Consider the following 40,740-nt stretch of genomic DNA (forward strand, 5'->3'; position numbering starts at 1 on the left):
TCCCACTCCTCGGCCTGGGTGGGCAGGTCGGCCAACGGCACCTCGATGTCGAGGACGTCCTCGACGCGGCGCAGCAGCGCCACCGTCGCCTTCGGGTTGGGCGGCTGCGAGACGTAGTGCGGGACGGCCGCCCAGAACGTCACCGCCGGGATGCCGGCGGCCACGCAGGCGTCCTGAAACACGCCCGCGATCCCGGTCGGACCCTCGTAGCGGGTCTCCTCCAGGCCGAAGAACTGCGCCGAGTCGGGGGAGTAGGCGGCACCCGACACCGGCACCGGCCGGGTGTGCGGCGTGTCGGCCAGCAGCGCGCCCAGGATGACGACGGTCTGGACGTTGAGCTTGTCGGCGATGGCGAGCAACTCCGCGCAGAACGTCCGCCAACGCATGTTCGGCTCGACACCGTGCATCAGCACGACGTCGCGATCCGAGCCCGACGGACGGCAGTGCGAAATGTGCATCGACGGCCACACCAGCTCCCGGGTGACACCGTCGACCTGACGGATCACCGGGCGGTTGACCTGATAGTCGTAATAGGCCTCGTCGTCGATCTCCACGATGGGCTCGGCCTCCCAGATGGCGTCCAGGTGCTCCAGCGCGTCGCTGGCCGCATCGCCGGCGTCGTTCCAGCCCTCGAACGCCGCCACCACAATCGTGTCGCGGAGTTCGGGCAGGTCGGCGGGCTTGCGGCCGGTCGCATCCGACGGGGTCACTACGCCAGCGTAAGGCTTGTTCGGGTTCGGTGAAGCCGTTGGGCGAATGCCCGGTTTGGTAGACCCACTACCCTGTTTATGTGACTGCCCCCAACGACCGCACCTACGACACCGACCTGCTCGACGCCCTGTCGCAGCGGGTAATGGTGGGCGACGGCGCCATGGGCACCCAGTTGCAGGCGGCCGATCTGACGCTCGACGACTTCAACCACCTCGAGGGCTGCAACGAGATCCTCAACGAGACCCGCCCGGACGTCATCGAGCAGATCCACCGCAACTACTTCGAGGCCGGCGCCGACGCGGTCGAGACCAACACCTTCGGCTGCAATTTGTCGAATCTTGGTGACTACGACATCGCCGACAAGATCCGCGAACTGTCGGAGAAGGCCACCACCATCGCCCGCCGGGTCGCCGACGAGATGAGCACCGCTGACCGCCGGCGATATGTACTGGGGTCGATGGGCCCGGGCACCAAGCTGCCGACCCTCGGGCACACCGAATACGCGGTGATCCGCGACTCGTACACGGAGGCCGCACTCGGAATGCTGGATGGCGGCGCCGACGCGATCCTCGTCGAGACCTGCCAGGACCTGCTGCAACTCAAGGCGGCGGTGCTGGGGTCGCGGCGTGCAATGGCGCAACTTGGGCGCCACATTCCGGTCTTCGCGCACGTCACCGTTGAAACGACCGGAACCATGTTGCTGGGCAGCGAGATCGGTGCGGCGCTGACCGCCGTCGAACCCCTCGGCGTCGACATGATCGGGCTGAACTGCGCAACCGGGCCCGCCGAGATGAGCGAGCACCTGCGCTACCTGTCGCAACACGCACGGACGCCGGTATCGGTCATGCCCAATGCTGGCCTGCCGGTGTTGGGGGCCAACGGCGCCGAATATCCGCTTACCCCAGACGAACTCGCCGAGGCGCTATCGGGCTTCGTGTCCGATTACAGCCTGTCGCTGGTCGGCGGCTGCTGCGGCACCACGCCCGAGCACATCCGCCGCGTCGCCGAGGCCGTCAAGCAATCCCAGCGCGCCGAGCGCCACATCACCTTCGAGCCCGCCGTGGCGTCGCTGTACTCGTCGACGCCGTTCCACCAGGACGCGTCGGTGCTGATGATCGGCGAGCGGACGAATGCCAACGGCTCCAAGGCTTTCCGCGAGGCCATGATCGCCGAGGACTACCAGAAGTGCCTGGACATCGCCAAGGACCAGACCCGCGACGGCGCGCACCTGCTCGACCTGTGCGTCGACTACGTCGGCCGTGACGGGGTCGCCGACATGACGGCGCTGGCCAGTCGGCTGGCGACGGCGTCGACCCTGCCGATCATGCTGGACTCGACCGAAACCCCGGTGTTGCGAGCCGGTTTGGAGCATTTAGGCGGCCGGTGCGCGATCAACTCGGTGAACTACGAGGACGGTGACGGGCCGGAGTCCCGCTTCACCAAGACCATGGAGCTCGTCGCCGAACACGGCGCCGCGGTGGTGGCACTCACCATCGACGAGGAGGGCCAGGCGCGCACCGCCGACAAGAAGGTGGAGATCGCCGAGCGGCTCATCGCCGACATCACCGAAAACTGGGGAGTTGACGAATCCTCCATCCTCATCGACACCTTGACGTTCACCATCTGCACCGGTCAGGAGGAGTCGCGGCGCGACGGCATCGAAACCATCGAGGCCATCCGGCTGCTCAAGCAGAAGCACCCCGACGTGCAGACCACGCTGGGCTTGTCGAACATCTCGTTCGGGCTGAATCCGGCTGCGCGCCAAGTGCTCAACTCCGTGTTCCTGCACGAATGCCAGGAGGCGGGTCTGGACTCGGCGATTGTGCACGCGTCCAAGATCCTGCCGATCAACCGGATCGACGAGAAGCAACGCGAAGTCGCACTGGATCTTGTCTACGACCGCCGCCGCGAGGGCTACGACCCGCTGCAGGAACTGATGCAGTCGTTCGAAGGCGTTTCTGCTGCCTCCTCGAAGGAATCACGCGCCGCGGAGCTGGCGAAGCTGCCGCTGCTGGAACGGCTGGCCCAGCGCATCGTCGACGGCGAACGCAACGGGCTGAATGCCGACCTCGACGAGGCGATGACCGAAAAGCCGCCGCTTGCCATCATCAACGAGAATCTGCTGGCCGGCATGAAGACCGTCGGTGAGCTGTTCGGCTCGGGGCAGATGCAGCTGCCGTTCGTGCTGCAGTCCGCCGAGGTGATGAAAGCCGCTGTGGCGTACCTGGAACCGCACATGGAGCGCTCCGACGACGACGCGGGTAAGGGCCGCATTGTGCTGGCCACGGTCAAGGGCGACGTGCACGACATCGGCAAGAATCTCGTCGACATCATCCTGACCAACAACGGATATGAGGTCGTAAATATCGGCATCAAGCAGCCGATTAACACCATCCTCGAGGTGGCGCAGGACAAGAGCGCCGACGTGGTCGGAATGTCGGGGCTGTTGGTGAAGTCGACCGTCGTGATGAAGGAAAACCTCGAGGAAATGAACACCCGCGGGGTGTCCGACAAGTTCCCGGTGCTGCTCGGCGGCGCCGCTCTCACCCGCAGCTATGTGGAGAACGATCTCGCCGAGGTCTACGAAGGCGAGGTCCATTACGCCCGCGACGCGTTCGAGGGCCTGCGGCTGATGGACACCATCATGAGCGTCAAGCGTGGTGAGGCGCCCGACACCGACAGTCCGGAGGCGATCGCCGCGCGGGAGAAGGAAGCCGAGCGCAAGGCCCGGCACGAGCGGTCGAAACGCATTGCGGCCGAGCGCAAAGCGGCCGAGACCCCGGTCGAGGTGCCAGCGCGATCCGACGTCGCTGCCGACGTTGACGTGCCCGTCCCGCCGTTCTGGGGTACCCGAGTGGTCAAGGGCATCGCGGTCGCCGACTACACGGGTCTGCTCGACGAGCGCGCGTTGTTCCTCGGGCAGTGGGGGTTACGCGGCGCGCGCGGCGGCGAAGGCCCGTCATACGAAGAACTCGTCGAGAGTGAGGGCCGTCCGCGGCTGCGCTATTGGCTGGATCGGCTGTCCACCGACGGCATCCTCGCGCATGCCGCGGTGGTGTACGGGTACTTTCCGGCGGTGTCCGAGGGGGACGACGTGATCGTGCTGGCCGAGCCCACACCCGGAGCACCGGAACGCTTCCGGTTCACCTTCCCGCGCCAGCAGCGGAGCCGGTTCCTGTGCGTCGCCGACTTCATCCGGTCCCGCGACCGAGCCGCCGAACTCGGTCAGGTCGATGTGCTGCCGTTCCAATTGGTGACGATGGGCCAGCCGATCGCCGACTTCGCCAACGAGCTGTTCGCCTCGGATTCCTACCGCGACTACCTCGAGGTGCACGGCATCGGGGTGCAGCTGACGGAGGCGCTCGCCGAGTACTGGCACCGGCGGGTGCGCGAGGAACTGAAGTTCCCCGATCACGCGATGGCCGCCGAGGACCCCGATTCGGTGCAGGACTACTTCAAGTTGGGTTACCGCGGTGCGCGCTTCTCATTCGGCTACGGCGCCTGCCCGAACCTCGATGACCGGGCCAAGATGATGGAACTGCTCGATCCGGGCCGCATCGGCGTGATGCTGTCCGAGGAGCTGCAGCTACACCCCGAGCAGTCCACCGACGCGTTCGTGCTGCACCACCCCGAGGCCAAGTACTTCAACACGTAGGTCAGCGGAACAGGGCGGCGTTCGCGGCAGCCCATTGCGCCACCGATTGCGCGGGGGTGCCTGTCAGGTCGGCGACCAGCTGGTTGGCATGCTGCGGCGCATCGACGCCGGTTGCGATCTCATCGAGATACCAGCGTGCGTACTCGCCCATGGCTGGCCGCAAGGCCGCCTCGGCCTCGGCCCGGCTGCACTCTTCGAAGCCGACATCGACGCCGATCCCTGCGCCGAGCTGCTCGGCGATTTCGGCGCGCGTTAGCGACTGCGGGCCGGTGATCGGGTACGTCTCGCCGTAGTGCTGCTGGTCGGCCTCGACCAGTAGCGTCGCGGCGACGCGGGCGATGTCGTCCATCGAGATCGGCGCCTCCACCACCGACGGATACGGATCGCGGACGGTGCGGGTGGCCTTGATCTGTTCGGCCCAGATGGTGAAGTTGTCGGTGAACTCGCCCGGTCCGAGTTGCGTGTTGACGAGCCCGGACGCGGTGATTTTGTCGGCATGCTCCTGCCAGTCACCGGCGCCGGACAAGGCCACCACGTAGCCCACGTTGGCGGTCTTCACCAGGTCGAGCGTCACGTCCAGCGTGTCCGGCAACGGCGCCAGGTAGATCCGTTGGACACCCTCCAGCGCATCCGGCAGCGAGTCCGGATTACCGAGGTAACCGGTTATCGCCGTTACACCGCCGGGCAGCCTCGCCTTCGCGGGGTTGGTGGTCAACGCACGGATGTCGTTGGCGCCGAGGTCGATCAGGTGATCGACGATGCGGCGGCCAATGTTCCCGGTGGCGCCGGTCACAAGAATGGTCATGATTTCCACGCTACGTCGTCCTCATGACAGAATCGCCGCGTGCGAGCGGTGCTCTGGGACATGGACGGCACCCTCGTCGACTCCGAGAAATTGTCTGGAACACGACCCGCGAGCGATGGCCGAGTCGGACCGCTGGCTGCACGACTACACCGCAGAACTGTTCGACGGGGGTTTGCCGTGCTGCGAGGCCGCGAAGGAGTTGTTGGAAGCGCTTGCCGCCCAGGGCACTCCGATGGCGCTGGTCACCAATACGCGGCGCGGCCTGACCGATCATGTACTGAACAGTATTGGCCGCCACTACTTTTCGGCTACCGTCTGCGGTGACGAGGTGCCATTGGGCAAACCCGCACCGGATCCTTACCTTTTTTCTTCGCTGGCCGAACTCGATGTCGCCGGTCTGCGTGTCGTTCATGGCAACTGAATTCGCAGTTCGAAGAACGCACCGCTTGACCTTGGGTTTGTGATTGAATGTGACGTCCATCACGCATTGCTGCGAAAGGTCGTCACATGGCCAGTCACGGACCCGTCGATGGTTCCCCTTCTGATGTGGACTACGAAGAAACCGAGCACGCCGGTCGTGTGGTCCGGATCGCGTCGGTAGCGGCTCTCGGCGGATTGCTGTTCGGCTACGACAGCGCGGTGATCAATGGCGCGGTATCGGCGATTCAGGATCACTTCAATATCGGTGACTTCACCGTGGGCGTCGCGGTCGCCTCGGCGCTGATCGGTGCGGCGGTCGGGGCACTGACGGCTGGCCGCCTCGCCGATAAGATCGGTCGGCTGTCGGTGATGAAGATCGCCGCGTTGCTGTTCCTGATCAGCGCGATCGGCACTGGCCTGGCGAACAGTGTCTGGCTAATCGTGTTGTTCCGGGTCGTTGGCGGCATTGGCGTCGGCGTCGCTTCGGTTATAGCGCCGGCCTACATCGCCGAGACATCACCACCGCGTATCCGGGGGCGGCTGGGCTCGCTGCAGCAGTTGGCGATCGTGTCTGGCATCTTCCTGTCCCTGGCCGTCGACTATCTGCTGGCCGAACTCGCCGGCGGGTCGCGCGAGGACCTGTGGCTGGGCATGGAGGCCTGGCGCTGGATGTTCTTCATGATGGCGGTTCCGGCGATCGTGTACGGCGTTCTGGCCTACACGATTCCCGAGTCACCCCGTTATCTCGTTGCCACATACCGTGTTCCGGAAGCACGTCGGGTGCTGACGCTGCTGCTCGGTGAGAAGAACCTGGAGCTGACCATCACACGTATCCAGGAATCGCTGAAGGCCGAGAAGCCACCGTCGTGGCGGGATCTGAGAAAGCCGACCGGCGGTTTCTACGGCATCGTCTGGGTCGGTGTCGGTCTCTCGGTGTTCCAGCAGTTCGTCGGCATCAACGTGATCTTCTACTACAGCATTGTGCTGTGGGAGGCGGTCGGTTTCGGCGAGAGCCAGGCGTTCGTCATCACCGTGATCACGTCGATAACCAACATCGTCACCACCCTGATCGCGATCGCTCTGATCGACAAGATCGGCCGCAAGCCGCTGCTGCTGATCGGATCGACCGGCATGGCGGTCACGCTGGGCACCATGGCGGTGATTTTCGCTACCGCCGGCCGCGAGGTGGTGGACGGCAAGGAGCAGCCGGTCCTTGCCGGCGCGTCCGGACCGATCGCGTTGATCGCGGCCAACCTGTTCGTGGTGGCGTTCGGCATGTCGTGGGGCCCGGTGGTGTGGGTGCTGTTGGGCGAGATGTTCCCGAACCGCATCCGCGCGGCCGCACTGGGTCTGGCCGCCGCAGCCCAGTGGGTGGCCAACTGTCTGATCACCGCCACGTTCCCGGGGCTGCGTGACGTGCTCGGCGCCGCCTACGGGTTCTATGCCCTGTGCGCGGTGCTGTCGTTGCTGTTCGTCTGGCGGTGGGTGGAGGAAACCAAGGGCATGCACCTGGAGGACATGCACCGCGAGGCCTGGCACCAGAAATCCGGCGCCGCGGCAAAACCCGCGTGACCGGCCCGGCCTTCGCGTGAAACAATCGCGTGCCGTGAAGACCTTCGACGCCCTGTTCGCCGAACTGAGCCAGAAAGCGCGCACCCGCCCGGATGGTAGCGGCACGGTCGCCGCGCTGGACGGCGGCGTGCACGAGCTGGGCAAGAAGATCCTCGAGGAGGCCGGCGAGGTGTGGCTGGCCGCCGAGCACGACGGCGACGACGCGCTGGCCACCGAGATCAGCCAGTTGCTGTATTGGACGCAGGTTCTGATGATCTCGCGCGGGCTCACCCTCGACGACGTGTACGAGAAGCTGTGAACGGCATATTGCGGGTCGCCGTACCCAACAAGGGCACGTTGAGCGAACCGGCCGCCGAGATCCTCGCGGAGGCCGGCTACCGCCGCCGCACCGACCCGAAGGACCTCACGGTCCTCGACCCGGTCAACGACGTCGAGTTCTTCTTCCTGCGGCCCAAGGACATTGCGATATATGTCGGGTCGGGACAATTGGATTTCGGCATCACCGGACGGGATTTGGCGGCGGAATCCGATGCCCCGGTCCGAGAGCGGCTGGCCCTGGGCTTCGGATCATCCACTTTCCGCTACGCCGCGCCCGCGGGCCGGGACTGGAGCGTCGGCGACCTCGCCGGCAAGCGGATCGCCACCGCGTTCCCCAACCTGGTGCGAAAAGATCTGGCGGCGCGCGGTATTGATGCCACCGTGATCCGGCTCGACGGCGCGGTGGAGATATCCGTTCAGCTCGGCGTGGCCGACGCCATTGCCGACGTCGTCGGCTCGGGCCGCACGCTGGGACTGCACGACTTGGTGGCGTTCGGTGAGCCGCTGTGTGATTCGGAGGCCGTCCTGATCGAACGCCTTGATGCTGATGACCCCGGTGACGTCGATACCGTGACCCGCGACCAATTGGTGGCGCGCGTGCAGGGCGTGGTGTTCGGCCAGCAGTACCTGATGCTGGACTACGACTGTCCGCGCACCCTGCTCGACCGCGCGACCGCCGTCACGCCCGGATTGGAGTCGCCCACCATTGCCCCGCTGGCCGATCCCTCGTGGGTGGCGGTGCGGGCGCTGGTCCCACGTCGCGACGTCAACGCGATCATGGACGAACTCTCCGGCATCGGGGCGAAGGCAATCCTGGCCTCCGACATCAGGTTCTGCCGCTTCTGATTCGGCCGGTCTCGCGCCGTTCTGCGTGCTAGCGTCCGGGTGTCGTTTCCACAGGTCGGGAGGTCCGCATGACGTTCTTTTGTGTTCTGCTGCTCGCTGCGCTGATCGGTGTCGTCGCCGGATTGCGCGCGCTGACCGCGCCCGCCGTGGTGGCATGGGCGGCCGCCATTGGCTGGATCAGCCTCGACGGAACGTGGGCGGAGTGGATGGCGCACCCGATCACGGTCACCGTGCTCACCATCCTCGCGGTCGCGGAGTTGATCACCGACAAGCTGTCGAAGACGCCGAGCCGCAGGACGCCGATGCAGTTCGCGGCCCGGCTGGCCACCGGCGGTTTCGCGGGCGCCGTGCTCGCCACCGGTGCGATCTTCGAGCCGACGGCGTGGGAGATCATCGCCGCTGTCGGGGCCGCCTGGATCGGCGCCGTGCTGGGAACGCTGGCTGGCGCCGAGGGCCGCAAGCGCCTCGCCGCGGCCACCGACGGGTACGACCTGCCGGTCGCGCTGACCGAAGATGCCGTCGCGGTCCTCGGCGGATTTGCGGTGGTGGCGCTCGCGTCGGTCATCTGAATGCCGACCGGAACACAAAAATTCGACGCCATCGTGGTCGGCGCCGGTCAGGCCGGGCCGCCACTGGCTAACCGGTTGACCGCCGCCGGTCAGACCGTTGCGGTGATCGAACGCAAGTTGGTGGGCGGCACCTGTGTGAACTACGGCTGCATCCCCACCAAGACGCTGGTGGCCAGCGCGCATGCCGCTCAGCTGGCCCGCCGCGGTGCGGACTACGGCGTCGGCACCGGTGACATCGCCGTCGACATGCGAAAAGTCAAGGCACGCAAGGACAAGATCATGCTCGACGACCGGCACGGCGTCGAGTCTTGGCTGCAGGGCATGGACGGCTGTACCTTCATCCGCGGGCACGCGCGTTTCGAAGATCCGCATGCCATTCAGGTTGACGACCAACTCCTGGAGGCCGACAGGATCTTCCTGAACGTCGGTGGCCGGGCGGTGGTGCCCGACATGCCGGGCCTGTCCGACATCGACTACATGACCAACGTCGGCATCCTCGAACTCGACACGCTGCCAGAACATCTCGTCATCATCGGCGGCAGCTACATCGCGCTGGAGTTCGCCCAGATGTATCGGCGGTTCGGCGCCCGCGTCACGGTGATCGAGAAGGGACCGCGCCTGGCATCCCGCGAGGACGAGGACGTGTCGGAGGCCATCAAGGAGATCCTCGAAAACGAGGGCATCGCCGTGGAACTGGACGCCACGGACATCCAATTTAGCAAGCGCGACAAGGGTTTCGAGGTGATACCCCGGGAGGGCGCGGCCTCAATCGCCGGCTCACACCTCCTGATGGCCATCGGACGGCGGCCCAATACCGACGACCTTGGCCTGGAAAACGCGGGTGTACAGACCGATGAGCGGGGCAACATCATCGTCGATGACGAGTGTCGGACCAACGTCGACCACATCTGGGCGATGGGAGACTGCAACGGCCGCGGCGCATTCACCCACACCTCATACAACGACTACGAGATCGTGGCCGCCAATCTGCTCGACAATGATCCGCGCCGGCTGTCCGACCGCGTGCCCACCTACGCGCTGTACATCGACCCGCCACTGGGCCGGGCCGGTATGACGGTCGGCCAGGTACGCACGTCTGGCCGAAAAGCGTTGGTGGGCAAACGACCCATGACACGGGTCGGACGGGCGGTCGAGAAGGGGGAGACCCAGGGCTTCATGCAGGTGGTGGTCGACGCCGAGACCAAGGAGATCCTCGGTGCGGCGATCCTGGGAACCGGTGGCGATGAGGTTGTCCACGCGATCGTCGACATAATGACGGCCAAGAAGCCCTACACCGCGATCTCCCGCACGATGCATATCCATCCGACCGTCAGTGAGCTGGTGCCGACCCTGCTGCAGGAGATGAAGCCGCTGGAGTAGCCAAGCCGTCAAATCCGTTGTGCGGCGTCATGAGTTGGCGACCTCCCGATAGCGTTCTGCCCAGTACCGGCGATAACGGCCGATCCACTCGTCGATCTCAACCAGGCCGTCGGCGCGCAGCGCATAGATCCGGCGCTGGGCATCCGGGCGCACCTCGACCAAGCCGACCTCGCGCAGCACTCGTAGGTGCCGTGACACCGTGGGCTGGGTCAGCCCGGACAGGGTCGCGACCAACTCACCCGCCGTGCGCTCGCCGTCGGTGAGGGCGTCGAGCAGCGCGCGCCGGCTGGGCTCGGCGACCGCTTCAAAGACGTCCACGCCGCGAGTATTTCATCACATCTATATAGATGCAAGTAGATATAGCTAACGAAGGCTGGCATGGAGCAGGCGCAGCTGCCCGATTTCGGAGATGTTCTTGGTCAACTCGACGTTCACCCACAACGCGGTGTGCGCGAGGGTGCGGCCTGCGTCGGCGTCCCACGGAAACGACGACGGCGCAGCTAGATCGTCGGCGGTCCGATTGGACAGCAACTCGCGCCACTGCGCCGCCAACTCCCGCAGCCGTGCAACGCTCACGGTGCCGTTGCCTGGCCACACAACGTCCGTGCGTTCACGGGGCGTCACGCCGGCAAGGTGATCGATGGCCACCGACCACCACCATTGGATGTGCCAGGTGAGCCAACCGATCGTCGGCACCGGCACCGGATCGGGTTCCGTGTCGGCCCAGTCTGGCCGCCATAAACCGGAGGCGTCGGGCCGTACCGTCCACGTCAACGGTGCGGGCTCCCACAGAAAGTCGTCGTCAGTGAGCGCGGACAAGTGCAGGTCGGCCAGCGCCCAGGCGAGGTCAAACTGCCACAAGAGGTCGTCAGTCATGGACGCCGCTGGACGAACAGCGTCTGGGCACAGGTTCCGATGAATCCTTGCCGGTCGAAGATCTCGGCGGTGGTGAGGCCGATGCCGTCGGGTCCGATGGACCCGCGGGCGCGTAGCGCGAAGTCATTGCCGACCGGTGTCCGGTGCAGGTGCACAACGGTGTCGGTGTTCATGAACATGAACCGCTCGGGATCCAGTGCCGCGCCCGCGCCGTTGGCGCAGTCGACCACCAACGCCAGCCGCTGAACCTCCGTCATCTCCTCGTCGTCCACCAGGTGGCCGAGCGGACTCAGCCAAACCACCGCCGCGCCGTTGTCGAGTGACTTCTGCCTGCGCCAGCTGATCGCCTCCAGGTAGCCGGTGGCGCCCTCCCAGCTGTGCGGCATCGGGTCCGCCTCGCCCTCCACCAGCGGCGGATAGCGGTCGGACGCGGCGTCGGCGGTGTCACTGGTGGCCAGCAGCCACGCCGTGACGCGGGCGACCGCGCGGTCAGGGCCGTCGGGACGCGCGGCGAGCATTTCGGCGGCCATCATCGAAATGCGGCTGCCGGGACGTTCTACCCAGGCCCGAACCCGCACCGGCGCAACGGGTATGGCGCCCAGGATGTCCAACGACAGCCGGCCGACGCGCCGCCCGGAGTCACCGGCGAGTTCCTCGATCAGCCTGGTCAGCAATGCCAGCGGCGGCGAGCCGTGCTGGATGTCGGGATCCCAGTTGCTGCGGGTGTTGTCGGTGGATTCGAACACTTGGTACTGGCCGTCGGCCGCTAGCCGACGGTAGTGGGGGCCGATCACGCAGCGGGCTCCGACGAATACAGCACCGCGTCATCGCCGCCTTCGGCGGGGCGCTCCGGCCAGCCGGGGTACGGCGGCGGGGTTCCGCCGAACACCGGGCAGTGCGCGTGATGCGCACACCAGTCGCACAGCTTGGACGGGTGGGGGCGGAAATCGCCTGTCGCCCCGGCGGATTGGATGGCCCGCCAGATGGCCATCAAGGTCTTCTCGAACCGCAGCAGCTCGTCGAGATCGGGGGAGTAGTCCAGCACCTGGCCGTCGGCCAGATACAGCAGCCGCAGCCGGGCCGGCAGCACCCCCCGCGACCGCAGCAGCGCCACCGCGTAGAACTTCATTTGGAACATCGCCTTGAACTCGGCCAGGGCCCGTGCCGCCGGCGGCGCCTTGCCGGTTTTGTAGTCGACGACCCGCACCTCACCGGTGGGTGCGACGTCGATTCGGTCGACGAACCCGCGCAGCAGCGTGCCGTCGGCGAGCTCGACCTCGACGCGCTGTTCGCAGCTCTCCGGGTCGAACCTGGTCGGGTCCTCGAGCCGGTAGTAGCCGGACAGCAGGGCGCGGGCCTCCTCGAGCAGTTCGGTCTGCAGCGCCGGCTCGATGTCGGCGGCCAATTCGGGCTGGGCCGCGAGGAGCCGTTCCCACGCCGGCGCGACCAGTGACATCGCGGTCTCGGGCACGCGTTGCGCCGCGGGCAGGGCGTACAGCTGCTCGAGGGCGGCATGCACGATCGATCCGCGCAGCTGCGCGGTGGACGGCGGCTCGGGCAACCGGTCGATCGCCCGGAACCGATACAGCAGTGGGCACTGCTTGAAGTCGCTGGCCCGTGACGGCGACAGGGCCGGGCGGCGCGGTGCCGGGGCCTCTTGGTCGTCACTGCCGTTCATATGGGCAGCTTATGGCGGGCCCCCGACAACCCCGAGCACCCGTCCCGGCGCGTCTGCTGGCAGGCTGAACAGCGTGCCAGGAAAATCGTCGACGGGTCCCTTCGCCGTTGGTGATCGCGTGCAGCTCACCGACGCGAAAGGCCGGCACTACACGATGGTTTTGGCTCCCGGTGAAGAATTTCACACCCACCGCGGCGCGATCGCCCACGACACCGTGATCGGGCTGCCGGAGGGCAGTGTGGTCAAGTCCACCAACGGCGATCTGTTCCTGGCGCTGCGGCCACTGCTCATCGACTACGTGATGTCGATGCCGCGCGGCGCGCAGGTCATCTACCCCAAGGACGCCGCCCAGATCGTGCACGAGGGCGACATCTTCGGCGGCGCTCGGGTGCTGGAGGCAGGTGCCGGTTCCGGCGCGCTGACCTGCTCGCTGCTGCGGGCCGTCGGCCCCGATGGGCAGGTGGTGTCCTACGAGTTGCGCGACGACCACGCCGACCACGCGGCGCGCAACGTCGCGACCTTCTTCGGTGAGCGTCCGGCCAATTGGGAGTTGGTCATCGCGGACGTCGCGGACTACGCCGGGCCGGAAGTGGATCGCGTGGTGCTCGACATGCTGGCCCCGTGGGAGGTGTTGGACACCATCGCGACCGCGCTGGTGCCCGGCGGGGTGCTGATGATCTACGTCGCGACCGTGACCCAGCTGTCGCGGTCCGTGGAGGCCCTGCGTGAGCAGCAGTGCTGGACCGAGCCGCGGGCGTGGGAAACGCTGCGGCGGGGTTGGAACGTCGTCGGGCTGGCGGTGCGACCCCAGCACAGCATGCGCGGCCATACCGCGTTCTTGATCAGCGCGAGGAGATTGGCTCCCGGCGCCGTGACCCCGACGCCGCTGCGCCGCAAGCGGCAGACTTAGTCGTCGGTGCTGCGCCGCAGACCGCGCCGCGCCGAGAGCAGTTCCAGCTCCGGGCGGGCGGCGACGAGGCGCTCGGCAGCGTCGAGCACGTCCACCACATGACGGCGGTCGGCGGACACCACAGCCACGCCGACGCCGGCCCGGCGGTACAGGTGCTGCGACCCGGTCTCGGCCGCCGAGACGCTGAACCTGCGGTGCAGTTCCGCGATCACCGGGCGGATCACCGAGCGCTTCTGCTTGAGCGAGTGCACGTCGCCGAGCAGCAGGTCGAACTCGAGCCAGCCGATCCACATGGCGCGGTCGTCAGCGAGTTGGCGTGGCCGGGGTAGCTGGCGGGCCCAATTCGAGCAATAGATCCGCGGTCTTCCGGTTCAGCTGCCAGCTGTCGCGGATCGGGGTGAATTCCATCGGAAAAGTGAAGTTGCCCGCCTGCTGGTTGGCGGCGGTGACCGTGACGGTGGCCAGCACGTTGCCCGGCTCGGCCTCCGACCACCTCAGGTCGGTGGCCTCGATCGTCAACGGCATGGCGCCGCCGTCGGCCAGTGCCCGGCCGAACCGGTCCAGCGCTGCGGCGTCGTCGGCGGTCGTGTACTCGACGAGCGCGACCTTCTCCGCACCCGGCACGGCGGGATCCGAGAGACGATAGAGCACGTCGGTCAGCGCGGTCGGCGGCGGAAGGGGAGAGGAAACCGGAGCCGCGGGCACGGTTGGTGCGCCGGCGGCCGTCGGGGACGGCGATGGTGTCGGCGACGGGTTGCTGCTGCAGGCGGCCAGCCCGATGACACCCGAAAGCACGACAGCGGCGAAGGGCATCACCGCTAGCCGCTGTCGTGCAGTGGACGAAATCAGCTGAATGCGCTCAGTACCGTCGTGGCCGACCCGCGGGACAGCTTCCAGGCGCCCCCTTCGTTCACAAAGGTGATCTGCTGGCTGCTGCTACCTGCCGAAACGGTCGATGTCGCGGTGTTGCCGGCGCACACCGGCGGCGAAACGTTGAACGCCACCGGCAGGGTGCCCGTGGCGTAGGCGTTCTTCAACAGGCGATCGGCGGTCCGGCCTTCGATGATCCCGACGCCGCCTTCGACCAGACCGCCCTTCGCACGGAAGGAGGGTCCCGGCGCAGCGAGGCCGTCGAGCACGCCTTGAAGCGTGCCCGAGTCGACGGCGCATTCGTCGGCGGCAGATATCGCGGGGGATGCAATGGAAGTCACACCCACCGCCGCACCGGCCATCACAGTGGCAGCTGCGGCGCCGGTTACGAGGGTTTTCAGGGTCACGGCTGTCCTTTCGATCGACCCGACTCAGGGTAGAGGTTAACAGTGTTGCCAGTGTGTCGGATTTCCAGAGCGCACAGAATCGCAAAATGGCCGGTAGCGTTGAACTATCCACCGCACCAACTTCCGGTGCGGGAAAGGAGCGCAACATGAGTGAGTCAGGGCGTTCTGAACCCTTCGAGACACCCATGTCCAGCGACGACGCGGCCGAGTTGGAAGAGCTGCGGCGGGAGGCCGCGGTCTTGCGCGAGCAGCTGGAAAACGCGGTGGGCCCGCAGAGCGGCCTGCGCAGCGCCCGTGATGTGCACCAATTGGAGGCGAGGATCGACTCGCTGGCGGCCCGAAACTCGAAGCTGATGGAAACGCTCAAGGAGGCCCGTCAGCAACTGCTGGCGCTGCGTGAGGAGGTCGACCGACTCGGTCAGCCGCCGAGTGGTTACGGCGTGCTGCTGGGCAGCCACGACGACGACACCGTCGACGTGTTCACCTCGGGCCGGAAAATGCGGCTGACTTGCTCGCCCAACATCGACGTGAAGTCGCTGAGGAAGGGCCAGACCGTGCGCCTCAACGAGGCGCTGACCCTCGTCGAGGCCGGCAACTACGAGTCGGTCGGCGAGATATCCACGCTGCGCGAAATCCTGGCCGACGGCCATCGCGCGCTGGTGGTCGGGCACGCCGACGAGGAGCGCATCGTGTGGCTGGCCGAGCCGTTGGTCGCAGCGGAGGATCTGCCCGACGGCTACGACGACGAGCTCGAGGACGACGAGCGGCCGCGCAAGCTGCGCCCCGGCGACTCGCTGCTGGTCGACACCAAGGCCGGCTACGCGTTCGAACGGATCCCCAAGGCCGAGGTCGAAGACCTGGTGCTGGAAGAGGTGCCCGATGTCAGCTACGGCGACATCGGCGGGCTGACTCGTCAGATCGAGCAGATCCGCGACGCCGTCGAGTTGCCGTTCCTGCACAAGGAGCTCTACCGGGAGTACTCGCTGCGGCCACCCAAGGGTGTGCTGCTGTACGGGCCGCCCGGCTGCGGCAAGACGCTGATCGCCAAGGCGGTGGCCAACTCGCTGGCGAAGAAGATGGCCGAGGTGCGCGGCGACGACGCCCGCGAGGCCAAGTCGTACTTCCTCAACATCAAGGGCCCGGAACTGCTGAACAAGTTCGTCGGCGAGACCGAGCGGCACATCCGGCTGATCTTCCAGCGCGCGCGGGAGAAGGCCTCCGAGGGCACCCCGGTGATCGTGTTCTTCGACGAGATGGACTCGATCTTCCGGACCCGCGGCACCGGTGTGAGCAGCGACGTCGAGACGACGGTGGTGCCTCAGCTGCTTTCCGAGATCGACGGCGTCGAGGGGCTGGAGAACGTCATCGTCATCGGTGCGTCCAATCGCGAGGACATGATCGACCCGGCGATTCTGCGGCCGGGCCGACTGGACGTAAAGATCAAGATCGAGCGGCCCGATGCCGAAGCGGCGCAAGACATTTACAGCAAGTACCTGACCGAGGCATTGCCGGTGCACGCCGACGATATCGCCGAGTTCGGCGGCGACCGGTCGGCCTGCATCAAGGCGATGATCGAGAAGGTCGTCGACCGGATGTATGCCGAAATCGACGACAACCGGTTCCTGGAGGTCACCTACGCCAACGGTGACAAGGAAGTCATGTACTTCAAGGACTTCAACTCCGGTGCGATGATCCAGAACGTCGTCGACCGCGCGAAGAAGAACGCGATCAAGTCGGTGCTGGAGACCGGGCAGCCCGGTCTGCGCATCCAGCATCTGCTCGACTCGATCGTCGACGAGTTCGCCGAGAACGAGGACCTGCCCAACACCACCAATCCCGATGACTGGGCGCGGATCTCGGGCAAGAAGGGCGAGCGGATCGTCTACATCCGCACGCTGGTCACCGGCAAGTCGTCGAGCGCGTCGCGGGCCATCGACACCGAGTCCAACCTGGGCCAGTACCTCTAGGCCCGCGCCCCGCGAGCGTGCGTGTTTGCGCGCAACACGCCGCGTTCTTTTGTGAGAACGCGCACGCTCGTGACACCACAAGCGTTGCCACGACGTGGTGCCCGCGATGACGCTCCTTGACGAGCGTGCGCAGAGTGCGGCCAGTAAGCGGCGTGTCGGCCGCAGACACGCACGCTCGCGGAAACGAAGTACAACTAGGGCCTTCGGCCGTGGCTGTTCTCCATCGCCAGGTACACATCCCGGCCGGCCAGGCTGACCGCCACGTCGGAGATCAACGGGTCGAAGAACCGCTCCCGGTACAGCGGGTCGACGCTGGTGCTCACGGTGAAGTACAGACCGGACAGCACGGCGACGAACAGCGACACGTGCACAGCGGTCTGAGGCACCGGCACATGAATGCCGAACCAGGTTCCCGGACAAGGCGGTTGGTCGACCGGACAGGTCTCCTCCGACGACCACAGCACGGCCACATCATCGGGAATGGCGACGATGCCGAGTGCGAGAAAGAATGCAAACAGGCCAACGGTGAAGAACACCACCTGGATCGCCTGGGACACCACCATGACCGCGACGACGTTGGCCTGCTCCGCGAGTGACAGCGCCGTGCGTACTGGCTGGTGGCCGTCTTCGGAGGCTAGCGGTGTGCCCTCGACAAGCTTGGCGGGATCGTCCTGCTCGGCGCGATCCTCCCGCAGTGCGCGGACCTCGTCCCGGATCGTGGTGACCATGAAGATGACGGCGATCAGAGCCAGGAATCCGATTGTCTGCCAAAGTCTTTGCCGAGTCATGCGGGCGGCCAGTTGCCACAGCTCGCCGGTGAAGAACACCACCACGGTCAGCATCAGCAGCGGGAATGCACGGCTCATCAGCGTGCCGAGTGCGCCGAACTGCATCCAGGCGAACCGGAACGCCCACAACGCGATCGAACCGAAGCCCAGGTAGGTCAGCCAGATCGCCAGTATCGCGATGATCGCGAACACGAGGGTTTCGGCCGCGGCGATTCCGGAGAATCCACTGTCGGCGAACGGAAGTCCGAACACAAAGAACGCCATCACCAGCAGTGCCGCCGATCGCCGACCGGCCTCGCCCAGCGAAGTGCCGGACCGGTGCAGCAGATACAGCGCGAACGGAGCGGCAATCAGCAACAGGCTGAGCACCCCGAGTCGTATCACGTAGCCGAAGTCGGGATCGCCGTCGGTGAGCTCGGCCAGCATCATCGTCAACGCGATGGCGGCGCCGACACCGCTGACCATCGGCGCCGAGCGCTCGATCAGGGCGCGAGACCGCACCCGGCGGGTCAGCACCAGCGGCAGCCCGCGATGCAGGAACCACTCGTGCACCTGCCGCATGTCCGACACGGCAAACATTGTGCCCGAGATCGCGTTGGCCTGCGGTGATGGCACGGCCGCAGACTACTGCGCGACGTCGCATAGGCTGATTGCATGCAACGGATTATCGGAACCGAGGTCGAGTACGGCATCTCGTCGCCGTCCGACCCGACCGCGAATCCGATACTGACCTCGACCCAGGCGGTGCTGGCCTATGCGGCCGCCGCAGGCATTCAGCGCGCCAAGCGCACCCGGTGGGATTACGAGGTGGAATCCCCGCTACGGGACGCCCGCGGCTTCGACCTGAGCCGCTCGGCGGGCCCACCGCCGGTGGTGGACGCCGACGAGGTCGGCGCGGCCAACATGATCCTGACCAACGGGGCCCGGCTGTATGTCGACCACGCCCATCCGGAGTACTCGGCTCCGGAGTGCACCGACCCGCTCGACGCGGTGATCTGGGACAAGGCCGGCGAGCGGGTGATGGAGGCCGCCGCCCGGCACGTCGCCAGCGTGCCCGGGGCGGTGAAGCTGCAGCTGTACAAGAACAACGTGGACGGCAAGGGCGCCTCCTACGGCTCGCACGAGAACTACCTGATGAGCCGTCAGACGCCGTTCTCGGCCGTCATCGCGGGTCTGACGCCGTTTTTGGTGTCCCGGCAGGTGATCACCGGCTCCGGGCGGGTCGGGATCGGCCCGTCGGGCGACGAGCCCGGCTTTCAGCTGTCGCAGCGCGCCGACTACATCGAGGTCGAGGTCGGCCTGGAGACCACGCTCAAGCGCGGCATCATCAATACCCGCGACGAGCCGCACGCCGACGCCGACAAGTACCGGCGGCTGCACGTCATCATCGGCGATGCCAACCTCGCCGAGACAGCGACCTACCTCAAGCTGGGCGCCACCTCGCTGGTGCTGGACCTGATCGAAGAGGGGCTCGACCTGACCGACCTGGCCCTGGCGCGGCCGGTACACGCCGTGCACGTGATCAGTCGGGACCCGTCGCTGCGAGCCACCATCGCGCTGGTCGACGGCCGCGAGCTGACCGGTCTTGCGCTGCAACGCATTTACCTCGATCGGGTGGCCAAGCTGGTGGACAGCCGCGACCCCGATCCGCGGGCCGCCGACATCGTGCAGACCTGGGCAGGAGTGCTGGACCTGCTCGAGCGTGATCCGATGGACTGCGCCGACCTGTTGGACTGGCCGGCCAAGCTGCGGCTGCTCGACGGCTTCCGGCACCGGGAAAACCTCAGCTGGTCGGCGCCGCGCCTGCACCTGGTCGACCTGCAGTACTCCGACGTGCGGCTGGACAAGGGGCTGTACAACCGGCTGGTCGCGCGCGGATCGATGAAGCGACTTGTCACCGAACAGCAGGTGCGCGACGCCGTGGACAACCCACCGACCGACACCCGCGCCTATTTCCGCGGCGAGTGCCTGCGCCGGTTCGGCGCCGATATCGCCGCGGCCAGCTGGGACTCGGTGATCTTCGACCTGGGCGGGGATTCGCTCGTCCGGATTCCAACGCTCGAGCCGTTGCGGGGCAGCAAAGCGCATGTGGGGGCGCTGCTGGACTCCGTGGACAGCGCGGTCGAACTGGTCGAACAGCTCACCACTTGAGTCTTCCCACCCACCTCCCCATGGCGCGCTATCCCAGGCAATCCGGCCGTTGACCGGTAGGGTGGAGTGACCGGCGGGCGGCTACAGAGCCCGCCGATGACAAGTGCAGGAGGCAGCGATGGCTCAGGAGCAGACCAAGCGTGGCGGTGGTGGCGGCGAGGACGACGACCTCACCGGCAGCACGGCCGCCGGGCAGGAGCGTCGCGAGAAGCTGACCGAGGAGACCGACGATCTGCTGGACGAGATCGACGACGTTCTCGAGGAGAACGCCGAGGACTTCGTGCGGGCGTACGTCCAAAAGGGCGGACAGTGACCTGGCCGCATCGCGAGCAGCCGGCCTTCTCTAACCCCACTACCGGAGCACCCTCCGTTGCCATGGACTTGTCGTCCTTTTCCGAATTACTGCGCCGTCAGGCGCCAGGCCTACTGCCGGTGAGCAAGTCCGACGCGGCTGGCTCGGGCGATGGGCTGCCACATGGCACCACGATCGTCGCGCTGAAATATCCCGGCGGTGTGGTGATGGCGGGCGATCGCCGGTCGACCCAAGGCAACATGATCGCCGGCCGCGACGTGCAGAAGGTGTTCATCACCGACGACTACACCGCGACGGGCATCGCAGGCATCGCGGCGATCGCGGTGGAGTTCGCCCGGCTGTACGCCGTCGAACTCGAACACTACGAGAAGGTCGAGGGAGTGCCGCTGACGTTTCGCGGCAAGGTGAACCGGTTGGCCACCATGGTGCGCGGCAATCTGGGCGCGGCGATGCAAGGTCTCGTCGCATTGCCGCTGTTGGCCGGCTATGACCTCGACGATCCGAACCCGCAGGCGGCGGGCCGAATTGTGTCGTTCGATGCGGCCGGCGGCTGGAACATCGAGGAAGAGGGCTACCAGTCGGTCGGCTCGGGCTCGATCTTCGCCAAGTCGTCCATCAAGAAGCTGTATTCCCAAGTGACCGACGCGGATACGGGGCTGCGAGTCGCGATAGAGGCGCTCTACGACGCCGCCGACGACGACTCCGCCACCGGCGGGCCAGACCTGGTGCGCGGCATCTATCCGACCGCGGTCGCGCTCGGAGCCGACGGCGCCGAGGAAGTTTCTGAAGAACGAATAGCGGCGCTGGCCCGTGAGGTCATCGAAAGCCGTTCTCGCGCCGATACATTCGGGCCAGATGCGGGCCAGCATCCAAGCGTCGACGCGCGGGGTGACGGCTAGTGAGTTTTCCGTATTTCATCTCGCCCGAACAGGCGATGCGCGAGCGATCGGAACTCGCGCGCAAGGGTATTGCCAGGGGCCGCAGCGTCGTCGCGCTTGCCTACGCGGACGGAGTGCTGTTTGTCGCCGAGAACCCGTCGCGGTCGCTACAGAAGGTCAGCGAGATCTACGACCGGATCGGCTTCGCCGCCGTCGGCCGGTTCAACGAGTTCGACAATCTGCGCCGCGGCGGCATCCAGTACGCCGACACCCGGGGCTACGCCTATGACCGCCGGGACGTCAGCGGTCGCCAGTTGGCCAACCAGTACGCGCAGGCACTCGGCACGATATTCACCGAGCAGGCCAAGCCGTACGAGGTCGAGCTGTGTGTGGCGGAGGTCGCGCACTTCGGCGAGACCAAACCGCCTGAGCTGTACCGGATCACCTACGACGGATCGATCAACGACGAACCGCATTTCGTGGTGATGGGCGGCACGACCGATCCGATCACCGCGGCGCTGAATGAGTCCTACACCGAGAACGTGAAGTTGTCCGAGGCGGTCAGGATCTCCGTCGCTGCGCTGAAGGCCGACGGCGGCAATGGAGCTGAGCCTCGAACGCTCGGTCCCTCGACACTCGAGGTGGCCATCCTGGATACCAACCGTCCCCGGCGGGCATTTCGGCGAATCATCGGCTCGGCGCTGGAAGCCATGCTGCCGGACGAGGATTCGAAGTCGGGGGAGTAGCTTTTGTCGCCCGCTCGGGCGACTTCGGTGCGGGTCGTCACCCCGCTTTGTGCAGAGTTGCCGAATCGCCGGTGATGACCGCCAGGATGTTGCGCCACGAATCCGACGGCCAATTGATGAGGTCGCTGTGGGCCCGCCAACCGGCCATCGGCCGGTGGTCGTCGTAATCGCCTGCCGCCAAATTGATTACGCCCGGCATCTCGTCGGGGTCGGCACCGTGCGGTCCGGCCGGAATGCCTTGCACCGCCTCGATGAAATCGCCGGGCGCGGTCATCGAGAATCGCAGGACGTCGGGATTGCGGTTGTGCCAGTCGGCCGGATCGTCGACGCCGACGCCGGCGCCGGCGGCCGCCAGGTAGAGCGTCCGATCGGCGGTCAGGCCGAATACTTCGGCCGTGCCCATGATCGAGCCGCCATAGGAATGGCCGATATAGGTGACGGGGATGTCCCGGCCGGTGCCGTCCACCGTGCGGTCGACGTCTTCGCTGAAGGCCACCAGCCGCGGCGCCATGTCGAGGGCGTAGCGGGGATCAGCCGCTTCGATCAGTCCCGTGATAAGGGTGTCCCCGCGGGGAAACGGACCGCCCAGATAGGTGATGGTCGCGACCTCCCCACGGGTCGCGGACACGAAGCGCCGGGCGGTCTGGGTGTTCGCCGTCGAACCCTCGATCGTGGTGTTCAGCCCGGGCACCAGGACCGCGACGCTCTTGGCGGTGCCCAGGTTGCCGTTGAGCTCGATGAGCGACGCCCGGTCGGGGTCGAACGCGAGAATCTGGCGGTCCACCCGGCTGCCGCTGCGGGCCGGGTCGTCGACTTCGCCGAGCAGGCCTTGGTAGAACGCGATGCGCGTGCGGGATTCCGGATTGTCAGTGCGGCGGTGTTCGTCCGCGATCGCCTGGGCGATGTTGAGACGGTTGGCCTCGATCCGCATGTGCCACGGCACACCGTCGGTATTACCGACCTGCTTCGGGAACTCGTCGACGAGACGTTGGCGCTGTTCGGGTGTCATCGCGGCGATTTGGTTCGCGATGCGGTCCTGGCTCATCGCCGACCAGCCGGCGACGACGTCGGCGGCCTCAACCGGCCAGCTGCCCGCCGGTGCGGTCGAAGCGGGTGGCGCCGGCGGCGGCCGGAACGCCTCGGCGATGTCATGGTCCGCGTCGGCGTCGGCGGCGCCCAGCCGGTCGAGGGCCTCGACGATCCGCGTCGTGAGCACGTCGCGGGCAGCCACGGCCGGGCTGCCACCGGACAACGAAACCAGCAGCGATGACGTAGCGCCTCCGGTGACGGAGCCGTCGTCGGCGACCACGAATCCCTCGGCGCGCGCCGCCTCCAGCAGACCCAGCACGTCGTCCCGGGCCGCGGCGATCTGATCGGCGCCGTCGCGGGCGGCCACTGCCGCGGTGATCAGGCACCGCGTCGCCGCCGCACCGCCCGCGGCAATCGTCGCGCCCCGCTGTCGGGCCGCCTCGGCGGCCGCACCGGTCCAGAAGTCACGGCTCTCGTCGACATCGCGCGCCACCACCTCGACGCGCGCCTGCAGGTCGATCGCGGCCGCGTCCCAGGCATCAGCCAGCTGTCGCAAGCTCTCCGGTCGCCACGCCTGCGCCTGCGCGACGGTCGGCCGCGTCACGGCCGGCTGAAGCGGTTGGCGTTGCGCCGGTCGGCGTGCTCGAACGCATCGGCCGACATGTGCGCCGCGACCGCCCAGCCGCGCATGTTGGCGACGACGTCGGTGAGCCTGGCCGCGATCAGGTCCGGCGCCGCGATGGTGCCCACCGCTGAACCGCGCATCGCATCGGCATCCAGTGCTGGCCAACGCATTTCGGCGAGCGCGTCGGCGGCCGCCATCACGCGGTCAGCGACGGTCCGCAGCTGTGTCAGATCGACTTCGGTACTTCCCCCCATGCCTCATGCTGGCAGATTGGGGCGCTGCCGCGCCGAAGTTATCCACAGCCTGGGGGGACCGACGAGAATTAATAAACCGACCAGCGGTCTACTGATAGGATGGCGCCGTGGCTCGCCATGTGAAGCCCGACGAGTACGCCGCGCGGCGACGCGCGATTCTGGACGCGGCGCTGCACCTGATGCACGACAAGGGCTACGAACGGATGACCATCCAGGACGTGCTTACCGAGCTGCAGATGTCCAAGGGGGCGCTCTACCACTATTTCGACTCGAAGCAGGCGCTGCTCGAAGGCATCGTCGAGGCGATGGGCGAAAGCGCCGGCCAGAGGTTGCGGGCCGTGGTCGACGACCCCGGACTCGACGCGATCGGCAAGCTGCACGCATACTTCGCCACCTCGACCGCCTGGCAGACCGAGAACGTCACCGCGGTGACCACCACCATGCGGCTCTGGCGGGACGAGCACAACGCGCTGCTGCGCCAGAAGATGGTTAGCGGATCGATGCGCACGACGGCCCCGCTGCTCGAGGCGATCATCAGGCAGGGCTGCGGGGAGGGGGTCTTCGACACCAAACACCCGCACGAGGCGGCCATCATCATTACCGGGATGGGCTTGCACCTGGCCGATGCCATCATCGACACCCGTGGATCCCACGCCCGGAGTGTGATCGCGGCCTACACCGATGCGCTCGAACGCATCCTGGGCGCGCCATCAGACTCGCTGAGCGTCGGCGAGGCTTATGCGTCACCACCGGGGGCCAACCAGTAGTCTCGGTGACGTGCAGCGGCGAATCATGGGCATCGAGACGGAATTCGGTGTGACCTGCACCTTCCATGGGCATCGCCGCCTGTCGCCCGACGAGGTCGCCCGCTACCTGTTCCGCCGGGTGGTGTCGTGGGGACGTAGCTCCAACGTCTTCTTGCGCAATGGCGCTCGGTTGTACCTCGACGTCGGGAGCCACCCGGAATACGCGACCGCCGAATGCGACAGCCTGGTGCAGCTGGTCACCCACGACCGGGCCGGCGAGCGCGTGCTGGAGGACTTGCTGATCGACGCCGAGCAGCGACTGGCCGACGAGGGCATCGGTGGCGACATCTACCTGTTCAAGAACAACACCGACTCGGCGGGCAACTCTTACGGCTGCCACGAGAACTACTTGATCGTACGGGCAGGCGAGTTCTCCCGCATCTCCGATGTGCTGCTGCCGTTTCTCGTCACCCGCCAGCTGATCTGCGGCGCCGGCAAGGTGCTGCAGACACCCAAGGCCGCCACGTTCTGCCTGAGCCAGCGCGCCGAGCACATCTGGGAGGGCGTGTCGTCGGCGACCACCCGCAGCCGCCCGATCATCAACACCCGCGACGAGCCGCACGCCGACGCCGAGAAGTACCGGCGCCTGCACGTCATCGTCGGCGACTCCAACATGTGCGAGGCGACCACGATGCTCAAGGTGGGCACAGCCGCGCTGGTGCTGGAGATGATCGAGTCCGGCGTGCCGTTCCGCGACTTCTCACTGGACAACCCGATCCGCGCCATCCGCGAGGTCAGCCACGACCTGACCGGTCGGCGGCCGGTGCGGCTGGCCGGTGGACGCCAGGCCAGCGCCCTGGACATCCAGCGCGAGTACCACTCGAGGGCCGTCGAACACCTGCAGACCCGCGAACCCAACGCCCAGATCGAACAGGTCGTCGACCTGTGGGGACGCCAGCTCGACGCGGTGGAAAGCCAGGAATTCGCGAAGGTCGACACCGAGATCGACTGGGTGATCAAGCGCAAGCTGTTCCAGCGCTACCAGGATCGCTACAACATGGAGCTGTCAGATCCCAAGATCTCCCAGCTCGACCTCGCCTACCACGACATCAAGCGGGGCCGGGGTGTGTTCGACCTGCTGCAGCGCAAGGGGCTTGCCACCCGGGTCACCACCGACGAGGAAATCGAGGACGCGGTGAACACCCCGCCGCAAACCACCCGCGCCAAGCTGCGGGGCGAGTTCATCAGTGCCGCACAGGAAGCCGGCCGCGACTTCACCGTCGACTGGGTTCACCTCAAGCTGAACGACCAGGCGCAGCGCACCGTGCTGTGCAAGGACCCGTTCCGGTCGGTCGACGAACGCGTCAAGCGGCTGATCGCCAGCATGTAGGCGCGAGCGGCTCAGGCTTGTACGGTTTCGGCTCGAAAATCTGTACAACGACGAGCGCTCGGCCCTTATCCACAGGGCCAACTGGCGGCTTCGCGCCGGCCCAACCCACAATTCCGGAATGCCGCCAGAGCTCAGCGCAGTCTTCGCCGCGCAGGGCGGAGTCGCCACGTCAGCTCAGATCTTGCTTCACCTGAGCCGCCGCGGGATGCAGCGTCGGCTGAAAAGCGCTGAGCTGGTGAAGATTCTTCCGAACATCTACAGCTTGGGTGCATCCGATGCATTCACCCGGCTACGCGGATTAGACCTGCGCTGCGGTGAACATGTCGCGGTGTGTTTAGGCACCGCCGCAGCAATTTTCGGGTTCGACACCGAGGGCGTCACCGATTTGCATGTTCTCAACCCGGAGGGCCATCTCGAGGTCGCGCGGAGCCTGCCCCGACCCCGCGCGTTGGCGACGCTCGACGCCGCTTTGCGAAGCCAGACATGCAATCGCCGCGACTTGCTCGCAGCTGCGAAAGCCCAGGCAGGCCGGCGCGGCATAGTGATGGTTCGAGGTCTCATTCCGACGGCCCGGCCAGAGACCGCGGCCGCGTGAGCGCTCACCGTTGTACGGTTTCGGCGCGAAATTGCGTGCCAGGCTGAGCACTCGCCACAGGCCGTTGACACTAGGCTAAGCCGAGTGGGGATCTCCAAAGTCGAGCGGCTGATGAATCTCGTCATCGCGCTGCTGTCCACCCGAACCTTCATCACCGCCGACCGGATCCGCGACACCGTCTACGGCTACTCCGACAGCGCCAGCGACGAGGCGTTCTCCCGGATGTTCGAGCGCGACAAGAACGAACTGCGCGACCTGGGCATCCCGCTGGAAACCGGCCGGGTCTCGCAGTTCGACCCGGCCGAGGGCTACCGCATCAACCGGGACGCCTACGCATTGCCCGCCGTGGAGCTGACCTCCGACGAGGCCGCCGCGGTCGCGGTGGCGACCCAGTTGTGGGAGTCGCCGGAGCTGATCACCGCGACCCAGGGGGCGCTGCTCAAGCTGCGCGCGGCCGGTGTGGACGTCGACCCCGGCGAGGCCGGTGTCGCGATCACCTCCACCGCGGGGCTGCCCGGCATTCGTGGTTCCGAGGACGTGCTGGGAATCCTGTTGTCCGCCATCGATTCCGGTCAGGCGGTGCAGTTCCCGCACCGGCCGGCGCGCAGCGAGCCGTACACCGTTCGCACGGTCGAACCGTGGGGTGTGGTCACCGATCGGGGGCGCTGGTACCTCGTCGGTCATGACCGCGACCGCGACGCCACCCGAACCTTCCGGTTGTCGCGCATCGGCGCCGGGGTGACCGCCATCGGTCCGCCCGGCGCCGTCAAACGGCCCGACGGGGTGAACCTGCGCGAGATCGTGCACCGGGTGATCGGCGAGACGCCCACCGGTACCCAGGCCAGGGTGTGGGTCGCCGACGGGCGTGCCACCGCGCTGCGTCGCAGCGCGACCGTGCTGGGTCCCCGCGCGCTCGGCGGCCGCGACGGCGAAGAGATCAGCATCGACATCGGGATGAGCGACCGGCTGGCCCGCGAGATCGCGAGCTACGGCGCCGACGCGGTGGTGCTGGAGCCGCAGGCCCTGCGCGACGAGGTGACCGACCGGCTGCGCGCCCATGCGGGAGTCGAGGCATGAGTACCGTCTCGACCCGGCTGGTCCGGTTGCTGAACATGGTTCCGTATTTCCAGGCCAATCCGAAGATCACCTACGCCGAGGCCGCCGCCGATCTCGGCGTGACGGTCAAGCAGCTGCGCGACGATCTCAACCAGCTGTGGATGTGCGGCCTGCCCGGCTACGGCCCCGGCGACCTGATCGACTTCGAATTCTCCGGCGACACCATCGAGGTCACGTTCTCCGCCGGCATCGACCACGCGCTGCGGCTGACCTCGCCGGAAGCCACCGGTGTGCTGGTCGCGCTGCGCGCGCTGGTTGACGTGCCGGGCATGGTCGACCCCGAGGCCGCGCGCAGCGCGATCGCGAAGATCGAGTCGGCCGCCGGCACCGTGAGCCACGGCGCCGAGACGGCGGTAGACGAGCCGGCCCCGGTGGAGAGCCACGCGGCCGCCGCGGTGCGCGCCGCGGTGCGGGACAACCGCGCACTGGCCATCGAGTACTACTCGGCCTCACATGACGTGTTGTCCAGCCGGGTCGTCGACCCCATCCGGGTGGTGCTGGTCGCCGACCACAGCTATCTGGAGGCGTGGTGCCGGTCGGCCGAGGGAGTGCGGCTGTTCCGGTTCGACCGCATCGTCGACGCTTCCGTCCTCGACGAGACGTCGGCACCGCCGGGGCCGGCCGTGGCCGCGCCGCCGGACACCTCGTTGTTCGACGCGGACCCGGCGCTGCCATCGGCCACACTGCGCATCGACCGGTCGACCTCCTGGATGTTCGACTACTACCCGCTGCGGGTGGTGCGGGAACTGCCCGACGGCGCCTGCGAGGCCGCGATGACCTATGCCTCCGACGACTGGATGGCCCGGTTCGTGCTCGGCTTCGGCGCCGCGGTGCGGGTGGTTTCACCGGAATCGCTGGCCCGGCGGGTGCGCGACTCGGCGGCGGCGGCGCTGCGTGCGTATGGAGTCGGCGAGTAGACTCGCCGCAGACGTTGCGGAGGTGACCAAATTGGGCGGTCTACAACCCTGGCATTGGGTAATCGTCATCGCGGTGTTCGTCCTGCTCTTCGGGGCCAAGAAGCTCCCGGACGCGGCCCGTTCACTTGGCAAGTCGATGCGGATCTTCAAGTCCGAGATCAAGGAGATGCAGACCGACTCCAAGCCGGAGACCCCGCCGGCCACTCCGATCGCCTCGGAGCGCGTCGACACCCCAGACCCCGCGCAGTCCGAGCCCTCGGACAAAAGACGGGCCTGACCGACGGCGACCGATCGACCGTGGCCTGAGGCCACGTCGATAGGCCGCGTGTAAAGGCAAGCCCGTGCGCACCCCCGGAATCCTCAAGCGGCTCGACCCCCGTCAGCGCCGTGCCCGGGTCAATCCGGACGGCACCATGTCGCTGGTCGACCACCTGCACGAACTGCGCAGCCGGTTGCTGATCGCGACGGCCGCGATCGTGGTGACGACGATCGCCGGGTTCTTCTGGTACAGCCACGGCTTCTTATGGCTGCCCAGCCTCGGTGACTGGCTGCGGGGGCCGTACTGCTCGCTGCCGGATTCCGCGCGGGCGAGCATCACCCCGGACGGTGAGTGCCGCCTGCTCGCCACCGCCCCTTTCGACCAGTTCATGTTGCGCCTGAAGGTCGCCCTGACCGCAGGGATCGTGCTGGCCTGTCCGGTGTGGCTATACGAGTTGTGGGCCTTCATCACGCCCGGCCTGTATAAGAAGGAACGCCGCTTCGCCGTCGCCTTCGTCGGCGTGGGCGCGGTGCTGTTCATCGCCGGTGCGGTGCTGGCCTACGTGGTGCTGTCCAAGGCCTTGGGTTTCCTGTTAACGGTCGGCAGCGACGTTCAGGTGACCGCGCTGTCCGGCGACCAGTACTTCGGCTTTCTGATCAATCTGCTGCTGGTGTTCGGTTTCAGCTTCGAGTTTCCGCTGCTGATCATCATGCTGAACGTGGTGGGCGTGCTCACCTACCAGCGGCTCAAGTCGTGGCGGCGGGGGCTGATCTTCGGGCTGTTCGTGTTCGCCGCGTTCTTCACGCCGGGCTCTGATCCGTTTTCGATGCTGGCGCTCGCGCTGGCGCTGACGCTGTTGCTGGAACTGGCGATTCAAATCGCGCGAATTCACGACAAGCGCAAGGCCCGTCGGGCCGCGCTGGACGACGTTCCCGACGAGCAGGCGGCGGCGATCGGCGGCGTCGAACCGATCGAGCCGCCGACGGCGGTGCCCACAGCGGCGCGCCCGGGCGTCGATGACGACGCCACCTAGCGGCCAGCTGGCCGGCTTCACCGAGCAGCTGCCGTTCCAACTCGACGACTTCCAGCAGCGCGCCTGCTCGGCGCTGGAGGACGGGCACGGCGTCCTGGTCTGCGCTCCGACCGGCGCGGGCAAGACCGTGGTCGGGGAGTTCGCGGTGCACCTGGCTCTGGCAGCGGGCCGAAAGTGCTTCTACACCACGCCCATCAAGGCGCTGAGCAATCAGAAGCACAACGACCTGGTGCACCGCTACGGCCCGGAACGCATCGGCCTGCTGACCGGCGACCAGTCGATAAACGGCGACGCACCAGTGGTGGTGATGACCACCGAAGTTCTGCGAAATATGCTCTACGCGGATTCGCCCACGCTGCACGGCCTTTCCTACGTCGTCATGGATGAGGTGCATTTCCTGGCCGACAGGATGCGCGGTGCGGTGTGGGAGGAAGTGATCCTGCACCTGCCCGAAGACGTTCGCCTGGTGAGTCTTTCGGCGACGGTGAGCAACGCCGAGGAGTTCGGTGGCTGGATCCAGACCGTGCGTGGAGACACCACGGTGGTGGTCGACGAGCACCGACCCGTTCCGCTGTGGCAGCACGTCATGGTCGGCAAGCGATTGTTCGACCTGTTCGACTACCGGTCTGGTGCCGCGGCCAAGAGCGGCCGGGAATTGCTGGTCGACCCGCAACTGTTGCGGCACATCGCACATCGCCGGGAGGCCGACCGGCTGTCCGACTGGCGACCGCGCGGCCGCGGATACCGGGGCCGCCCGAGCATCCACCGGATGCCGTCGCGGCCCGACGTGGTGGAGATGCTGGACCACGAAGGTCTACTGCCGGCGATCACGTTCATCTTCTCCCGCGTTGGCTGCGACGCGGCGGTCAAACAGTGCCTGCGGTCGTCGTTGCGGCTGACCACCGACGACCAACGTGCCCGCATCGCCGAGGTGATCGACCGCCGGTGCGCCGACCTGTCCGATTCCGACCTGCTGGTGCTGGACTTCCACGAATGGCGGGAGGGGCTGCTGCGCGGGCTGGCCGCGCATCATGCCGGCATGCTGCCGGTGTTTCGCCACACCGTGGAAGAGCTGTTTACCGACGGCCTGGTGAAAGCCGTATTCGCCACGGAGACACTGGCTTTGGGCATCAACATGCCGGCCCGCACGGTAGTGCTTGAGCGACTGGTGAAGTTCGACGGCGAACAGCACGTGCAGCTGACGCCGGGGGAGTACACCCAGCTGACCGGACGCGCCGGCCGGCGTGGCATCGACGTGGAAGGCCACGCGGTGGTGCTCTGGAGTCCAGATGTGGAACCGGCGGAGGTCGCCGGCCTGGCCTCCACCCGCACGTTCCCGCTGCGCAGCTCGTTCGCGCCGTCATACAACATGACGATCAATCTGGTGCACCAAATGGGCCCGACACAAGCGCACGAGCTGCTGGAACGGTCCTTTGCGCAGTATCAGGCCGACCGTTCGGTGGTCGGGCTGGTGCGTGCCATCGCGCGCGGCGAGGGAATGCTCGACGAGATCGTCACCGAGCTCGGCGGACGCGACGCGCCCATCCTCGACTATGTGCGGCTGCGCGCGGTGATCTCCGAACGCGAGAAAGCCCAGGCGCGGGCGTCGCGGCTGCAGCGCCGCAGGGCGACCAACGATGCGCTGGCCGCGTTGCGCCGTGGCGACATCATCAACATCGCGCACGGGCGCCGCGGTGGTTTGGCGGTGGTGCTGGAACCGGCCCGCGACGGCGATGATCCGCGGCCGCTGGTGCTGACCGAAAACCGTTGGGCGGGCCGGATTTCGTCCGCCGACTACTCGGGCGCCTCGGCGAAGGTGGGTTCGATGTCGTTGCCCAAGCGGGTGGAGCACCGCCAGCCGCGGGTGCGGCGGGACGTGGCGTCGGCGCTGCGGTCGGCCACTGCGGGGTTGGCAGTTCCCAGGGGCAGGCGCAGTGGCCCGGCGCCCGAGCGCGACATCGACCCCGACCTCGAGGGCCTGCGTGAGCAACTGCGCCGTCATCCGGCGCACAGCATGGGCGACCGGGAGGACAAGGCCCGGCTCGCCGAGCGATACCTGCGCATCGAACGGGACAACGCGCAGATCCAACAGAAGGTGGCGTCGGCGACGAACTCGCTGGCCCGAACCTTTGACCGCATCGTCGTGCTGCTCACCGAGCGCGGCTTCATCCGCGACCGCGACGGTGACCTCCGGGTCACCGATGACGGGCGTCTGCTGGCGCGGATATACAGCGAGAGCGACCTTCTGGTGGCCGAATGCCTGCGGGCGGGCGGATGGGAGGGGCTGGCGCCCGCCGAGCTGGCGGCGGTGTTGTCGGCGGTGCTCTACGAGTCCCGCGGCGATTCGCCGGGCGCGCCGCAGGGTGCCGACATTCCGACCGCCAAACTGCGCCGCGCGTTGGCCGGTACCAGCAGACTGGCCACCGAGCTGCGGGCCGACGAGCAGCGGCACCGGATCTCGCCGAGCCGTGAGCCCGACGAGGGCTTCGTCACCGCCGTCTACCGCTGGGCGACCACCGGTGAGCTGGCCGCCGCCCTCGCCGCGTCCGACGCCGCGGGCACTGGTTCGCCGTTGTCGGCAGGTGATTTCGTGCGATGGTGCCGCCAGGTGCTGGACCTGGCCGACCAGGTACGCAATGCCGCGCCCTCCGCTGAGCTGCGGGCCGCCGCGAAACGCGCCATCGGCGACATTCGACGCGGCGTCGTCGCTGTTGATGCGGGGTAGGGTGTTGGCCAGATCAGCGTCACCGGGAACTAGGACTACCAGGAGAGCCGATGAGCGGACCGCAGGGACCTGACCAGACGCAGCCGTGGCCGGGTCAGGACCAGCCGTCGAGCGAGCCGTCCAACCAGCCGCCGGCCTGGCAGCAGCCGGCGCCCGGCGGCGACCAGCCGACCACGGAGCCGCCGGCCTGGCAGCAGCCGCCGGCCTACCCGCCGCAGCAGTATCCCTCCTACCCGCAGCCGGGTCAGCAGCCATACCCGCCGCAGCAATATCCGCCGACCGAGCAGTTCGGCCAGCAGCCGCCCGCCGAGTACAACCCGTCGGCGTACCCGCAGTACGGCCAGTACGGGCAGCAGTACGGACAACCCGGCCAATACGGGCAGTACGCGCCGCCCGGGTCGGAGCAGGGCTCGAAGCGATCGCTTGCCGTCGTCGGAACCGTCGTCGGTCTGCTGGCCGCGCTGATCGTTGCGGTGGTCCTGGTGCTGGGCTTCTGGATGCCGGGTTTCTTCGTCACCACCAAGCTCGACGTGACTTCGGCGCAGTCCGGTGTCGAGCAGATCCTGACCGACGAGGCCAACGGCTACGGCGCCAAGAACGTCGAGGACGTCACCTGCAACAACGGCCAGAGTCCCACGGTGAAGAAGGGCGACACCTTCAACTGTGAGGTCAGCATCGACGGCACCAATCGGCAGGTGACCGTGACCTTCCAGGACGACGACGGCACCTACGAGGTCGGACGTCCCAAGTAATTAGCCGGCGCCCGGCAGCTGGTCGAGCGCCTTCTGCAGTCTCCCGACCGATGACGTCACGCCGTACTGTTCGGCGAGCTTGGCCACCTTCCGCGGATGCTCGGCGGCCAGTGGCAGCTCGTCCGATGTCGTGGAATAGCTGACGTCCGCGTCGGTGGCCACCCGAACCACCGGCCCGGCGACAGCGATGTAGTCGGTGGCGGCCAGCAGCTTGGACCGATATGCCTTGGACATCTTGGATTTCGGGTCGCCGGCGGCGGCCAGGATCCGATCCAGCGAGCCGTGCTGGGCCAGCAAGGTGGCCGCCGTCTTCTCGCCCACACCGGGCACACCGGGCAGCCCGTCCGACGGATCGCCCCGCAGCAGCGCCAGCTCGGCGTAGGCCGGCCCGGCCCGCTTCACCGGAACCCCGTACTGCTCGGCCACCTCGGCGGGCCCGTATTTGGTCGCCTTCGCCAGCCCCCGGCCGGTATAGAGCACCCGAACCGACACCGGGTCGTCGCGGACCAGCTGAAGCAGATCGCGGTCGCCACTGACGACGACCACGGGGTTCTTCTTCTCCCGTTCGGCCAGGGTGCCCAGGACGTCATCGGCCTCGCATTCCGGCGCGCCGGCGGTCGGAATGCCGAACGCATCCAGCAGCTCCATGATCATGTCGATCTGCGGGGTGAGATCGTCGGGCACTTCCTCGATGTCGGGTTGCCCGGCCGGTTCCTCCTCGGCGACGCGGTGCGCCTTGTACGACGGGATGAGATCCACCCGCCACTGCGGCCTCCAGTCGTCGTCGCGGCACACCACCAGCCGGTCAGGCCGCTCGCGGGTGATCACCGTTGCGACGGAGTCCAAGAACCCGCGCACGGCGTTGACCGGCCTGCCGTCGGGCGCGGTGATCGACGAGGGCACCCCGAAATAGGAGCGAAACCACATGCTGGCGCCGTCGAGCAGCAACAGGGGAGCGGGCATGCCCGTCATCCTGCCAGCCCGGCCGGCCGCCGATTAGCCTGACCGGTATGGGTCCCAGCCGATTCAACGCCGACGTCTACGCCAGGCGGCTGCGGGCCGCCGCGACCGCCGCAGCTGATGCCGGTCTGGCCGGCCTGGTGGTGACCCCCGGCTATGACCTGCGGTATCTGGTCGGCTCGCGGGCGCAGACATTCGAACGCCTGACGGCACTGGTGCTGCCCGCCGACGGTGAGCCGAGTGTGGTGGTGCCGCGGCCGGAGTTGGCTTCGCTGAAGGAATCTGCCGTGACGGAACTCGGTCTGCCGGTGCGGGATTGGGTCGATGGCGAGGACCCGCACCGGGTTGTAGCGGACGCGCTGGGCGGCCCACCGGCCGCGACGGGCCCGTCTGGACGGCTCGCCGTCGCGGTCACCGATTCGATGCCTGCGCTGCACCTGCTGCCGCTGGCCAACGTGCTCGGCGTGCTGCCGGTGCTGGCCACCGACGTGCTGCGGCGACTGCGGATGATCAAGGACGAAGCCGAGATCGACGCGCTGCGTAAGGCCGGTGCGGCCATCGACCGGGTGCACGCCCGGGTGCCGGAGTTCCTGGTGCCCGGTCGTACCGAGGCCGACGTCGCTGCCGATATCGCCGAAGCCATTGTCGCCGAAGGTCATTCGGAGCCAGCGTTCATCATCGTCGGATCCGGGCCGCACGGTGCCGATCCGCACCACGAATGCTCGGACCGGGAGTTGCGGCCCGGTGACATCGTGGTCGTCGACATCGGCGGGCCGTACGAGCCCGGTTACAACTCCGACTCGACGAGGACCTACAGCATCGGTGAGCCGAACCCGGAAGTGGCGCGCCGGTATTCGGTGCTGCAGCGGGCACAACGGGCTGCTGTCGAGGCCGTGCGCCCTGGGGTTACCGCCGAACAGCTGGACGCCGTCGCACGCGACATGCTCGCCGAGGAAGGTCTCGCCGAGGCGTTCGTCCACCGCACCGGCCACGGCATCGGACTGTCGGTGCACGAGGAGCCCTACATCGTCGCGGGCAATGCCCTGCCGTTGGCCCAAGGCATGACGTTTTCCATTGAGCCCGGGATCTACTTTCCCGGTCAGTGGGGTGCCCGCATCGAGGACATCGTCATCGTCACCGCCGACGGCGCGGAGCCGGTGAACGGCCGCCCGCACGAGCTGATCGTGGTGCCGGCTGGGCCGACCCCGGCGGGCTAGCCGCTGGCCCGATCCAGCAGATCCGAAGAGCCGAGCACCCGCTCGACGCGTACCTCGATGACCACCCGCCGCGGATTGACCCGCGGGGTGCGGTAGCGCTGGGCGTAGCGCAGCTCGGCGTCGCGGACCGCCTCGGCCTCGGTATTGACGGTGGCGCTGCCCTCCAGCGACAACCAGCGGGCCCCGTCGACCTGGCTGAGCACGGCAATGCCGCGTTCCTTGGCGTTGACCGCCTTCTGCGATCCGCCGCTGGTGATGACCCGCGCCACGTGCGTCCTCGGGTCGAACGTGAAACCGACCGCCACCACGTGCGGGGAATTGTCCAGACGCAAGGTGGTGAGCATCGCCAGGTGACGCTCGGTCAGGAACGCCAGCGCGTCGTTGGTGAGCCTGGTGGTTGCGTTCGCCATCGGCATCCAAACTAGCGCAGGTCATAATCGCAGCGTGGATGACACGAGTGCCGGGTCAGTGGTGATTTTCGGTGGCCGCAGCGAGATCGGCGCCGAGCTCGCGCAGCGGCTGTCGCCCGGTGCCACCGTGGTGCTGGCCGCCCGCGGTGCCGACCGGCTCTCAGGGCAGGTTGCCGCCGTGCGGGAAGCCGGGGCCGCCGAGGTGGCGGTCTCCGAGTTCGACGCCGACGACCTCGGCTCGCACGCCCGGCTGGTCGAATCGATCGTGGCCGAGCACGGCCCGATCGGCACCGCCGTGCTGGCGTTCGGCATCCTCGGCGACCAGGCCCGCGCGGAGACCGATCCGGCGCACGCGGTGGCGATCGTGCACACCGACTACGTGGCACAGGTCAGCCTGCTCACCGTGCTGGCCGCGACGATGCGGGCCGCGGGAAGCGGAACCATCGTGGTCTTCTCGTCGGTGGCCGGGGTGCGGGTGCGCCGGGCCAACTACGTCTACGGCTCGGCCAAGGCCGGCCTGGACGGGTTCGCCAGCGGTCTGGCCGACGCACTGCACGGGTCCGGGGTGCGGCTGCTGATCGTGCGCCCGGGCTTCGTCATCGGCCGGATGACCGACGGCATGGCACCGGCGCCCATGTCGAGCACGCCGCGCCAGGTCGCCGCCGGGACCGCGCGGGCGCTGGCCAAGGGCCGTCGGACGGTGTGGATTCCGTGGAGTCTGCGCCCGGTGTTCTTCGGGATGCGCTTGCTGCCGCAGTGGATCTGGCGAAGGATGCCGAGATGATATTCGTGGTCGGCATCGGCGCCGACGGGTTGGCGGGACTGTCACCGGCTTCGCGTGCCGAATTGGCGCGGGCGACGGTTGTGTACGGATCGCGGCGCCAGCTGGATCTGCTGGACGACGACGTGACCGCACAGCGGCGGGAATGGCCGTCGCCGATGCTGCCGGCGCTGCGCGAGCTGCCCGCAGGGGTGCACGTGCTGGCCAGCGGCGACCCGATGCTGCACGGCATCGGCGTGACGTTGATCCGGCTGTACGGCGCGCAGCGAGTGCGGGTACTACCGCATGTGTCGTCGGTGACCCTCGCCTGCGCTCGCTTGGGCTGGTCGGTGCAGGACACCGAGGTGATCAGTCTGATCACCGGCAACGCGCACACCGCGGTGCGCCGCGGCGGCCAGGCCGTGGTGCTGTCCAGCGACCGGACCACGCCGAAGACGCTGGCGGTGATGCTGAACGCCTACGGCCGCGGCGACTCCGAGTTGACCGTGCTCGAGCAGCTCGGCGGTCCGAAGGAACGGCGCCGCGACGGCACCGCCGGCGACTGGGCCACCGATGCGCCCAACGACGTCGACGACCTCAACGTCATCGCGGTGCGCTATCTGCCTGACGAACGCGTGTCGTCGCTGGCCGACAGCGTGTTCGTGCACGACGGGCAAATCACCAAGCGGTCCATCCGCGCCGTCACGCTTGCGGCGCTCGCGCCGCGGCCGGGGGAGCGGCTGTGGGACGTCGGCGCCGGTGCCGGCAGCGTCGCTGTCGAATGGTGCCGAAGCTGGCGGGGCTGCACCGCGGTGGCGTTCGAACGCGATGAGCAGCGCCGCACCACCATCGGACTCAACGCGGACGCGTTCGGCGTCCCAATCGACGTGCGCGGGGCCGCGCCCGACACATTCGATGGCGCGCCGGAACCCGCAGCGATCTTCATCGGCGGCGGACTCACCCATCCGGGACTGCTGGACGCCTGCTTCGACCGGCTGCGCGCCGGCGGCCGGTTGGTCGCCAACACCGTCACTGCCGAATCGGAAGCCATTGTCCTGCAGTGGCATTCGCGACTGGGTGGCGAGCTGCACCGATTTCAGCATTACCACGGCGAGCCGCTGGGCAAGTTCACCGGCTGGCGCCCCGCCATGCCGGTGACGCAGTGGACGGTCACCAAGCAATGACCGTCTACTTCATCGGCGCCGGCCCCGGTGCGGCCGACCTGATCACCGTGCGGGGCCAGAGGTTGCTGAGTCGGTGCCCGGTGTGCCTGTACGCCGGCTCGATCATGCCCGACGACCTGCTCGCGCTGTGCCCGCCGGATGCCCGGGTGATCGACACCGGGCCGTTGACCCTGGACCAGATCGTCGCCGAACTGGCCGACGCCCACGCGGCCGGGCTGGATGTGGCGCGGCTGCATTCCGGCGACCCGTCGTTGTACAGCGCGCTGGCCGAGCAGTGCCGCCGCCTCGATGCGCTCGGTGTCGACTACGAGATCGTGCCCGGCGTACCGGCTTTCGCCGCGGCCGCGGCGGCGCTCGGGCGTGAACTGACCGTTCCCGGCGTCGCGCAAACCGTGACGTTGACGCGGGTGTCCACACTGTCCACGGCAATGCCGCCGGGGGAGGACCTCGAGACATTGTCGGCGCCCGGTGCCACGCTGGTGCTGCACCTGGCCGCCGCGCAGGTCGACGCGATCGTCCCGCAGCTACTGGCCGGCGGCTATCGTGCCGAAACCCCCTGTGCGGTGGTGGCGTTCGCGAGCCGGCCGGAACAGACGGTGTTGCGGTGCACCCTTGCCGAACTCGCCGAGCAGATGCGTGCCGCCGACGTCACCCGGACGGCCGTCATCGTGGTCGGCGACGTGCTCTCAGCGGAGGGGTTCGCGGACAGCTACCTGTACTCGGCCGGACGGGTCCGGCGGGGTCGGCATTGATGCGTGTACTGCTGCTGGGCGGCACCCCGGAGGCCCGCGCGTTGGCCGCCGAGCTGGCAGACGACGTCGAGCTGGTCAGCTCGCTGGCCGGTCGGGTGCCGGACCCCGCGTTGCCGGCCGGCGAGGTGCGGATCGGCGGGTTCGGCGGTGTGGATGGGATGCGGAAATGGCTCGCCGAACGTGCCGTCGATGCTGTCGTTGACGCCACGCACCCGTTCGCGGCCACCATCACCGCGCACGCCGCGCAGGTGTGTGGTGAGCTGCGGCTGCCGTTGCTGGTGCTGGCCAGGCCGGCGTGGCCGCCCGGCACCGCGTTACGAGTGCGTTCCGACAAGCAGGCCGCGGATGCGGTTGCCCGCCGGGGATATTCGCGGGTGTTCTTGACCACCGGTCGGTCCGGCACGAAGGCATTCGCCGATGCCGAAGCGTGGTTTCTGATTCGCGCGGTGACCGCGCCGGACCCGCTGAGGTTGCCGCGGCGCCATCGGCTGCTGCTGTCGCGGGGCCCGTACCGCTACGACGAGGAGCTGGCCCTGCTGCGGGACCATCGCATCGACTGTTTGGTGACCAAGAACAGCGGCGGGAACATGACGCGGCCGAAGCTCGACGCCGCCGCCGCGCTGGGTGTCCCGGTGGTGATGGTGGACCGGCCCCCGCTACCGGATGGCGTCGATACCGTCGACAGCGTCGAGCGGGCCGCCGCCTGGGTCAGGTCGCGACGCTGAGGTCGGCGTAGGCGGCGACGATCGGGGCCAGTTCGGTGGGCGTCGAACCGTGCAGAATCACCCCGTCGCAGCCCAATTCGAGTTGATGCCGAATGGCCCGGACGCAGTCCGCCGGACTGCCGGTGGCGCTGTTCGCCAGCCAGTCTTGCGGAATCAGCGTCGCCACGTGCTCAAGTTGTTCGGTGGTTCCGGACACGTCAAGCCCGGGCACGCCGGTCACCACCGGATCGGCCAGGAAGCGTTCCAGCACGGCGCGATCCCAGCTGTTGGTGTCGACCAGCAGTCGGCCGTAACCCTGTAGGTAGGTGGCCATCCGGCCGACGGTCTTCATCAGTCGAGCCGGATGGGGCAGGTGATCGCCGACGGTGGCCAGGCAGGCCCACACCTTGACGTCGGCGGGGTCGCGGCCGGCGGCCGCCGCCGCGGATTTGACCTTCTCGACGCAGCGGGTGGTTGTCTCGTCGGTGAAGTAGGTGTGCAGCACCACCTCGTCGAAACAGCGGCCGGCCAGCTCCAGGGTGTTCGGCGCGAAGGCGACCAAGCCGAGCCGCAGGTACCGGTCGAGGGTGCTGTCGAGATACAGCACCGGATAGCTGCCCGCCGGACCGTCGTGCCCGATGATCGTCTCGCCGCGGAACAGCCGGCGCATCAGTGTCGCGAAGTCCTCCATCTGCGCGGTGGTGATCCGGGGAATGCCGAATGCGTCCTGCAGCAACGGCACCCCGCGACCCAGGCCCAGGGTGAACCGGCCGGGCGCGATGTCGAGCATGGTGCGGGCCATCCCGGCAGTCACGATCGGATGGCGGGTATTGTGATTCGTTGCCGCCGTGCTGATCTGGATGGTGTCGCTGGCTGCCGCGGCCGCGCCGCACAACACCGCGGCTTCCTTCTTGTTGTAGCGCTCGGAGATGAACGCCGTTCCCAGCCCGAGGTTCTCGGCATCGCGGACTTCGTCCACTATCGTTCTGCTGCTGCGTGGCTGGCCGGCGAGTAGATAGCAGCCGAGTTCGGCGAACCTGGCGGTCATGCGATCAGCTCCAATGTCTCGAGTTCCCGGATGGCGCGACAACCCCGCTCCAGCATCACCACCATCATCTCGTCGCCGCGTTCGGTGGACGCCGCGAACGCACATCCGAGGGCGCTCAGCAGCGGAACCTGCACGACACCGAGCCGGTAGTCGCGCCAACAGGTCTCGAGGTCGTAATCCGTTACGCCGTAACCCAACAGCGCCCGGTGGTAGGCCCCGACCAGGTCCTCCTCGATCGCCGACCGCACCTCGGGGACCAGGCTGGTTCCGGTGAAGTAGGCGAGATCGCGTGCCGGCAACCCCAACCCGACGGTCTGCCAGTCGACGACGGTGACCCGTGATCCGTCCGGATCGAACAGCATGTTGTCCAGCCGATAGTCGCCGTGCATCAGCGAGAACCGGCC

The 40,740-nt window shown here is 67.6% G+C and carries 42 protein-coding genes and 1 pseudogene; 27 read left to right on the top strand and 16 right to left on the bottom strand.

The annotated features are described in order from the left end of the window. Positions 1-710: PAC2 family protein (locus ACRDU5_RS22370; RefSeq protein ID WP_526617180.1), on the bottom strand; the 710-nt coding region annotated here is incomplete at its 3' end. 80 nt (positions 711-790) lie between these two features. Between ACRDU5_RS22370 and metH the strand changes: the two genes are divergently transcribed. After that, positions 791-4,366, top strand: a complete 3,576-nt coding sequence (metH, locus tag ACRDU5_RS22375; protein WP_526617181.1) for a methionine synthase — start codon at positions 791-793, stop codon at positions 4,364-4,366. 1 nt (position 4,367) lies between these two features. Here the strand turns inward: metH and ACRDU5_RS22380 are convergent, their stop codons facing one another. After that, positions 4,368-5,171, bottom strand: a complete 804-nt coding sequence (locus ACRDU5_RS22380; RefSeq protein ID WP_526617182.1) for an NAD(P)H-binding protein — start codon at positions 5,169-5,171, stop codon at positions 4,368-4,370. Positions 5,172-5,210: 39 nt separating this feature from the next. Between ACRDU5_RS22380 and ACRDU5_RS22385 the strand changes: the two are divergent. The 6 genes and pseudogenes from ACRDU5_RS22385 to ACRDU5_RS22410 form a co-directional block, all read left to right on the top strand. After that, a pseudogene (locus ACRDU5_RS22385) lies at positions 5,211-5,535 on the top strand (HAD family hydrolase); the annotation flags it as partial. Between the two features lie 143 nt (positions 5,536-5,678). Further along, complete coding sequence (locus tag ACRDU5_RS22390) at positions 5,679-7,163, top strand: sugar porter family MFS transporter (RefSeq protein WP_526617183.1); 1,485 nt, start codon at positions 5,679-5,681, stop codon at positions 7,161-7,163. Between the two features lie 16 nt (positions 7,164-7,179). Continuing rightward, positions 7,180-7,461, top strand: a complete 282-nt coding sequence (locus ACRDU5_RS22395; protein ID WP_526617184.1) for a phosphoribosyl-ATP diphosphatase — start codon at positions 7,180-7,182, stop codon at positions 7,459-7,461. A gap of 5 nt (positions 7,462-7,466) precedes the next feature. After that, positions 7,467-8,327 (top strand): ATP phosphoribosyltransferase, encoded by an 861-nt coding sequence (gene hisG, locus ACRDU5_RS22400; protein WP_526617217.1) that lies wholly within the window; start codon positions 7,467-7,469, stop codon positions 8,325-8,327. Positions 8,328-8,395: 68 nt separating this feature from the next. Further along, positions 8,396-8,896 carry a DUF4126 family protein gene (locus ACRDU5_RS22405; protein WP_526617185.1) on the top strand — a complete coding sequence of 167 codons (501 nt, stop codon included), beginning with the start codon at positions 8,396-8,398 and terminating at the stop codon, positions 8,894-8,896. Then, a complete protein-coding gene (locus tag ACRDU5_RS22410) occupies positions 8,897-10,276 on the top strand; it encodes an FAD-containing oxidoreductase (RefSeq protein WP_526617186.1) in 1,380 nt (459 codons plus the stop codon). 27 nt (positions 10,277-10,303) lie between these two features. Here ACRDU5_RS22410 and ACRDU5_RS22415 read toward each other — a convergent pair whose 3' ends face one another. Genes ACRDU5_RS22415 through ACRDU5_RS22430 form a run of 4 tightly spaced genes read right to left on the bottom strand, consistent with a single transcriptional unit; the run spans position 10,304 to position 12,830 of the window. After that, positions 10,304-10,594 (bottom strand): ArsR/SmtB family transcription factor, encoded by a 291-nt coding sequence (locus ACRDU5_RS22415; protein WP_526617187.1) that lies wholly within the window; start codon positions 10,592-10,594, stop codon positions 10,304-10,306. 45 nt (positions 10,595-10,639) lie between these two features. Then, on the bottom strand, positions 10,640-11,152 hold the full coding sequence (locus ACRDU5_RS22420; RefSeq protein WP_526617188.1) for a DinB family protein: 513 nt from the start codon (positions 11,150-11,152) through the stop codon (positions 10,640-10,642). Next, positions 11,149-11,946, bottom strand: a complete 798-nt coding sequence (locus ACRDU5_RS22425; RefSeq protein WP_526617189.1) for an acyl-CoA thioesterase domain-containing protein — start codon at positions 11,944-11,946, stop codon at positions 11,149-11,151. The genes ACRDU5_RS22420 and ACRDU5_RS22425 overlap by 4 nt, the downstream gene beginning before the upstream one ends. Next, positions 11,943-12,830: a RecB family exonuclease gene (locus tag ACRDU5_RS22430; RefSeq protein ID WP_526617190.1), complete on the bottom strand. Its 888-nt coding sequence runs from the start codon at positions 12,828-12,830 to the stop codon at positions 11,943-11,945. The genes ACRDU5_RS22425 and ACRDU5_RS22430 overlap by 4 nt, the downstream gene beginning before the upstream one ends. Before the next feature lie 73 nt (positions 12,831-12,903). Between ACRDU5_RS22430 and ACRDU5_RS22435 the strand changes: the two genes are divergently transcribed. Next, complete coding sequence (locus tag ACRDU5_RS22435; protein ID WP_526617191.1) at positions 12,904-13,740, top strand: class I SAM-dependent methyltransferase; 837 nt, start codon at positions 12,904-12,906, stop codon at positions 13,738-13,740. On the opposite strand, the gene ACRDU5_RS22440 is transcribed toward ACRDU5_RS22435, so the two are convergent. Genes ACRDU5_RS22440 through ACRDU5_RS22450 form a run of 3 tightly spaced genes read right to left on the bottom strand, consistent with a single transcriptional unit; the run spans position 13,737 to position 14,972 of the window. After that, a complete protein-coding gene (locus tag ACRDU5_RS22440) occupies positions 13,737-14,033 on the bottom strand; it encodes a DUF503 domain-containing protein (RefSeq protein WP_526617192.1) in 297 nt (98 codons plus the stop codon). The two genes, ACRDU5_RS22435 and ACRDU5_RS22440, sit on opposite strands and share 4 nt — an antisense overlap. 10 nt (positions 14,034-14,043) lie before the next feature. Beyond that, complete coding sequence (lppK, locus tag ACRDU5_RS22445; RefSeq protein WP_526617218.1) at positions 14,044-14,589, bottom strand: lipoprotein LppK; 546 nt, start codon at positions 14,587-14,589, stop codon at positions 14,044-14,046. Beyond that, positions 14,586-14,972 carry an MTB12 C-terminal domain-containing protein gene (locus tag ACRDU5_RS22450; RefSeq protein WP_526617193.1) on the bottom strand — a complete coding sequence of 129 codons (387 nt, stop codon included), beginning with the start codon at positions 14,970-14,972 and terminating at the stop codon, positions 14,586-14,588. The genes lppK and ACRDU5_RS22450 overlap by 4 nt, the downstream gene beginning before the upstream one ends. Positions 14,973-15,163: 191 nt before the next feature. On the opposite strand from ACRDU5_RS22450, the gene arc reads away from it, so the two are divergent. Beyond that, positions 15,164-16,984, top strand: coding sequence for a proteasome ATPase (arc, locus tag ACRDU5_RS22455; RefSeq protein WP_526617194.1), 1,821 nt, complete (start codon positions 15,164-15,166; stop codon positions 16,982-16,984). 194 nt (positions 16,985-17,178) lie between these two features. On the opposite strand, the gene ACRDU5_RS22460 is transcribed toward arc, so the two are convergent. Beyond that, the gene (locus ACRDU5_RS22460; protein WP_526617219.1) at positions 17,179-18,351 is read right to left on the bottom strand and encodes a hypothetical protein; all 1,173 of its coding nucleotides are present in this window, start codon (positions 18,349-18,351) and stop codon (positions 17,179-17,181) included. A 75-nt stretch (positions 18,352-18,426) separates the two neighbouring features. Between ACRDU5_RS22460 and dop the strand changes: the two genes are divergently transcribed. The 4 genes from dop (at position 18,427) to prcA (ending at position 21,860) form a co-directional block, all read left to right on the top strand. Further along, on the top strand, positions 18,427-19,923 hold the full coding sequence (gene dop / locus ACRDU5_RS22465) for a pup deamidase/depupylase (RefSeq protein ID WP_526617195.1): 1,497 nt from the start codon (positions 18,427-18,429) through the stop codon (positions 19,921-19,923). Between the two features lie 118 nt (positions 19,924-20,041). Beyond that, entirely contained in the window at positions 20,042-20,236 is a 195-nt protein-coding gene (locus ACRDU5_RS22470) for a ubiquitin-like protein Pup (protein WP_046365221.1), read from the top strand. A gap of 62 nt (positions 20,237-20,298) precedes the next feature. Further along, on the top strand, positions 20,299-21,135 hold the full coding sequence (gene prcB / locus ACRDU5_RS22475) for a proteasome subunit beta (protein WP_526617196.1): 837 nt from the start codon (positions 20,299-20,301) through the stop codon (positions 21,133-21,135). Then, complete coding sequence (prcA, locus tag ACRDU5_RS22480) at positions 21,135-21,860, top strand: proteasome subunit alpha (protein WP_526617197.1); 726 nt, start codon at positions 21,135-21,137, stop codon at positions 21,858-21,860. The genes prcB and prcA overlap by 1 nt, the downstream gene beginning before the upstream one ends. 37 nt (positions 21,861-21,897) lie before the next feature. Here the strand turns inward: prcA and ACRDU5_RS22485 are convergent, their stop codons facing one another. Beyond that, positions 21,898-23,493, bottom strand: a complete 1,596-nt coding sequence (locus tag ACRDU5_RS22485) for an alpha/beta hydrolase (RefSeq protein ID WP_526617198.1) — start codon at positions 23,491-23,493, stop codon at positions 21,898-21,900. Then, positions 23,490-23,768, bottom strand: coding sequence for a DUF7162 family protein (locus tag ACRDU5_RS22490; protein ID WP_526617199.1), 279 nt, complete (start codon positions 23,766-23,768; stop codon positions 23,490-23,492). The genes ACRDU5_RS22485 and ACRDU5_RS22490 overlap by 4 nt, the downstream gene beginning before the upstream one ends. A 107-nt stretch (positions 23,769-23,875) precedes the next feature. On the opposite strand from ACRDU5_RS22490, the gene ACRDU5_RS22495 reads away from it, so the two are divergent. The 9 genes from ACRDU5_RS22495 to ACRDU5_RS22535 all read left to right on the top strand — a co-directional run bounded on the left by ACRDU5_RS22495 (position 23,876) and on the right by ACRDU5_RS22535 (position 33,301). Next, positions 23,876-24,535 carry a TetR/AcrR family transcriptional regulator gene (locus ACRDU5_RS22495; protein ID WP_526617200.1) on the top strand — a complete coding sequence of 220 codons (660 nt, stop codon included), beginning with the start codon at positions 23,876-23,878 and terminating at the stop codon, positions 24,533-24,535. A 10-nt stretch (positions 24,536-24,545) separates the two neighbouring features. Next, a complete protein-coding gene (gene pafA / locus ACRDU5_RS22500) occupies positions 24,546-25,904 on the top strand; it encodes a Pup--protein ligase (RefSeq protein WP_526617201.1) in 1,359 nt (452 codons plus the stop codon). 118 nt (positions 25,905-26,022) lie between these two features. Beyond that, entirely contained in the window at positions 26,023-26,499 is a 477-nt protein-coding gene (locus ACRDU5_RS22505) for a hypothetical protein (protein WP_526617202.1), read from the top strand. Between the two features lie 84 nt (positions 26,500-26,583). Then, on the top strand, positions 26,584-27,576 hold the full coding sequence (locus tag ACRDU5_RS22510; RefSeq protein WP_526617203.1) for a helix-turn-helix transcriptional regulator: 993 nt from the start codon (positions 26,584-26,586) through the stop codon (positions 27,574-27,576). Then, on the top strand, positions 27,573-28,532 hold the full coding sequence (locus tag ACRDU5_RS22515) for a helix-turn-helix transcriptional regulator (RefSeq protein WP_526617204.1): 960 nt from the start codon (positions 27,573-27,575) through the stop codon (positions 28,530-28,532). Before ACRDU5_RS22510 ends, ACRDU5_RS22515 begins: the two co-directional genes overlap by 4 nt. Positions 28,533-28,563: 31 nt before the next feature. After that, a complete protein-coding gene (gene tatA / locus ACRDU5_RS22520; RefSeq protein WP_526617220.1) occupies positions 28,564-28,809 on the top strand; it encodes a Sec-independent protein translocase subunit TatA in 246 nt (81 codons plus the stop codon). A gap of 64 nt (positions 28,810-28,873) precedes the next feature. Further along, positions 28,874-29,824, top strand: a complete 951-nt coding sequence (tatC, locus tag ACRDU5_RS22525; protein WP_526617205.1) for a twin-arginine translocase subunit TatC — start codon at positions 28,874-28,876, stop codon at positions 29,822-29,824. After that, entirely contained in the window at positions 29,808-32,549 is a 2,742-nt protein-coding gene (locus ACRDU5_RS22530) for a DEAD/DEAH box helicase (protein WP_526617206.1), read from the top strand. The genes tatC and ACRDU5_RS22530 overlap by 17 nt, the downstream gene beginning before the upstream one ends. Positions 32,550-32,599: 50 nt before the next feature. Continuing rightward, the gene (locus ACRDU5_RS22535) at positions 32,600-33,301 is read left to right on the top strand and encodes a DUF4333 domain-containing protein (protein WP_526617207.1); all 702 of its coding nucleotides are present in this window, start codon (positions 32,600-32,602) and stop codon (positions 33,299-33,301) included. Here ACRDU5_RS22535 and ACRDU5_RS22540 read toward each other — a convergent pair whose 3' ends face one another. Further along, positions 33,302-34,264, bottom strand: a complete 963-nt coding sequence (locus tag ACRDU5_RS22540) for a 5'-3' exonuclease (protein WP_526617208.1) — start codon at positions 34,262-34,264, stop codon at positions 33,302-33,304. It abuts the gene before it with no gap. Between the two features lie 47 nt (positions 34,265-34,311). Here ACRDU5_RS22540 and ACRDU5_RS22545 point away from each other — a divergent pair, with 47 nt between their 5' ends. Continuing rightward, on the top strand, positions 34,312-35,478 hold the full coding sequence (locus tag ACRDU5_RS22545) for a M24 family metallopeptidase (protein ID WP_526617209.1): 1,167 nt from the start codon (positions 34,312-34,314) through the stop codon (positions 35,476-35,478). Here the strand turns inward: ACRDU5_RS22545 and ACRDU5_RS22550 are convergent. Then, positions 35,475-35,894 carry a F420-dependent biliverdin reductase gene (locus ACRDU5_RS22550; protein WP_526617210.1) on the bottom strand — a complete coding sequence of 140 codons (420 nt, stop codon included), beginning with the start codon at positions 35,892-35,894 and terminating at the stop codon, positions 35,475-35,477. The two genes, ACRDU5_RS22545 and ACRDU5_RS22550, sit on opposite strands and share 4 nt — an antisense overlap. Positions 35,895-35,922: 28 nt before the next feature. Here ACRDU5_RS22550 and dprE2 point away from each other — a divergent pair, with 28 nt between their 5' ends. The 4 genes from dprE2 to ACRDU5_RS22570 are packed head-to-tail and all read left to right on the top strand — an operon-like array spanning position 35,923 to position 39,309. Then, positions 35,923-36,672 carry a decaprenylphospho-beta-D-erythro-pentofuranosid-2-ulose 2-reductase gene (gene dprE2, locus ACRDU5_RS22555; RefSeq protein ID WP_526617211.1) on the top strand — a complete coding sequence of 250 codons (750 nt, stop codon included), beginning with the start codon at positions 35,923-35,925 and terminating at the stop codon, positions 36,670-36,672. Further along, positions 36,669-37,832 carry a precorrin-6y C5,15-methyltransferase (decarboxylating) subunit CbiE gene (gene cbiE, locus ACRDU5_RS22560; protein ID WP_526617212.1) on the top strand — a complete coding sequence of 388 codons (1,164 nt, stop codon included), beginning with the start codon at positions 36,669-36,671 and terminating at the stop codon, positions 37,830-37,832. The genes dprE2 and cbiE overlap by 4 nt, the downstream gene beginning before the upstream one ends. Further along, positions 37,829-38,584, top strand: coding sequence for a precorrin-4 C(11)-methyltransferase (gene cobM, locus ACRDU5_RS22565; protein WP_526617213.1), 756 nt, complete (start codon positions 37,829-37,831; stop codon positions 38,582-38,584). Before cbiE ends, cobM begins: the two co-directional genes overlap by 4 nt. Then, positions 38,584-39,309: a cobalt-precorrin-6A reductase gene (locus ACRDU5_RS22570; RefSeq protein ID WP_526617214.1), complete on the top strand. Its 726-nt coding sequence runs from the start codon at positions 38,584-38,586 to the stop codon at positions 39,307-39,309. Before cobM ends, ACRDU5_RS22570 begins: the two co-directional genes overlap by 1 nt. Here ACRDU5_RS22570 and ACRDU5_RS22575 read toward each other — a convergent pair. Continuing rightward, complete coding sequence (locus tag ACRDU5_RS22575) at positions 39,293-40,336, bottom strand: TIGR03857 family LLM class F420-dependent oxidoreductase (RefSeq protein WP_526617215.1); 1,044 nt, start codon at positions 40,334-40,336, stop codon at positions 39,293-39,295. The genes ACRDU5_RS22570 and ACRDU5_RS22575 overlap by 17 nt on opposite strands. Then, positions 40,333-40,740, bottom strand: a 408-nt coding sequence (locus tag ACRDU5_RS22580; RefSeq protein ID WP_526617216.1) for a phosphotransferase family protein, incomplete at its 5' end; no start/stop codon positions are given. The genes ACRDU5_RS22580 and ACRDU5_RS22575, both read right to left, overlap by 4 nt.

The sequence above is a fragment of the Mycobacterium sp. genome (genome assembly GCF_050701515.1).
Classification (GTDB): domain Bacteria; phylum Actinomycetota; class Actinomycetes; order Mycobacteriales; family Mycobacteriaceae; genus Mycobacterium.

What these genes read in the sequence shown, in the direction of transcription:
- ACRDU5_RS22380 (WP_526617182.1), bottom strand. Translation starts at nt 5,171, where the DNA reads ATGACCATTCTTGTGACCGGCGCCACCGGGAACATTGGCCGCCGCATC.
- ACRDU5_RS22390 (WP_526617183.1), top strand. Translation starts at nt 5,679, where the DNA reads ATGGCCAGTCACGGACCCGTCGATGGTTCCCCTTCTGATGTGGACTAC.
- ACRDU5_RS22405 (WP_526617185.1), top strand. Translation starts at nt 8,396, where the DNA reads ATGACGTTCTTTTGTGTTCTGCTGCTCGCTGCGCTGATCGGTGTCGTC.
- ACRDU5_RS22410 (WP_526617186.1), top strand. Translation starts at nt 8,897, where the DNA reads ATGCCGACCGGAACACAAAAATTCGACGCCATCGTGGTCGGCGCCGGT.
- ACRDU5_RS22420 (WP_526617188.1), bottom strand. Translation starts at nt 11,152, where the DNA reads ATGACTGACGACCTCTTGTGGCAGTTTGACCTCGCCTGGGCGCTGGCC.
- ACRDU5_RS22430 (WP_526617190.1), bottom strand. Translation starts at nt 12,830, where the DNA reads ATGAACGGCAGTGACGACCAAGAGGCCCCGGCACCGCGCCGCCCGGCC.
- ACRDU5_RS22440 (WP_526617192.1), bottom strand. Translation starts at nt 14,033, where the DNA reads ATGTGGATCGGCTGGCTCGAGTTCGACCTGCTGCTCGGCGACGTGCAC.
- ACRDU5_RS22450 (WP_526617193.1), bottom strand. Translation starts at nt 14,972, where the DNA reads ATGGCCGGTGCGGCGGTGGGTGTGACTTCCATTGCATCCCCCGCGATA.
- arc (WP_526617194.1), top strand. Translation starts at nt 15,164, where the DNA reads ATGAGTGAGTCAGGGCGTTCTGAACCCTTCGAGACACCCATGTCCAGC.
- ACRDU5_RS22460 (WP_526617219.1), bottom strand. Translation starts at nt 18,351, where the DNA reads ATGTTTGCCGTGTCGGACATGCGGCAGGTGCACGAGTGGTTCCTGCAT.
- dop (WP_526617195.1), top strand. Translation starts at nt 18,427, where the DNA reads ATGCAACGGATTATCGGAACCGAGGTCGAGTACGGCATCTCGTCGCCG.
- ACRDU5_RS22470 (WP_046365221.1), top strand. Translation starts at nt 20,042, where the DNA reads ATGGCTCAGGAGCAGACCAAGCGTGGCGGTGGTGGCGGCGAGGACGAC.
- prcB (WP_526617196.1), top strand. Translation starts at nt 20,299, where the DNA reads ATGGACTTGTCGTCCTTTTCCGAATTACTGCGCCGTCAGGCGCCAGGC.
- ACRDU5_RS22490 (WP_526617199.1), bottom strand. Translation starts at nt 23,768, where the DNA reads ATGGGGGGAAGTACCGAAGTCGATCTGACACAGCTGCGGACCGTCGCT.
- ACRDU5_RS22505 (WP_526617202.1), top strand. Translation starts at nt 26,023, where the DNA reads ATGCCGCCAGAGCTCAGCGCAGTCTTCGCCGCGCAGGGCGGAGTCGCC.
- ACRDU5_RS22515 (WP_526617204.1), top strand. Translation starts at nt 27,573, where the DNA reads ATGAGTACCGTCTCGACCCGGCTGGTCCGGTTGCTGAACATGGTTCCG.
- ACRDU5_RS22530 (WP_526617206.1), top strand. Translation starts at nt 29,808, where the DNA reads ATGACGACGCCACCTAGCGGCCAGCTGGCCGGCTTCACCGAGCAGCTG.
- ACRDU5_RS22535 (WP_526617207.1), top strand. Translation starts at nt 32,600, where the DNA reads ATGAGCGGACCGCAGGGACCTGACCAGACGCAGCCGTGGCCGGGTCAG.
- ACRDU5_RS22540 (WP_526617208.1), bottom strand. Translation starts at nt 34,264, where the DNA reads ATGCCCGCTCCCCTGTTGCTGCTCGACGGCGCCAGCATGTGGTTTCGC.
- ACRDU5_RS22545 (WP_526617209.1), top strand. Translation starts at nt 34,312, where the DNA reads ATGGGTCCCAGCCGATTCAACGCCGACGTCTACGCCAGGCGGCTGCGG.
- ACRDU5_RS22550 (WP_526617210.1), bottom strand. Translation starts at nt 35,894, where the DNA reads ATGCCGATGGCGAACGCAACCACCAGGCTCACCAACGACGCGCTGGCG.
- cbiE (WP_526617212.1), top strand. Translation starts at nt 36,669, where the DNA reads ATGATATTCGTGGTCGGCATCGGCGCCGACGGGTTGGCGGGACTGTCA.
- cobM (WP_526617213.1), top strand. Translation starts at nt 37,829, where the DNA reads ATGACCGTCTACTTCATCGGCGCCGGCCCCGGTGCGGCCGACCTGATC.
- ACRDU5_RS22570 (WP_526617214.1), top strand. Translation starts at nt 38,584, where the DNA reads ATGCGTGTACTGCTGCTGGGCGGCACCCCGGAGGCCCGCGCGTTGGCC.
- ACRDU5_RS22575 (WP_526617215.1), bottom strand. Translation starts at nt 40,336, where the DNA reads ATGACCGCCAGGTTCGCCGAACTCGGCTGCTATCTACTCGCCGGCCAG.